Source organism: Ruegeria sp. PrR005, assembly GCF_010500245.1.
Classification (GTDB): domain Bacteria; phylum Pseudomonadota; class Alphaproteobacteria; order Rhodobacterales; family Rhodobacteraceae; genus Ruegeria_B; species Ruegeria_B marisflavi.
Map to the genome: position 1 here is coordinate 225,542 of NZ_JAAGOX010000053.1, position 53,051 is coordinate 278,592.

The 53,051-nt window shown below is 59.3% G+C and carries 49 protein-coding genes and 2 pseudogenes (1 of these 51 cut by a window edge); 14 read left to right on the top strand and 37 right to left on the bottom strand.

Features of this window, described 5'->3' with window-relative positions:
• The 4 genes and pseudogenes from gcvP to G0P99_RS24845 form a co-directional block, all read left to right on the top strand.
• Positions 1–1,524 carry the 3' portion of an aminomethyl-transferring glycine dehydrogenase gene (gene gcvP, locus G0P99_RS19870; protein WP_164132216.1) on the top strand. It extends 1,335 nt beyond the left edge of the window, so 1,524 of the gene's 2,859 nt are visible here — the last part of the coding sequence; its start codon lies beyond the left edge, outside the window; the stop codon is at positions 1,522–1,524.
• A gap of 68 nt (positions 1,525–1,592) precedes the next feature.
• Positions 1,593–2,555: a GlxA family transcriptional regulator gene (locus G0P99_RS19875; RefSeq protein ID WP_370462853.1), complete on the top strand. Its 963-nt coding sequence runs from the start codon at positions 1,593–1,595 to the stop codon at positions 2,553–2,555.
• Between the two features lie 43 nt (positions 2,556–2,598).
• On the top strand, positions 2,599–3,450 hold the full coding sequence (locus G0P99_RS19880) for a MaoC family dehydratase N-terminal domain-containing protein (RefSeq protein WP_203583177.1): 852 nt from the start codon (positions 2,599–2,601) through the stop codon (positions 3,448–3,450).
• Between the two features lie 317 nt (positions 3,451–3,767).
• A pseudogene (locus G0P99_RS24845) lies at positions 3,768–4,064 on the top strand (IS481 family transposase); the annotation flags it as partial.
• Between the two features lie 483 nt (positions 4,065–4,547).
• On the opposite strand, the gene G0P99_RS19890 reads toward G0P99_RS24845, so the two are convergent.
• Positions 4,548–5,129 carry a carboxymuconolactone decarboxylase family protein gene (locus G0P99_RS19890; RefSeq protein ID WP_203583178.1) on the bottom strand — a complete coding sequence of 194 codons (582 nt, stop codon included), beginning with the start codon at positions 5,127–5,129 and terminating at the stop codon, positions 4,548–4,550.
• Positions 5,130–5,275: 146 nt separating this feature from the next.
• On the opposite strand from G0P99_RS19890, the gene G0P99_RS19895 reads away from it, so the two are divergent.
• Positions 5,276–6,382, top strand: a complete 1,107-nt coding sequence (locus G0P99_RS19895; RefSeq protein WP_164132217.1) for a hypothetical protein — start codon at positions 5,276–5,278, stop codon at positions 6,380–6,382.
• A 7-nt stretch (positions 6,383–6,389) separates the two neighbouring features.
• On the opposite strand, the gene G0P99_RS19900 is transcribed toward G0P99_RS19895, so the two are convergent.
• Genes G0P99_RS19900 through G0P99_RS19915 form a run of 4 tightly spaced genes read right to left on the bottom strand, consistent with a single transcriptional unit; the run spans position 6,390 to position 9,338 of the window.
• A complete protein-coding gene (locus tag G0P99_RS19900; RefSeq protein WP_164132218.1) occupies positions 6,390–7,445 on the bottom strand; it encodes an aromatic ring-hydroxylating dioxygenase subunit alpha in 1,056 nt (351 codons plus the stop codon).
• 9 nt (positions 7,446–7,454) lie between these two features.
• A complete protein-coding gene (locus G0P99_RS19905; protein WP_164132219.1) occupies positions 7,455–7,790 on the bottom strand; it encodes a carboxymuconolactone decarboxylase family protein in 336 nt (111 codons plus the stop codon).
• A gap of 11 nt (positions 7,791–7,801) precedes the next feature.
• A complete protein-coding gene (locus tag G0P99_RS19910) occupies positions 7,802–8,563 on the bottom strand; it encodes an amino acid ABC transporter permease (RefSeq protein WP_164132220.1) in 762 nt (253 codons plus the stop codon).
• A 13-nt stretch (positions 8,564–8,576) separates the two neighbouring features.
• The gene (locus tag G0P99_RS19915; protein ID WP_164132221.1) at positions 8,577–9,338 is read right to left on the bottom strand and encodes an amino acid ABC transporter ATP-binding protein; all 762 of its coding nucleotides are present in this window, start codon (positions 9,336–9,338) and stop codon (positions 8,577–8,579) included.
• 112 nt (positions 9,339–9,450) lie between these two features.
• Here G0P99_RS19915 and G0P99_RS19920 point away from each other — a divergent pair, with 112 nt between their 5' ends.
• Entirely contained in the window at positions 9,451–10,221 is a 771-nt protein-coding gene (locus G0P99_RS19920) for a transporter substrate-binding domain-containing protein (protein WP_164132222.1), read from the top strand.
• Between the two features lie 38 nt (positions 10,222–10,259).
• Here the strand turns inward: G0P99_RS19920 and G0P99_RS19925 are convergent, their stop codons facing one another.
• Positions 10,260–10,868 (bottom strand): helix-turn-helix domain-containing protein, encoded by a 609-nt coding sequence (locus G0P99_RS19925; RefSeq protein ID WP_164132223.1) that lies wholly within the window; start codon positions 10,866–10,868, stop codon positions 10,260–10,262.
• Between the two features lie 78 nt (positions 10,869–10,946).
• On the opposite strand from G0P99_RS19925, the gene G0P99_RS19930 reads away from it, so the two are divergent.
• On the top strand, positions 10,947–11,687 hold the full coding sequence (locus G0P99_RS19930) for a creatininase family protein (RefSeq protein WP_164132224.1): 741 nt from the start codon (positions 10,947–10,949) through the stop codon (positions 11,685–11,687).
• Positions 11,688–11,777: 90 nt separating this feature from the next.
• On the opposite strand, the gene katG is transcribed toward G0P99_RS19930, so the two are convergent.
• Positions 11,778–13,973: a catalase/peroxidase HPI gene (gene katG, locus G0P99_RS19935; protein WP_164132225.1), complete on the bottom strand. Its 2,196-nt coding sequence runs from the start codon at positions 13,971–13,973 to the stop codon at positions 11,778–11,780.
• Between the two features lie 220 nt (positions 13,974–14,193).
• Positions 14,194–15,846: a GMC family oxidoreductase gene (locus G0P99_RS19940; protein ID WP_164132226.1), complete on the bottom strand. Its 1,653-nt coding sequence runs from the start codon at positions 15,844–15,846 to the stop codon at positions 14,194–14,196.
• 103 nt (positions 15,847–15,949) lie between these two features.
• Between G0P99_RS19940 and G0P99_RS24850 the strand changes: the two are divergent.
• Positions 15,950–16,135 (top strand): annotated as a pseudogene (locus tag G0P99_RS24850) (LysR family transcriptional regulator); the annotation flags it as partial.
• A gap of 48 nt (positions 16,136–16,183) precedes the next feature.
• A complete protein-coding gene (locus tag G0P99_RS19945) occupies positions 16,184–16,846 on the top strand; it encodes a LysR substrate-binding domain-containing protein (RefSeq protein ID WP_239059884.1) in 663 nt (220 codons plus the stop codon).
• Positions 16,847–17,198: 352 nt separating this feature from the next.
• Here G0P99_RS19945 and G0P99_RS19950 read toward each other — a convergent pair whose 3' ends face one another.
• From G0P99_RS19950 to G0P99_RS19970, 5 genes are all read right to left on the bottom strand, one after another.
• Positions 17,199–18,938 carry a Na/Pi cotransporter family protein gene (locus tag G0P99_RS19950; protein WP_164132228.1) on the bottom strand — a complete coding sequence of 580 codons (1,740 nt, stop codon included), beginning with the start codon at positions 18,936–18,938 and terminating at the stop codon, positions 17,199–17,201.
• A 215-nt stretch (positions 18,939–19,153) separates the two neighbouring features.
• The gene (locus G0P99_RS19955) at positions 19,154–20,506 is read right to left on the bottom strand and encodes an aspartate aminotransferase family protein (protein ID WP_164132229.1); all 1,353 of its coding nucleotides are present in this window, start codon (positions 20,504–20,506) and stop codon (positions 19,154–19,156) included.
• Positions 20,507–20,613: 107 nt separating this feature from the next.
• Positions 20,614–22,062, bottom strand: a complete 1,449-nt coding sequence (phnY, locus tag G0P99_RS19960; RefSeq protein ID WP_164132230.1) for a phosphonoacetaldehyde dehydrogenase — start codon at positions 22,060–22,062, stop codon at positions 20,614–20,616.
• Positions 22,063–22,080: 18 nt separating this feature from the next.
• Entirely contained in the window at positions 22,081–23,325 is a 1,245-nt protein-coding gene (gene phnA / locus G0P99_RS19965) for a phosphonoacetate hydrolase (protein ID WP_164132231.1), read from the bottom strand.
• Between the two features lie 17 nt (positions 23,326–23,342).
• Positions 23,343–24,530: a 2-aminoethylphosphonate--pyruvate transaminase gene (locus G0P99_RS19970; protein ID WP_164132232.1), complete on the bottom strand. Its 1,188-nt coding sequence runs from the start codon at positions 24,528–24,530 to the stop codon at positions 23,343–23,345.
• A 120-nt stretch (positions 24,531–24,650) separates the two neighbouring features.
• On the opposite strand from G0P99_RS19970, the gene G0P99_RS19975 reads away from it, so the two are divergent.
• A complete protein-coding gene (locus tag G0P99_RS19975; RefSeq protein ID WP_164132233.1) occupies positions 24,651–25,541 on the top strand; it encodes a LysR substrate-binding domain-containing protein in 891 nt (296 codons plus the stop codon).
• A gap of 44 nt (positions 25,542–25,585) precedes the next feature.
• Here G0P99_RS19975 and G0P99_RS19980 read toward each other — a convergent pair whose 3' ends face one another.
• The 22 genes from G0P99_RS19980 to G0P99_RS20085 form a co-directional block, all read right to left on the bottom strand.
• Entirely contained in the window at positions 25,586–27,607 is a 2,022-nt protein-coding gene (locus G0P99_RS19980) for a putative 2-aminoethylphosphonate ABC transporter permease subunit (RefSeq protein WP_164132234.1), read from the bottom strand.
• Positions 27,604–28,719, bottom strand: a complete 1,116-nt coding sequence (locus G0P99_RS19985; protein WP_370462854.1) for a putative 2-aminoethylphosphonate ABC transporter ATP-binding protein — start codon at positions 28,717–28,719, stop codon at positions 27,604–27,606. The genes G0P99_RS19980 and G0P99_RS19985 overlap by 4 nt, the downstream gene beginning before the upstream one ends.
• Before the next feature lie 132 nt (positions 28,720–28,851).
• Positions 28,852–29,871, bottom strand: coding sequence for a putative 2-aminoethylphosphonate ABC transporter substrate-binding protein (locus G0P99_RS19990; RefSeq protein ID WP_164132235.1), 1,020 nt, complete (start codon positions 29,869–29,871; stop codon positions 28,852–28,854).
• Between the two features lie 624 nt (positions 29,872–30,495).
• Complete coding sequence (locus G0P99_RS19995) at positions 30,496–31,335, bottom strand: DMT family transporter (protein ID WP_164132236.1); 840 nt, start codon at positions 31,333–31,335, stop codon at positions 30,496–30,498.
• Between the two features lie 37 nt (positions 31,336–31,372).
• Positions 31,373–32,380 (bottom strand): GlxA family transcriptional regulator, encoded by a 1,008-nt coding sequence (locus G0P99_RS20000; protein ID WP_164132237.1) that lies wholly within the window; start codon positions 32,378–32,380, stop codon positions 31,373–31,375.
• Between the two features lie 32 nt (positions 32,381–32,412).
• Positions 32,413–34,875 (bottom strand): FAD-dependent oxidoreductase, encoded by a 2,463-nt coding sequence (locus G0P99_RS20005; protein ID WP_164132238.1) that lies wholly within the window; start codon positions 34,873–34,875, stop codon positions 32,413–32,415.
• Between the two features lie 88 nt (positions 34,876–34,963).
• The gene (locus G0P99_RS20010; RefSeq protein WP_164132239.1) at positions 34,964–35,719 is read right to left on the bottom strand and encodes a DeoR/GlpR family DNA-binding transcription regulator; all 756 of its coding nucleotides are present in this window, start codon (positions 35,717–35,719) and stop codon (positions 34,964–34,966) included.
• Positions 35,720–35,881: 162 nt separating this feature from the next.
• The gene (locus tag G0P99_RS20015; RefSeq protein WP_370462855.1) at positions 35,882–36,646 is read right to left on the bottom strand and encodes an isoprenylcysteine carboxylmethyltransferase family protein; all 765 of its coding nucleotides are present in this window, start codon (positions 36,644–36,646) and stop codon (positions 35,882–35,884) included.
• A gap of 27 nt (positions 36,647–36,673) precedes the next feature.
• A complete protein-coding gene (locus tag G0P99_RS20020) occupies positions 36,674–37,339 on the bottom strand; it encodes a L,D-transpeptidase (RefSeq protein ID WP_164132240.1) in 666 nt (221 codons plus the stop codon).
• 524 nt (positions 37,340–37,863) lie between these two features.
• Complete coding sequence (locus G0P99_RS20025; RefSeq protein WP_164132241.1) at positions 37,864–38,046, bottom strand: DNA gyrase inhibitor YacG; 183 nt, start codon at positions 38,044–38,046, stop codon at positions 37,864–37,866.
• Positions 38,043–39,065: a ribonuclease E/G gene (locus G0P99_RS20030; RefSeq protein WP_164132242.1), complete on the bottom strand. Its 1,023-nt coding sequence runs from the start codon at positions 39,063–39,065 to the stop codon at positions 38,043–38,045. Before G0P99_RS20030 ends, G0P99_RS20025 begins: the two co-directional genes overlap by 4 nt.
• Entirely contained in the window at positions 39,062–39,640 is a 579-nt protein-coding gene (locus G0P99_RS20035; RefSeq protein ID WP_164132243.1) for a nucleoside triphosphate pyrophosphatase, read from the bottom strand. Before G0P99_RS20035 ends, G0P99_RS20030 begins: the two co-directional genes overlap by 4 nt.
• Positions 39,641–39,649: 9 nt before the next feature.
• Positions 39,650–39,868: a translation initiation factor IF-1 gene (infA, locus tag G0P99_RS20040; protein ID WP_005978431.1), complete on the bottom strand. Its 219-nt coding sequence runs from the start codon at positions 39,866–39,868 to the stop codon at positions 39,650–39,652.
• Between the two features lie 70 nt (positions 39,869–39,938).
• Complete coding sequence (locus tag G0P99_RS20045) at positions 39,939–40,835, bottom strand: carbon-nitrogen hydrolase family protein (RefSeq protein ID WP_164132244.1); 897 nt, start codon at positions 40,833–40,835, stop codon at positions 39,939–39,941.
• A gap of 24 nt (positions 40,836–40,859) precedes the next feature.
• The gene (locus tag G0P99_RS20050; RefSeq protein ID WP_164132245.1) at positions 40,860–41,453 is read right to left on the bottom strand and encodes a GNAT family N-acetyltransferase; all 594 of its coding nucleotides are present in this window, start codon (positions 41,451–41,453) and stop codon (positions 40,860–40,862) included.
• Positions 41,446–41,844, bottom strand: a complete 399-nt coding sequence (locus tag G0P99_RS20055) for a nuclear transport factor 2 family protein (protein ID WP_164132246.1) — start codon at positions 41,842–41,844, stop codon at positions 41,446–41,448. The genes G0P99_RS20050 and G0P99_RS20055 overlap by 8 nt, the downstream gene beginning before the upstream one ends.
• Positions 41,841–42,299, bottom strand: a complete 459-nt coding sequence (locus tag G0P99_RS20060; RefSeq protein ID WP_164132279.1) for a low molecular weight phosphatase family protein — start codon at positions 42,297–42,299, stop codon at positions 41,841–41,843. The genes G0P99_RS20055 and G0P99_RS20060 overlap by 4 nt, the downstream gene beginning before the upstream one ends.
• A gap of 3 nt (positions 42,300–42,302) precedes the next feature.
• Entirely contained in the window at positions 42,303–42,782 is a 480-nt protein-coding gene (locus G0P99_RS20065) for a UPF0262 family protein (RefSeq protein ID WP_164132247.1), read from the bottom strand.
• Between the two features lie 78 nt (positions 42,783–42,860).
• Positions 42,861–43,649, bottom strand: coding sequence for an ABC transporter permease (locus tag G0P99_RS20070; RefSeq protein ID WP_370462856.1), 789 nt, complete (start codon positions 43,647–43,649; stop codon positions 42,861–42,863).
• Entirely contained in the window at positions 43,646–44,398 is a 753-nt protein-coding gene (locus G0P99_RS20075; protein ID WP_164132248.1) for an ABC transporter permease, read from the bottom strand. The genes G0P99_RS20070 and G0P99_RS20075 overlap by 4 nt, the downstream gene beginning before the upstream one ends.
• A 9-nt stretch (positions 44,399–44,407) precedes the next feature.
• Positions 44,408–45,178 carry a transporter substrate-binding domain-containing protein gene (locus G0P99_RS20080; protein ID WP_164132249.1) on the bottom strand — a complete coding sequence of 257 codons (771 nt, stop codon included), beginning with the start codon at positions 45,176–45,178 and terminating at the stop codon, positions 44,408–44,410.
• A gap of 32 nt (positions 45,179–45,210) precedes the next feature.
• A complete protein-coding gene (locus G0P99_RS20085) occupies positions 45,211–45,993 on the bottom strand; it encodes an ABC transporter ATP-binding protein (RefSeq protein WP_304621501.1) in 783 nt (260 codons plus the stop codon).
• A gap of 139 nt (positions 45,994–46,132) precedes the next feature.
• On the opposite strand from G0P99_RS20085, the gene G0P99_RS20090 reads away from it, so the two are divergent.
• The 4 genes from G0P99_RS20090 to G0P99_RS20105 are packed head-to-tail and all read left to right on the top strand — an operon-like array spanning position 46,133 to position 50,350.
• Entirely contained in the window at positions 46,133–46,780 is a 648-nt protein-coding gene (locus tag G0P99_RS20090; protein WP_164132251.1) for a TetR/AcrR family transcriptional regulator, read from the top strand.
• The gene (locus tag G0P99_RS20095) at positions 46,777–47,964 is read left to right on the top strand and encodes a pyridoxal phosphate-dependent aminotransferase (RefSeq protein ID WP_164132252.1); all 1,188 of its coding nucleotides are present in this window, start codon (positions 46,777–46,779) and stop codon (positions 47,962–47,964) included. The genes G0P99_RS20090 and G0P99_RS20095 overlap by 4 nt, the downstream gene beginning before the upstream one ends.
• The gene (locus tag G0P99_RS20100; RefSeq protein WP_164132253.1) at positions 47,964–49,559 is read left to right on the top strand and encodes a 5-guanidino-2-oxopentanoate decarboxylase; all 1,596 of its coding nucleotides are present in this window, start codon (positions 47,964–47,966) and stop codon (positions 49,557–49,559) included. Before G0P99_RS20095 ends, G0P99_RS20100 begins: the two co-directional genes overlap by 1 nt.
• Positions 49,560–49,567: 8 nt before the next feature.
• The gene (locus tag G0P99_RS20105; protein WP_164132254.1) at positions 49,568–50,350 is read left to right on the top strand and encodes a dimethylarginine dimethylaminohydrolase family protein; all 783 of its coding nucleotides are present in this window, start codon (positions 49,568–49,570) and stop codon (positions 50,348–50,350) included.
• A 35-nt stretch (positions 50,351–50,385) separates the two neighbouring features.
• Here G0P99_RS20105 and G0P99_RS20110 read toward each other — a convergent pair whose 3' ends face one another.
• Positions 50,386–52,191, bottom strand: coding sequence for an amidohydrolase (locus G0P99_RS20110; protein ID WP_164132255.1), 1,806 nt, complete (start codon positions 52,189–52,191; stop codon positions 50,386–50,388).
• Positions 52,192–52,358: 167 nt separating this feature from the next.
• Positions 52,359–53,051: IS3 family transposase (locus tag G0P99_RS20115; RefSeq protein ID WP_164132256.1), on the bottom strand; the 693-nt coding region annotated here is incomplete at its 5' end.

Sequence of the window (53,051 nt, forward strand, 5' to 3'; positions counted from 1 at the left end):
AAGGACGACAGCGTCGCCAACCGCAGCTATCACCTGCCGGACTACGCGCTGCGGGAAAGCCCCTATCTGACCCACCCCATTTTTCACAAGAACCGGGCCGAGGCCGAGATGACCCGCTATATGCGCCGTCTGGCGGACCGCGACCTGGCGCTTGACCGCGCCATGATCCCGCTGGGATCCTGCACGATGAAGCTGAACGCCACCATCGAGATGATCCCGGTCACCTGGCCCGAGTTCGGCAACCTGCACCCCTTCGTCCCCGACGATCAGGCGCAGGGTTATCACGAGATGATCGCGGATCTGAACGACAAGCTGTGCCAGATCACTGGCTATGACGCGATCAGCCAACAGCCCAACTCGGGTGCGCAGGGCGAATATGCGGGTCTGCTGACCATCCGCAACTATCACGTTGCCAATGGCCAGGGACACCGCAACGTCTGCCTGATCCCGACCTCGGCGCATGGCACCAACCCGGCCTCGGCCCAGATGGTCGGCTGGAAGGTCGTGCCGATCAAGTCCGACGACAAGGGCAATATCGACGTCGCCGACTTCCGCGCCCGCGCGATCGAGCATTCGGATAATCTCGCGGCCTGCATGATCACCTACCCCTCGACCCATGGTGTTTTCGAAACCACCGTGCAAGAGGTCTGCGACATCACCCACGAACATGGCGGCCAGGTCTATATCGACGGGGCCAACATGAACGCGATGGTCGGGCTGTCGCGGCCGGGTGACATCGGCGGCGACGTCAGCCACCTGAACCTGCACAAGACCTTCTGCATTCCACATGGCGGTGGCGGTCCCGGCATGGGTCCGATCGGGGTCAAGGCGCATCTGGCCGAGCATCTGCCGGGCCATCCGGAATACGGCACCGCCGTAGGCCCGGTCTCGGCCGCGCCCTTCGGTTCGCCCTCGATCCTGCCGGTCAGCTGGGCCTATGTGCTGCTGATGGGGGGCGCCGGTCTGACCCAGGCCACCAAGGTCGCGATCCTGAACGCCAACTACATCGCGGCCCGGCTCAAGGACGCCTATCCGATCCTCTACACCTCGGAAACCGGTCGGGTGGCGCATGAATGCATCCTCGACACCCGCCCGCTGAACGACGAGGGCGGCGTGACGGTGGACGACGTGGCCAAGCGCCTGATCGACAGCGGCTTTCACGCGCCGACGATGAGCTGGCCGGTGGCGGGCACCCTGATGGTGGAACCGACCGAATCCGAGCCCAAGGAAGAGCTTGACCGGTTCTGTGAGGCGATGCTGTCGATCCGGGCCGAGGCGCAGGATATCATCGACGGCAAGATCGACCCCCAGAACAACCCGCTGAAACACGCCCCTCACACGGTGCGCGATCTGGTGGGGGACTGGGACCGGCCCTATAGCCGCGAACAGGCGTGTTTCCCTCCGGGCAATTTGGGCGTCGACAAGTACTGGCCCGCAGTCAACCGGGTGGACAACGCCTATGGCGACCGTCACCTGATCTGCACCTGCCCGCCGATGAGCGCCTATGAGGAAGCCGCCGAATAAGGCGACACAGCCAAAGTCGGCCGCGCCCGTACCAGACAGGCGCGGCCAGACGCAAGAGGGAGGGCTATGTGACCTGTTGCGCATCCACCGGGGCCACTGGCCTGCCCGAGCCGCCCAGGCATATCGACATCATCCTGCCCGAGGGCGCCGCGCCCTCTTCGGCCAGAATGCTGGCCGATCTTTTCCGGGCCGCCAACGAGATCCTCCCGGGCAAGCCCTATCGCATCTCGGTGCACCGGCTCTCGGCCCAACCGGGCGGCGACCCGCGCAAATGGCAGCGCCGTACGGTTATCTTCATGGGCGACATCCACAAGAGATGGCCCGTCGCCGACAAGGACTCCGCCCGGATCCACCGTATCCTGTCGCTGGCCCCGCGCACCGTACTGATCGGCGGCGCGGTGTTCCTGTTGGGTGATACCGGGCTGGCGCAGGGCCGGGCCATGGCGGTTCATCCCAACTTCTCTGCCTCCGCCCGGGAAGAGGGGCTGGATTGCGGCGATGGGTCCGACCTGACAACCCAAAACGGCTGCATTTCCACCGCCATCAGCGCCTTTGCCGCCTTGCCGGTCATACTGGAGCTGATCGCGCAGGATCACGGTGCCTTTGCCGCCCATGCGCTTGGCACCTATCTTGGCCTGAAACAGACCCAGCCCAACCGGCACAGCCGCCTGTCTCTTGGGCTGCTGCAAAAGGCGCGTGGCGACCGGCTGATCGACAATTGCCTGTCGCTGATGCAGGCTCATATCGAACAGCCGATGAAGATCGGTGAACTGGCCCGGCATCAGGGCGTGTCCACCCGCAAGCTGCAACGCCGGTTTCTCGATCTGATCGGCGAAGGGCCCCTGACCATCTACCGGGCGCTCAGGATCGAAAGGGCGCAGCAATTGCTCGTCCAGACCAGCCTGCCCCTGTCCGAGATCATTCTGGCCACCGGGTTTGGCACCCATTCGAACCTCGCCCGCTGGGTGCGCAAGGAATATGGTGTCAGCCCGCAGACCCTCAGACAGCAGGCATTTCGCGGCGCCGCCTGATCCCCGTTGACAGGCCCGGCGCCGATCAGCACAAGTTTTGCTCATGACCGAGATAATGGACCTGACCGCCTGGATCGGGCGGAGCGAGACGCGCAGCGAGCGCATTGCCCCCTTTCCCGCCAATGCCCTGGCGGCGACCCTGGATCGTGACGATCCCGAGTATGTTGACGGATCGCATCTGCCACCGCTCTGGCACTGGCTGTATTTCCTGCCGGTCTACAAACTTTCTGATGCCGGGTATGACGGGCACGCCGCCCTTGGCGGCTTCCTGCCGCCGGTGCCTTTGCCGCGCCGGATGTGGGCAGGCAGCCGGTTGCGGTTCCTTGAGCCGCTGAAGATCGGGCGCGCGTTGCGCAAGGTCTCCACCGTCCGTTCGGTCGCGCCGAAAGAGGGGCGGACGGGCCAGCTTGTCTTTGTCACCGTCGGGCATCAGGTGTTCGACAATGAAACCCTGTGCGTCGAGGAAGAGCACGACATCGTCTACCGCGAGGCTCCGCGCCCTGCCGACCCGGTGCCGCCGCCACCCACGGCCCCGGACAGTTGGGATTTCGCCCGAGATATCCACCCCGACCCGGTGATGCTGTTCCGCTATTCCGCGCTCACCTTCAACGGTCACCGCATCCATTATGACCAACCGTTCTGTGTCACCACTGAAGGGTATGAGGGGTTGGTCGTGCATGGCCCGCTGCTGGCCACGCTGCTGCTGGACCTGCTGCGGCGAGAGAAACCGCATGCCACCGTGCGAGATTTCGAATTCCGTGCCGTTTCCACTGTGTTCGACACCACCGAATTTTCGGTGCATGGCGCCGCCGAGGCGGATGGCAAGACCTTCCGGCTTTGGGCCCGGCGGCACGACGGCGCCCTGGCGATGCAGGCCCGTGCTACGATTGGCTAACCTGCGGATTTTGGGAAAAAAGGTGTTTTTCACGGCTGGGTGGGAAGGTTTGATCGGCTATAGGGATAGCGGACGATAGAACCGAACGCGTGGGATGGTGGAAACAATTCCAAAGCCATGAATGCTGCAAGGGCTTTTTAGGCTCAGCTTTTATTAGGCACTCACGGATAAACGAGCCAGCAGCGTTTTTTTACGCTTGCCTCCAGCGAAGAGCACGAGGCGACAATAGGGCCGTTACCAGCGTGTGCCAGGTGTTTGATCCCATGATTTGATGGTGTGATCCATACGCCGGAATGACAGGAAGCATTATGGGATAAATTCGTCATGGCAGCGGCACGACTACGCTCGCAGTCCGAGCTGCGATACAGCGATCACAGGCTTCTACCGTGGTGCTGAGCCGGGAACTCGGGATCGATCCAAAGACTGTGTCGAAGGGGCTCGAGCGCGAGACGGTCGAGGATCGCAAAGTGGGGCCGAAGGAACCGCGCCCGACCGTTCTCAGCGCGGCCGAGGAGGCGAGGGTGTTTGCATTCCGTCGGCACACACTGCTGACTTTGGACGACTGTCTCTATGTTCTTCAGCCTTCGATCCCGCCCCTGACGCGTTCAGCGTTGCCTTCAGCGACTACATGGCAGCGTACAACATCGCACGCAGGCTCGAAACGCTTAGCGGCCTCACGCCGTACGAGTACACTTGCAAAATCTCGACTTCAGATCCAGATCGACTCATCCTCAATCCGATCCACCAGATGCCTCGTAGCGTAATTTGATGCACCGCGTCGCGCTTGAACTCGTCGCTGTAACTGCTTGTACCGGCCTTCAATCTTGCACCACTATGTCGTCGACAGTAGTGCGCAAGCGACTCCAAACTGAAGTTTTCCTTTTTTGTAACCTGTTTGTATCCCCGGGAGAGTCGCACATCAGGGCAGAGCACTCCATCCAGGCAAGATTTCGGCATAAGAATGATTATGTTAACCTGGATCGTCGCTGGATTACAGTTGGAATCCGCATTGGGCACTTTGTTCGGCTGTGCGACCCGACGCCGTCACTCGCGCCGCCCGCCGGGAGAAACCGAGAGCGTGGTCCGGTTGGGCGTGGTCAATCGTCTCCTTTATAGTATCCGATCACATCGCTCTCGGTGGTCGCTCCAAGCCCATTCAGCAACCGGTTCGAGTAGTTGAAATACGCACAGACCTGATTGACCTCCAGGATTTCCCCGTCGTCGCATCCGGCGATCTTCAAGGCTTCGAAATCGGATTTGACCATCTTTCCGACAGAAGTTGTCAGTTTCCCGGCGTACCGCAGCAAGGCAAGTTCCTTGCCCGAAAACTCCTCTTCCGGGCGGTGCGCTTTGAGAGCCAGAAATATCCGATCGGATCGTTTCTGATCTCGCAGCAAGTTCCGCACATTCATGAAATGATGCGTCAGCGAATAGGTGCAGTCGTTCAGGATCGATGTGTAGCTTGCGACCACTTCCAGGAACCAGAACGGCAGCACGTTGTCTTTCGAATGAAGCACTGAGCGATACAGTGTCACGTGCCCGTTCATCGTTTCCGGTCTGAGTGAATGCACCCGCATGACGGTGTCGACCGTCCCGTGCGGCGTGCGCGCGTTGTCCAGCATCTCCTTAAGCCGACCATCTGCCTGCTCGTCCGGAACCATTTCAATCCACGCACTCATGATTTCACTCCTCCAGTTGCAGTTACAGGATATGAGGCAAATCACCCTAATTCACAGTAGAATTTTCAACTGAGGAGAAATTTGTCTAGGAACGACCGCCGGCGCGAGAGTATGATGGAACCGATCTCGCAACGCGGTGGGAATACATGTCGGAAGAAAGACTTCGGGCTGGAGCAGAGAACCTTTTGCGCAATTGCAGCGGTCTGAACCCAGGGGATCACCTTTTGATTCTTCAGGAAGACGCCGACAACGGATATTACGACGCCGACCTCGCCGCCGTCATTGCGGGTTGCGCCAAAACAATGGGCATCGGGACCGAGCTTAGAACGGCGCCTTTCGATCCCTTGGGGTCGGTCTTGCCGACAGGCATTCAGACGGCCATGGCGGCCGCTGATCGGACCTTGTTCCTGTCACGCAGTGGCGACCAGATCAGGTTCAGCGAGGAGATGCGCGAAACACGGCCTATCGTTGCCTATGTCCTGGATACAGAGATGCTGGCGTCAAGGTTTGGTGCCGCGCATTACAGTGGCTTTGTGCAGATCAAGGATGCCGTGAACACGCTGTTGGCGAATGCACGGACAATCCGTGTGACTTGCCCGTTGGGAACGGATTTCAGCGGACCGGGGGCCAACTTTCCCGACAAAGGAATAACAGACGTCGCAATCACCCGGTTCCCGATGTCAGTTTTTGCTCCCGTCCCAGTTACCGGGTTTTCCGGCGTGATTGTACAGGATGGGTTTCTGGTGGGGACGGGATCCAAGTTTTACAAACCCTACGGCTGCCAACTGAACTCCCCTGTCGAAATTCACTTCAGAGACACCAAACTCGAGGGCTTTAGGGGCGAGCCCGAGGATGTCCAGCGCGCAACGATGCATTTTCGCCGCGTCGGAGAACAATTCGGGCTGGATCCCATGACGGTTCATTCCTGGCATGCGGGAATTCACCCGGGCTGCTTCTACACCAGACCGGCTGCCGAAAATTTCGAACGGTGGAGCGGCAGTGCCTTCGGGAATCCGCGGTTGCTGCATTTCCATACATGCGGAGACTATGCCCCCGGAGAGATTTCCCTGAATGTACTGGATCCGACCATCGAGGTTGACGGGGATAAGATATGGGATGTGGGCGTTTTCCACGTTTCCCGTGTTCCCGGCGGAGCAGAGATCCTGGAACGTTACCCGTGTATCCGCGCGACATTCGACAACCCGGAAACGCAGGTCGGTCAGGGGCCGACAGGGCGGCTTTCAGTCCTTTGACAAGGTCTCAGTCGGCAGAGGTTTCCGATCTGATCTGACGGGCCACCCGGGTGCGAAAACGCATTGCGCCGGCGTCCAGGCCAAGATTGATATAGCCGGACTTGCGGTTCGCCATGCCTGTTTGAACGTGCTCCAGAACTTCCTTGTCCTCATTGAACGCCATCGTCGCGCCTTCGAACATCCGTTGCGAGAGCTGATGATCCTCTGCATGCATATTGCGGTGCTGAAACCAGAAATACCGGGACTGGCGCGCATTTACAGGGGTTATGAAATTGTAGGAAATGTTCACAAAGGCATTGGGAGAGACCGGCCTCTGCGCGCCGCCCTCTCCCGCAGGGGTATAGACCGACATGTTGATCGCGGTGGATGGCAGGCGACATTCATAGTGCTGTTTGCGGTCGCAGGTGGGGCCAAAGGGCAGCATGGCTTTGTAGTACGGTGGCGGCTCCTCGCCCAGAACCCAGCGCGAGACGATAACACCGTTCTCGATCTCCTCCAGATCCAGGGGCCGGTTATCGGTTCCCGCCCCCGCGAATGACGAAAGATGAACCCAGGCCACATGGCTCGGGTCGAGAAGATTGTCGATTATGTAGAGGTAGTGACAAGCCATCTCCATGGCGCCTTTCGGCGTCTTGCCCCAGTCAGGATTGTCGAAGTTGGGGATGTCCAGAATTTCGTCTCTGTCCGCCTTGTCCGGGTCACCCATCCACAGCCACAGGAAACCCCACCTGTCTTCGGCGGGATAGGAATGAACAGCGGCGCGCCGCGGAGGATTGTCGAGCTGGGTCGGGGCAATGACACATTCGCCGGTACAATCGAAGGTCAGGCCGTGATACCCGCAGACCACGTTGTCACCTTCGACAGAGCCGCGCGACAGGGGCAACTTGCGATGCGGACAGGCGTCCTCCAACGCAATTGCATTGCCATTGGTGTCCCGAAAGATCGCGATTTGCTCTTCCAGAATGGTGACTGCGCTCAACGTCCGCCCAAAGTCCTCGCTGCGTCCGGCGACATACCAGCTGTTTCGCAGGAAACCTTCCGCTCCGATCAGGTCAGGCCGCATATTCACCCCTTACGCAGAAAAAACATCAAACGCCTTCAGCGCCTTGGCGCTATAGGCATACGAGGGCCCACCCCCCATGTAGGTGGCCATCGCCAGGGCCTCGCACATCTCGGCCCGGGTCGCGCCAAGACGGACGAGCGAACGGACGTGAAAACCGATACAACTGTCGCATCGGGTCGCAATAGCAATCCCCAGCGCGATGAATTCCTTTGTCTTTTCGCTCAAGGCGCCATCGGTCTTGGCCGCCTTGCCCATGATGCCGAAACCGCGAACGGTTTCCGGTACCTCTTTCGAATAGGCCGCGATATCGCCTTCGATTTCGGTCATGAAGGTTTTCCAGTCCATGCCTCTCCTCCTCACCCCCGTTCGTCCGAGCCCATGCGCCGCTCCAGCCAGCGCACACCGGCGCTGATGATCAGGACCAGTACAAGGTATTCAAGGATCAGCAGGGTATAGATTTCCAAGGGTCGGTATTCGGTAACCACCAGTTCATTGGCGCGGCGGGTCAGTTCCTGCATGCCGATGACGCTGGCAAAGGCGCTCATCTTGACGATGTAGATGAACTGGTTGGCCAGCGGCGGCAGAATGCGCCGGATCGCCTGTGGCAGGATCACGTAGCGCATGGTCTGGAGGTAGTTCAGACCGATGGTCTGCGCCGCTTCGGTCTGACCCTTGGCGATCGACTGAATGCCGGCGCGATAGATCTCGGCTGTGAACGCACTGTCGGACAGAGCCAGCGTAATGACCGCCCCCCAAAACGGATCAATCGGGATGTTCAATCCCATCTCGCGGAAAATGATCGGCAGCCCGTAGAACACCCAGAACAGCATGGGCAACAGGGGGATGGAGCGGATGAACTCCACATAGACCCGGTTGACCAGCCTCCAGCCGCGTTTCTTGGACAATCCCGGCAGGGCAACGACAAGGCCCACCACGATGGACAGAACCGCCGCGATAACCGAGATCAGAATGGTGTCGCCCATGCCCGAGATCAGGAACTTGATATTGATCCAGCCCCCCGGCGTCATCGGATTGATGACGTACCAGCCCCAGGTCGAGGAACTGGAACATCCCGAAAGCGCCAGAATGGGAAGTGCGAGAAGCAGGAGTTTCTTCATCAACCCTCGCGCCTCAATGCTGCAATATCTGTGACAGGAACTTCTGACAGCGGGGGGAACGCGGCGCCCCGAAAAACTCCTCTGGTGACCCCTGCTCGACGATCTCGCCCGCGTCCATGAACACCATCTGATCGGCCACCTTTCGGGCAAAACCCATCTCATGCGTAACCACCACCATGGTCATGCCCTCTTCGGCCAGCGTTACCATGACATCGAGAACCTCAGAGATCATTTCCGGGTCCAGCGCCGAGGTCGGTTCGTCAAACAGAAGCACCTTGGGTTCCATGCACAGCGACCGTGCAATGGCCACCCGCTGCTGCTGGCCTCCGGACAACTGGCCGGGGCGCTTGCGGGCCTGCTCCGGGATATGCACCCTTTCGAGATAGTGCATCGCGCGCGCCTCGGCCTCTGACCGGGTCATGCCGCGTGCCTTGATCGGGCCAAGCGTCAGGTTTTCAAGAACCGTCAGGTGCGGGAACAGGTTGAACTGCTGGAACACCATGCCAACCTCAGAGCGGATGGCCGCCACAGATTTCGGATCGTTGGTCAATTCCACCCCGTCGACGCGAATCGTCCCCTCCTGATGCTCCTCCAGCCGGTTGATGCAGCGCACCACGGTCGACTTGCCCGACCCCGACGGCCCACAGATCACGACTTTTTCACCCAGACCGACAGACAAGTCGATATTCTTAAGAACATGGAAGGTTCCGAACCACTTGTTCACACCCTTGAGTTCGATCGCTTGTGTTGATCGGGGCTGGATTTGGGCGGACATTTTTCTTCCTGGGAAATATTTTTCTTGAGGTTAGCGGTGTGCTTGCCCTTAAATCAAGTATCAAATCCACTGGTTTTCCAGTCAGGAATAGAACCACTAACGGGAGATACCTATGAATAGCTTTCTAAAGGCCATAGCGATTGCCGCTGTCGGCGTGGTGCTGTCGACCGCGGCACAGGCGCAATCGGCGCTGAACGACATCTTGGACAACGGGGTTCTCAAGGTCGGCACAACCGGCGACTGGAACCCGATGACGCTGCGCGACCCTGCGACCAACAGCTACAAGGGCTATGACATCGACATCATGAACGAATTGGCCAAGGACCTGGGTGTCGAGGTCGAGTTCGTTCCGACCGACTGGAAGACATTGGTCAATGGCGTGGTCGCCGGACAGTATCACATTACCGGCTCGGCTTCGATCTCACCGCCCCGTATGAAGGTTGCGGGCTTCTCGGAAAGCTACATCGCCGTCGAGATCTTCCCCTTCACCACCAAGGACAAGGCCGACAAATTCTCGGGCTATGACTCGATCAACCAACCCGGCGTGAAGGTCGCCACAACCCTTGGCACCACGTTTGAAAAACTGGTGCGGGAATGGTTCCCCAACGCCGACATCAAAGTGGTCGAAGCGCCCGCACGCGGATATCAGGAGGTTCTGGCCGGCCGTGCCGATGTTTTCGTGACGTCGAACATCGAAGGGTCCACGCTGGAGGCCAAATTCCCTGTCGTGCGCGTACCCAATGCCGAACCCCGCGCGCCCTCGCCCATCGCCATGATCCTGCCTCAGGACGATCAGGTCTGGATCAACTACGTGAACAACTGGGTAAAGGTGAAAGCGGCCCAGGGTTTCTTTGAAGAGAACCGCAAGAAATGGGGTCTTTAAGCTCCTGACCGGGTGGCCGCCTTTGGCGGCCGCTTCCCTCAGACGTCGTTCGAAACTGCCTTGGTCACCAGGGTAATGAAACTGACCCTGTCCGTCTTGAGCTCAACCGGCCCATGCGCATTGCTTGATTCAAAGCTGATACTGTCCCCCGGTTTCATGTGGTATTTGGCTTCTCCGCACTGGAACACCATTTCACCACTGGTGACATGCATGAACTCCAACCCCCGGTGCCGGTAGAGCGGGCGCGGTTTCAGTGGCTTTTCAAGCGTGACACTGAAGCTTTCAAAACAGACATGACTTGCCTCGGCCCGTCCGATCATCTTGTAGGTATGACCAAAACCACTTCCCAGCCTCTGCACGGTCACCCCTTCGCCCGCCGCGACAAAGGAAACATCCGAATGCTCAACCGTTCCGGCAAAGAAGTTGATCAGCGGAACTCCGATGCCGCCAGCTAGCGCCGCCAGGGTCCCCAACGAGGCGGAAACCTGGCCGCGCTCAATCTTGGATATCATGGCCGTGGACACACCAGAGCGTGTCGACAGTTCGGCCAACGTCAACCCGCCCAGCATCCGGTGCGTCTTGACTGTCGCTCCTACAACCTGGTCCAGCGCAGGTTTCTCGATATCCAGCGGCGGTGAATCTTCCATACCGACAGGTTATTATGCTCTAGCGCAAAGGGAAAGCGCTCTGCCACCACAGGTGTCCGTCGTCAAAAGGAGAGGGGAATGCAGCTGTCCCACATGACCTGGCAACAGGTCGAGACATGCCTGAAAAAGGGTGCCGCTGTCATGGTGCCCGTCGGTTCGACCGAGCAGCATGGCCCAATGGGCCGGATTGGAACCGACACCATCTGTGCCGAAGCGGTCGCCTTGGCCGCGGCCGAGATTTGCGGCGCGATCGTCGCGCCACCGCTTGCCTATACACCGGCTCCGTTCAACACGGCCTTTCCCGGGACGGTTTCCATGCCCGAGGACCTGTTTCAGGCACATGCCACAGCGGTGTTCCGGGGACTGATGGCGCAAGGGTTTCGCGGAGTCTACGTCGTCAACGGCCACGGGGCGAACATTCGGCCATTGGAGAATGTGGCAAGGGACCTGGCACCATCTCCCATCTGCATCCGCAGTTGGTGGGAACCCACAGAGGTCAACCGGATGCGCAAAACGCTCTACGGCGATTGGGAAGGGATGCATGCCACCCCATCCGAGATCGCCATCACCCAGGCATTGCTGGGAACGTTACCCGCAGGCGAGGCTGCCCTGCCGCCGAAATCGCTGAGTGCCGACTACATCCGGGCGCATGCGGGCGATCGTCACGGTCCGCCAGATGCACACAGGGCCGAGTTTCCCGATGGCCGGGTCGGATCGCATTCAGCGCTTGCAAATCCCGTGGATGGGGCAAGGCTGCTTGAAAGCGCCGCCCGGGGCATCGCGGTCGAGTTTGCGGAGTTCCTGAACAGGGTGCGTTGAATATCCCTTGGACAACGAAAAGAGGCCAGCAAACGTATTGCTGGCCTCTCTTTACATCCCTCGGCCGAAGGATCGACCGATGACTACGGTTCAGTTCAGATCGAACCGATCGGCGTTCATCACCTTGGTCCAGGCTGCGACGAAATCGGCAACGAAGTCGCTCGCCGCGTCGTCCTGGGCATAGCGTTCGGCCAATGCCCGCAGTTGCGAGTTCGAGCCAAACACGAGGTCGACACGTGTCGCCGTCCAACGGGGCTCACCGGTCGCCCGGTCGCGGCCCTCGTAAACGCCATCGCCGCTCGGCTTCCATTCGGTCCCCATGTCGAGCAGGTTCACAAGGAAATCGGTGCTCAACACGCCGGGACGATCCGTCAGCACGCCATGCTTGGAACCGCCGTGATTGGCGCCCAGAACACGCAGACCGGCAACCAGAACCGTCATCTCAGGTGCCGTCAGACCCAACAGTTGCGCCCGGTCCACAAGCATCTCTTCCGGAGACGTCCGCAGCTTGCGCGCCTGGTAGTTCCGGAACCCGTCCATGACCGGTTCCATCACAGCAAAGCTTTCGGCATCTGTCTGTGCGGCCGTCGCATCGCCACGGCCCGAGGCAAATGGAACTTCGACGTCGTGGCCACCGGCCTTAGCGGCCGCTTCGACAGCAGCAGAACCCGCCAGAACGATCAGGTCAGCCATCGACACCTGCTTGCCATCGGCACTGAAGGCCGACTGGATGCCTTCCAGAACGCCCAGAACTTTGGCGAGTTGCGCGGGTTCGTTCACCTCCCAGTCCTTTTGCGGGACCAAGCGGATGCGGGCCCCGTTGGCGCCCCCGCGCATGTCCGACCCGCGGAAGGTCGAGGCCGAGGCCCAGGCTGTCGAAACCAGCTCGGACACAGTCAGACCCGAGGCAAGGATCTTCTCCTTCAGCGCCTTGGCGTCCCCTTCGCTGATTTCCGGGCCGGCTGGAATGGGATCTTGCCAGATCAGTTCCTCGGCGGGAACTTCCTTGCCCAGGTATCGAGCGCGCGGGCCCATGTCACGATGGGTCAGCTTGAACCAGGCGCGGGCAAAGGCGTCTGCAAAGGCCGCAGGATCCTCGGCAAAGCGCTTGGCATGCGGCGCCAGCTTTGGATGATACCGCAACGACAAGTCGGCAGTGGTCATCATCGGACGATGCTTTTTCGACGGGTCAAATGCATCTTCGACCATATCCTCTTCCGCGACATTGGTGGCCAGCCAGATATGGGCGCCTGCCGGGCTCTTGGTCAGTTCCCAGTCGTACTTGAACAGAACCTTGAAATAGCCCATGTCCCAGGTGGTCGGGTGCGGCTTCCACGCCCCTTCGATGCCCGAGGTAATGGCGTCTCCGGCCTTGCCCGAGCCATGCGAGGACAGCCATCCCAGGCCCATCGCCTCGATCGGGGCCGCTTCGGGCTCGGGGCCGACCGCAGTGGCCGGGCCGTTGCCGTGCGCTTTGCCAAACGTGTGGCCGCCAGCGACCAGCGCCACCGTCTCGGCCTCGTCCATCGCCATCCGCCCGAAGGTGTCGATCACATCGTGGCCTGAGGCCACGATGTCAGGGTTGCCGTCCGGGCCCTCGGGGTTCACATAGATCAGGCCCATCTGCACCGCGGCAAGTGGGTTTTCCAAATCGCGTGCTCCGGAATAGCGGCTGTTGGCGGTGTCCGAGGGGGCGAGCCATTCGCCTTCGGACCCCCAATAGATGTCCTCCTCAGGCTCCCAGATATCGGGGCGTCCACCGGCAAACCCGAAGGTTTTGAAACCCATCGACTCCAACGCCACGTTCCCGGTCAGGATCAACAGATCGGCCCACGAGATTTTGTTGCCGTATTTCTTTTTGATCGGCCACAGCAGGCGGCGCGCCTTGTCCAGGTTACCGTTGTCTGGCCAGCTGTTCAGCGGGGCAAACCGCTGGTTGCCGGTACCGCCACCGCCGCGCCCATCAGCCAAGCGGTAGGTGCCAGCTGCGTGCCAGGCCATGCGGATGAAAAGCGGGCCGTAGTGGCCGTAATCGGCGGGCCACCAATCCTGGCTGTCGGTCATCAGCGCGGTCAGATCAGCCTTCAGCGCATCGAGGTCCAGCGACTTGAACGCCTCGGCATAGCTGAAATGCGCCCCCATCGGATCCGATTTGGACGAATGCTGGTGCAGCACCTTCAGGTTGATCTGGTTGGGCCACCAATGATGGTTGCGCATGCCTGTGCCTGCGGCTTGTCCGTGCACAACTGGGCACTGGCCCGCGGCGGGGGCGTCGTTTCCGTCCATGTCTGTCTCCAATCTGGGTTGAGCAAAACCTACTCGAACAGGTGGGAACGACATCCTTGTTACAGGACCGTTCCCACCTGTTTGACGGGATCAGGCTATCAAGTTGGATTGATCGGATTAAGTTCTATTTTCTGATACTTTCGATAATTTTACCCTATGACAAGTTTCATAGGTCCCGCGGCCCCGTCATCACCCACGGCCCAGCCTATCCAAAGCGGGTTTATGCGGCTGCCGGGCGGCCCGCATTGTCTTCGATCACCATCCGGGCCGCCCGGGCCGCCAGCATCATCGTGGGCGCATTGGTGTTGCCTGATGTGACATTTGGAAACGCCGAGGCGTCGATGACACGAAGCCGCCCGATCCCATGTACCCGCAACCGATTGTCCGTTACGGACACGTCCGGCCCGACACCCATGCGGCATGTACAACTGGCATGGAAAACGGTCCCTGCGCGCTGTCGGAAATTCTCCAGCAAGGCATTGTCATCCATCCCCAGAATGTCCGGGTCGCGCCGGGCGCGGGTCACTTGCCGCATTGTCGGCGATTGCGCCAGTTGTTGGAGCAAATGGCTGGCTGCAACGGCAGTTTGCTGGTCTTCCGAGGTGGAAAGTGAATTGGGTTGGATGCGCGGTGCATCTGTTGGATCGGCTGACCTCAGTGTGATCCAGCCCCGGCTGGTTGGCCGACAGGGTTGAACGCATAAAAGGAATCCGTTGTCGCGGTCGACGCGCGGCGCCCCGTCCGGCAGGGTCGCATAGGTCGCAGGGTTGCAATACACCTGAACATCCGGGAAAGATGCGCCGCTGGTCCGCAGATACCCGCTCACCTGATTGACGGGAACAGACAGGGGCCCGCCGCGCGTCAGCAGATATTGCACGCCGGCGCGCAGCTGCCCTGTTCGTCGCCCTAAGATACCGTTCAGCGTCGCCTCGTTAGCCCAGTAATAGTGGGACACAGCCAGGTGATCCTGTAACCCCCGCCCGACATGCGGATGGTCCAGGGTCACAGCGATACCGAGGGCCCTGAGATCGGCGGCGGGACCGATCCCCGACAACATCAGCAGCTTGGGCGAGTCGATTGCCCCTGCGCACAGCATCACCTCGCGCCGCGCGGTAGTTTCCCGGACCTCGCCGTTCAGCCGATAGCGGACCCCGGTCGCCAATTTCCCTTGTGTCAGAATACGTTCGACGCGCGCACCACTGACCACGGACAGGTTGTGCCGCTTAGTTGCCGGCCGCAGGAACGCGTCGGCGGCGGACCATCGGCGTCCGTTCCGGACCGTGGCGCGCATGTACCCCATCCCTTCGTTCGGATGATGGTTCTGACCCGTTGGTGCGCTGCCGTTGAGATCCTCAAGAATAGGCCAATGCAGATCGCGGGCGGCGTCCAGGAAGTGGCGGCTGAAGGGGGACATCGCGTTCTTCAGATCGCTTACTACAACCGGGCCGGAGCCGCGCGAGGTTCCATCCGCTTCGACAACGGTTTCCAGCGCGTCATAGGTTTCCTGAACGGTTTTCCAGTCCCAGCCCGTTGCGCCGGCTTTGGCCCAATCGTCAAAATCATGCGGCAGGCCACGCATGTATGCCATCGCGTTGATCGACGAAGACCCGCCGATCACCTTGCCGCGCGGCCAGTATCCGGTCCGTCCGCCAAGGCCCGGATCAGGTTCGGCCTGGTATTTCCAGTTCACCCGGGCATCGGAAAAAGTCAGGCCGTAACCCATTGGCATCTTAACGGAAAATCTCTCATCGCTACCCCCTGCCTCGATCACCTGCACGGTAAAACGGCCGCATTCGGACAGTCGGTCGGCCAGAACACAGCCCGCCGAACCGGCGCCGACAATGATGAAATCGAATTCAGGCGCCTTGGTCATGGTCGGTCTTTCCGCGATTTGTCCGAGCAATTTCCGAGGGAAAAATGGACAAATCAAACGATGTGTTTTACGCCTGAGGCGAAACCAGGATTGAAGCTGACCCATGCCCTCCCTGCCCCATGTCACATGGCTCAAGTCCTTCGAAGCCGCGGCGCGGCATAGCAGTTTTTCCTCTGCGGCAGCGGAGCTGAACCTGACGCCGGCGGCCGTGAGTCAGCAAATTCGCCTTTTGGAACAACATCTTAAATCGCAACTTTTCCAACGCCTGCCACGTGGAGTCAAGCTGACAGATATAGGGCAGGCCTATGCCCAGACGATCCGGAAGAGCTTTGATGAGATGGCGGTCGCGACCGACGGGTTGTTCGGCAAGCAACGCAAGCGAGAGGTCCGTGTGCGCGCCGCGATCTCAAGTGCCACGCTGGTCATCGCGCCGCGCTTGGCCGCGTTCCAGACCGCACATCCGGACATAATTGTCCGTTTTGTAACCTCGATCTGGGCCGATCGGTTCGATTTGTACAATCTCGATCTCGATATCCGCTGGGGTCTGGGAACCTGGGACGAACCGCTGGTTCAGCATCTGGGCCACGAATCCGCGGTGCCGGTCTGCCATCCCGACTTTGCCGCCGCCCTGGGCGGGGCGCCGGATGTCGCGACGCTGGCCCGGTCACAGGTGGTGCAGATCATCGGCTCGGAGACCGACTGGCGCAAACTATCGGACCTGCATGGGCTGGATCTGGATCCGACGGCCGATTGGATGTACGCCGACAGTTCGCTGAGCGCGCTTCAAATCGTCAGCGCGGGCACCGGAGTGACCATGGTGCTGGAGAGCTTTGCCCGCCCCTATCTGGAGCGGGGCGAACTGATCGTTCCGGTCGAGTGCAAACTGCCCAAACGCCGGGCGCACTATCTGGTGACCCGCGACGAGGCGGCCCAGCGTGACGAAGTGCGACAGTTCGCGGTTTGGGTCACCGGGCTTTATCGCGAGTTGTTGTCGGAATAGGGCGAAAACCGGCAATCCGGGTCAAATGCACCGATGACACTTGCGTTGACTGGGCGGTTGAAGAATGGATTTTCGAGTGGGGTACAGGCGGTGTACCCGTCAGCTGAGACCTCGGCAGCGACCGCTTTGTCGTTGTCATGTTATCAGGCGTTTGGGCACTTGGTGATGGCTGGTAAGGGGTTCACCAGTTCAAAGCCGTTCCGATTTTCATCAGCTTTTAAGGCTCTGGACCCTTTGATTGTGTTGCAGTCGTTGCTGGGTGGTGATCCAAACGCCTGAACGTCAGCCTGCCGAAATTGATTCCGATCGCTGCTGAAACCTGACTACCAAGATGGAGCAACCCGTTTCAGCATTACCGTGATGTAACCACTTCGCTCTCACTAACGCTGCTGGGGCTGCTCTCGGTTTGCAGCGCCGGTATCTCGAGCTGTTCCGATACATTCTGGATCAAGCGAGTTTCGAGTAATTGCCCATTCTGATAGAGAATCGGATAGGCAATGGAAGCGATATGGCTGTTGAATTCCCGAAAAGCCCGCAAGGTCTCCAGATGTATATCGCTGGTCTCGAAGCTTTCGGTTGTGCCATGTTGCAACCGGCGCAGGTGGCGTTTGCGACTATCCCGCTCGATGCGCTTGATTTCCGCCTTTTCCAGAGTCAGGAGCCGCGCGCTTGCCAAATCGTCGGAAATGAGCACGTTCGATGCCAGTTTCATGTTAGCAAGAACCCCTTCGTGCATTTGAGTAAGTTCTGTCCAACCCTCTCCGGAGAAACTCAGACGCTTTGCACGCATTTCCCTTGCCAATTCGGTCAGGCGCTTGGCGACCACGTCGCCCGCCGTTTCCAGGCGGATCGCAAACTCCATAAGGTCACGTGCGGTTTTTGCATCTTGTTTTTCATATCGATCCGTGGGGATTGCCGCAACAAATGCACGAATACCCGACAGGCACCGGTTTACGTCCTCATCCATGGCCTGAACCGAACGAATCTGTTCCTTGTCACCGCTGCGGTACAGTTCGAGGGCAGGACGGAACATGGTTTCGACAAGGTCGCTCATTCGCAGCAATTCACGCTTGAGGCTCGGCAAGGCCTGACTGGGGTTTGCGACATTCTCCATGACCAATGCACTGGCTGGTCGTGCGGGCTGCGTTTTCTGTTCCCTTACCTCATCTGGAAAGAGCTTTTTGAAGACGCCCTGCAAACGTCCGCAAAACGGAAGGGCAAGGAGCAGCAGCGAAAGGTTGAACGCGAGGTGCGCATTGATCAGCATCTGGCCCCCTTGCGGGTCACCCAAAAGCCCGGTCCGCAGGGTCAGGTTTGCAGCGAACAAGGTCACCACAGCCCAGCTGCCACGCAGCGCCAGATTGGCATAGGGTATGCGCCGGCCGGAAACGGGCATCCCCCGGGTCAGCCAGACCGGAATGAAGGTCGAGCCGAAATTCGCGCCCAAGACCAATGACATTCCAGCGGCAAATGGGATCGCACCGATCTGCACAAGCGTCACGCACATCAGGATGGCCGCGACCGAGGAGTGCATGACAAAAGCCAGCGCCGCTCCGACAAGAAAAGCCGTGATGTAATCCCGGGCCAGATAATCGGCCACGGCAGGCAAGAACGCACTGTCGCGGATGGGGTCCATCGCCTCGCGCAGGAACTGGAGCGAAATCAGGATGAAAGCCACACCCATAAGAATGCGACCAAGCTGCCGCCCTTTCTTGCTTTCGGTCTTGACGAACAAATAGCCGCCGACTGCCAGCAGCATCGGTACCAGCCAGTCCAGCCGGAAGGACAGGATCTGGATGATCAACGCCGATCCCAGATCGCCGCCCAGCACGATCGCCAAACCGGTGGGAAAACTCAAAATTCCAGTCGCGGCAAATCCCGAGGACAACAGCGCCACAGCTGCCGAGCTTTGCAATACGACAGCCATCATCAAACCTACCACAGACGCTTGCAGGTAACCGCGTTGGCGGGTCATCACCCGCTGGAACGACGCGCCATAGCTACGTTCTATTCCGGTGCGGACCATGCGCACCGCGTAGAGCAGTAACATGGTTGCCCCGGCCAGTTTGATCAGGAAAGCGACAATGGCCATGTTTCACTCCGGTTTCGTCGTTGGCTTGGTTGACCGTTGTTCCGGTACGAAAGTTTGCAAGCAGGGCGGGCAACTCCGACAACGGCAACAACAGAGACGGTTCCGGTCGGTTTCGCCGTAACCTATCGCTTTGTTCCGTTGTCTCTGCTGCCAGACCTTGTGGGAGTTGAAGCCCCGCACTGTTTCATGCCGTTCGGTCAATGAAGTCAGGCTGGTCAGGTTTCGTCCTTGATTGCAGCAACAACAATGTCGATCGCCTGGTCCAACTCGGCTTTCGAAATTGTCAGCGGTGGTGACAGCGTCAACACGCACCCCTGGCTGATCTTGTAGCTCAATCCCGCTTCCAGACAGGCATAGTAGATCCGTTCGGCCCGCGCATTTCCCGGCGTTTTTTCAGCGCGATCATCGACGATTTCGATCCCGAACATCAGGCCTCTTCCACGGATGTCACCAACGATGGGAACGTTCCGTAATTCCTCCATCAGGCGCCCCATGGCGTGCTCGCCCAGTTCGACCGAGTGGTCAACCAACCCCTCATCCTCGATGATCTGGATTGTCGTCAGCGCGGCCCGGGCCGTGACGGGGTTCTTTTCATGCGTGTAATGCCCAATGGCAAAATCTCCGCAAACATCGAGTTGTCTACGAGCGACACAGGCGGCAATGGGCAGGATGCCTCCGCCAAGTGCTTTGCCAAGTGTCACGATGTCTGGGATGATCTCATCATGTTCAAACGCGAACATCTTGCCGGTCTTGCCAAGACCGGTCGGAATCTCATCCATGATCAAAAGTGCACCGTGCCTATTGCAGGCCTCTCGCACCGATTTCCAGAAGCCCGGCGGCGGCACATAGGGAACTGCGCGCATGGGCTCGGCTATGACCGCCGCAACGTCCCCTTCGCGTTCGAGAACGTAGTCGACCATTTTCGCGCAGGCCAGCCCGCAGGTTTCAGGGCCCACATGATTGTAGGGGCAGCGATAGCAGGCAAATGGCGCCACATGTTCGGTTCCGGACAACAAGGGTCCGGCAATGTGACTGCGAAATGTCGCTTCTCCGCCGACGCTTGCCGCGCCGAAACCCGCACCGTGAAACGCGTCCCAGAAGCTGATGGTCTTGAACCGTCCTGTTGCGGCCCGCGCGATCTTGAGAGCAACTTCGTTGGCATCGGAGCCACCGGTGGTAAAAAGCACTTTTCCAAGGTCGCCGGGCACGATGTCCGCCAGTTTCTCAGCCAGGTTCACAGCCGGATCATTGGTGAAGCGACGGGGCGCAAAGGGAAGATCGTCAAGCTGAGCCTTGATCGCTGCAACCAGACGGGGATGACCGTATCCGATGTGGTGCACCGAGTTGCCATGGAAGTCCATGTACCGGCGCCCTTCCATATCCTCGATCCAGATGCCCTCGGCCTTGGCAATGGTGCTGACACAAGGCGAAGAGAGAGACTGATGCAGGAACACATCTGCGTCGCGTTTCAGCAGGGGTGAAGACTTCGGTCCGACGGACTTTCGCAGCCATGCTTTGCGAGCTTCGGATGTATTGGATTCCCCTTCAGTATGGACAATCTGTGGCATGCCTGCTCCTCTTTGCAGTCATCAAAAATGTGCGGACCCCGGAAGGCCCGCCAGTACCAGGGAGGAACCGTGATGCCCTTTCCGCCACTGCGGAAAGGGCGGAGAGTTTAGTTTGGCCAGGGCAACGAGTATGTCTTCACGTTGGTGAAGAACTTCATCGCCTCGATAACGCCTTCCTTTACGCCATTGCCAGAGTCCTTGATGCCGCCGAAGGGGGACATCTCGATCCGGTAGCCAGGCTGTTCCCAGATGTTGCAGGTGCCGACATTCAGGCCGTTGATATATGCGATCGCGCGATTCAGATCGTTGGTGCAGACGCCCGAGGACAGGCCAAACGCGGTCGAGTTCGATATCCGCATGACCTCTGCATCATCATCCGGCACCCGAACGATGGGCACGATCGGACCAAAGGTTTCCTCCATCACCAACTCGCTGCTGTGCGGTACCTTGTCGACGACAATCGGAGGCAAGAGCGCGCCTTGCCGGCCCGGGTGATAGAGAATTTCGGCGCCCTGGGCCTCGGCCATGTAGACACGTTTCTCGAACAGTTCTGCCGCCTTGTCGTGGATGACGCAGCCAAGTTCCGTTTCGGGGTTCTGCGGATCGCCGAATTTGATCTTCTTCGCCTTTTCCACAACCATCGGCACAAACCGATCTGCGACGCTTTCCTGTACCAGGATGCGCTTGATCGCGGTGCAGCGTTGGCCGGAGTTGCCGGTGGCGCCAGCCACGGCAATCGCGGCGGCCTTTTCCAGATCGGCATCGGACAGGTCGTTCAGCACGATCAGCGGGTCGTTTCCGCCCAGTTCCAGAGCCTGCCGCTTGTAGACGCCCTTTTCGGCAATCATCTTGCCCACCGGCACACCGCCAGTGAAGGTGATGATGTCGATGTTTTCATTGGTGATCATCTCGTCGCCAATATCCTTGGGCCATCCCGTGACCACCTGGAACATCTCTGGCGGCAGCCCTGCCTCGTACAGGATATCGGCCAGGGCAATACACGTGAGCGGGGTCAGCTCCGTTGGCTTGCAGACCATGCAGTTGTTGGTTGCAATCGAAGGCGCGATCTTGTGGCTGACCATGTTCAACGGGTGGTTGAAGGGTGTAATGGCACTGATCGCCCTCACAGGTTCGCGCATGGTAAAGATCTTGCGCGCCTTGCCATTGTGGGTGAGGTCGCAAGAGAAGATCTCGCCATCGTCCTTCAGCGCCTCGGCCGCGGCGAATTGATAGACGTCCTGCGCGCGCTTGGTCTCGTAAATCGCGTGCTGGTGGCTGATGCCAAGTTCCAGCGTGAGCCATTTGGCCAGCCACTCGCGTTTCTCGCCGATCAGTTCGCCCGCCCGCCGCAGGATCTGGCTGCGCTCATACCGGGTAAGCTTGGGCTTGTAGTTGGCCGCGATTTCAAACGCCCTGCGCGCATGTTCCGCAGTCCCGGCAGGCACATGGCCCACCACCTCGTTCGTATAAGGGTAGAGGACCGGTACGGTTTCGTCGGTAAAGACGACCTCGCCGCCGATGCGCATGCCTTCGTTTCGAATTTCGATTTTGGACATGGTTTGATCTTTCATGACTTACTGCGCCGCTGCTGTAGTGGCATAGAAAAAGGCATCGAAATTGCGCAACACAGGCTGGTTCGGCAAGTCGATGACCCGGTTCACAATGAATGGAACCTCTTGTTCGGTCAAACCACCATGGCTGCGCAGCGGCTCTTTGAGTGCAGCCAGATCATGGCGATGCTCGGATGTGCCGATGCAGATGTTTTCACCAGAGACCATCACGATGTCACCAATGCGGTCACCCGGCAACTCGAAGCGTTCGATAGCTTCGGCCTTGGTCAGCACGTGCGTGATTCCATCGGTTGCCTTGAGCTTGCTGATAATGTCGTCCTGGTCCGCGCCATCAGGCAGATAGGCAGTTGCGAACGAGCCCAAGGCGCCGTGGTGCACGACATAGGGGTCGGTGATTGGAAGAATGACCCGGGCCGCGTCCTTGCCCAGCCATTCGTCCATCAGGTCCTGCACATAGACCACGCTAGGCGAACCATCGGCGTGATGTTTGGGTTTCATCCCGTGATCGGCGGTCACCACGATGGCGGCGCCCAGCTCGTCCAGCTCGCCCAGATAGCGGTCGAACATGGCGTAGAAATCCAGAGCCCCCTTTTGATCCGGCGCAAACTTGTGCTGGATATAGTCGGTGGTCGACAGGTACATGACGTCCGGTTTGAACTCTTTCAGCAGCTTGACGCCCGCCGCAAAAACGAACTCGGAAAGTTCGGCCGAGTAGACCTCGGGCACGTCCATGCCCAGCCATTTGCTGGCGTTGTCGATACCGTGTTCCGCCATTGTCGTCTCACCGGAACGCTCGGAGGAAAACGCGACCGCCCTGCCCTCGTCGAATTTCAGCCCGGCCCCAAGCAGCGCGCGCAGTTTGTCCTTGGCGGTGACCATCGCCACGCGGAAACCCGCAACGTAGAACTGGGAAAAGATGGTCGGCGCGCGCAGAAAGCGCACATCGTTCATCATCACTTCTTCGCCGGTGTCCGGGTCGATAAGGTAGTTTCCGCAGATCCCGTGGACGATAGGCGGACGCCCGGTGGCAATCGACAGGTTGTTGGGGTTGGTGAACGACGGGATAACGGAATGCGCCAGCCGGTCGGTGCCCTCTTCCCGCATCCGTTTCAGGTTGGGCATCAGTCCTTTTGCAATCGCGACATCAAGGTATTCGGGCTCACATCCATCAAGGCAGATGGCAATTGCGGGCACTTTGGGTGTCGGATAGATGCGCTCGTTTGCTACGACAGGTGTTTGGATAGTCATCTTTTTTTCCTTGATATTTAGGCGGCCAACTTGGCGCGCTCTTGCAGTGCCCGGAGAGGAGGAGCAGCGCTGGTAACGCCCATTTCTTCCAGAGATTCCTTTGCAGCGCTCACGACCTTGCGCATGACGTGTTCGTCCATTTGACCGATACATCCAACACGGAAGCTGTCAACGACGGTCAGTTTGCCCGGGTAGATGATGAACCCCTTTTCTTTCATCAGCTTATAGAACTGATCGAAAACGAATTTCTCATCATCCGGGCAGAAAAACGTGACGATGATTGGACTCAACCAACGATTGTCGAGCAATGTCTCGAAGCCGAGTTCACGCATGCCAGCGACCATGACATCCCGGTTGCGGGTATAGCGTGCGCCCCGACCAGCAACACCGCCTTCGGCGGCGTGTGCGCGAAGCGCCTCGATGAAGGCAGCAACCACATGTGTCGGAGGGGTAAAGCGCCATTGACCGGTCTTGTTCATGTGCGCCCATTGAGCATGCACATCCAATGACAGCGAGTGACTGTTGCCCTTTGCGGCCTCCAATTCACTCTTGCGCGCGACGATGAACCCAAAACCTGGGACGCCCTCGATGCATTTGTTTGCCGAGGACACCATTGCCTCGTATCGAATTTCGGTGGGCTTGAGCTCGATTGCGCCAAAGGCCGACATCGAGTCGATCAGAAGCTTGCGCCCGGCTGCGTAGGTGACTTCTGAGATCTCCTCGACAGGATTCAGGATACCCGAGCTGGTTTCACAGTGAATGGCGACGACATGCGTAATGTCGGGATCCTCTGCTAGAATGCGCGCAACTTCGTCTCCCCTCGGCGGCAGGTAATCGCCCTTGTCCAGAACGATATGTTCGCGCCCCAGATACTGCAACGTCTGGGCTGAACGTTGTCCATACGCGCCATTGGCCAGGACCAACGCCTTTCCGTTCCGCGGAATGAAGGAGGCCAGCATGGCTTCGACAGAAAACGATCCGCTGCCCTGCATCGGGACGCAATCGAAGTCCTCACCGCCTTCGCCAAGCAACGCTAGAAGGCCGGAACGCACCTCGCGAGTCATGGCGCGAAAGTCATCATCCCAACTGCCCCAGTCCCTCAACATGGCCTGCTTCACCGCATAGGATGTCGTCAAGGGCCCGGGCGTCAGAAGGTATGGTTCACCCAGGCGAGGCTGTTCGATTTTGGGGATGGAAGAGGTCATAACCAGGCTCCAGAAAGGCGATTTCACAAACACAATTGCAGCATCGAAAGCTATATGTGAAATTGCAAATATCAATCTAATCATAAGCGCAGCCTATGTATTGAACCTTGGAGAACCACCTTGCGACACAGCCAGCTCAAAGCCTTTCACTATGTGGCCAAACATGGTGGTTTTTCCCGTGCAGCGGAGGCGCTTTTTCTGACGCAGCCGGCGATTTCCGAGCAGGTTCGCAAGCTGGAACAGGATCACGATCTCTTGTTGTTCCAGCGCGAACGGAAACGCGTCACCCTGACCCCGGAAGGGGAACAGCTCTTTCGGTACACAAAGCAATATTTCGAGATCGAGGATCAGATCGAGGACTATCTTCTGGAAACCAGGGCCGCGATTGACGGCGAACTGCGTATCATTGCGGACTCGGCACATCACTTGACGCCCTTCCTAGGCGCATTTCAGAAAAAATACCCGAAGATCACGATCACTGTCCGATCTGGAAACACCGAGGAAATTCTGGAGGAGCTTCGCTCCTATAACGCCGAAATCGGCGTTGTCGGGAGTTTGTCCCCTGGCAAGGACATGGATGTTCTGAACCTGGGATCCACCGAAATCGTGGCCTTTGCGGCGCAGGGCTTATTGTCGGCGTCCAAGCCCACCTTGTCGCTGGAAGAACTGGCCAAACTGCCATTGGTGTTCCGAGAAGACGGTTCCAAGACGCGCCAGAAGTTGGAAGAAGAAGCCGAAAATCATGGAATTACGTTGCGACCCGCAATTGTTGCAGAGGGTCGCGAAGCCGTTAGGGAACTTGTGGCTTCAGGCGCTGGAATAGGGTTCGTTTCCGAGGCCGAGTATGGCCATGACAACCGCCTCAGGCAGATAAAACTGAAGGGCATGAAGCTTCAGATGGGCGAAAGCATGATATCCTTGTCACAGCGACGAGACGTGAAGATCGTTCGCGCCTTCATGGATTTTGCCCGGAATGAGCTCAAGGAAAAAGGAACCCTCGCCGGCGCTTGACCGGCGAGGGTTTGGTGCGGTTAACGAAAGCCGACGGCCGTTTCCTAGCGGCTTCGCCAGGCCTGGGTGCGCGTCAGAATACCTTTTGAGGCTATCAGGTGAATAATCCGGGCCGCCGCATTGGTATAAAAGATCATCATGCCCATCGCCGCCGCCGGTGCGATATCCCCGGCATCATCCATGTTCAGCACTGCAATCGAGGCGAGAGTGGTCTTGGGCGAGTACAGGAAGACCACCGCCGACACTGTCGTCATCGCATTCACGAACAGATAGATCGATATGTCCAGTACAGCCGGAAGGCATACCGGAACCGTCACGCGCGCAAACAGTTTCATTGTCGGCTGCTTGAGCGATGCGGATACCGACTCGAACTCCTTGTCCATTTGCTTAAGCGCGGTAACGGCTGTCAGATGCGACACGGTGTAGAAGTGTGTCACCGTGCAAATCACCAATATCGCCATTGTTCCGTAGATGCCGTTCAGCGGGTTCGACGGGTTGTTGAAGAAGAAGATGTACGACAACCCCAATACCATGCCCGGGATGGCCATCGGCAGCATCGCGAACATCTGGAAGACTGATCGGCCCAGTTTGAAACCGTTCGATTTTTCAACCAGGTAGGCCCCAAAGAACACGACAGTCGTTCCGATGACAGCGGTCAGGAAGGCCAATTTGATCGAGTTGAAATACGAGCCCCAGCCGCCGCCGTCCATCTTGTTGAAGTCATAGTTCTTGAGGCTCAGGCTAAGGTCATAGGGCCAGAACTTGATCAACGCGGCGAATTGGCAAACAGCCAGAAGACCGACGATGAACAAGCCGACAAGGCTGCAATAGATCAGGAAAATCCGGTCGGCTTTCGGGTTCGGGGATGCCTGGTATGGAACAGAACGGGCAGAAAGCAGCGCCACTTGCTTGGACTGAACCATCCGGTCGATGGCAAAGGCCAGGATTGCCGGGATGACCAGAACGACCGAAACCACGGCGCCCATCTCAAAGTTTTGCTGACCGATTACCTGTTTGTAGATATCCACGGCAAGCACGTTGAATTGGCCGCCGATGACTTTGGGCAAGCCGAAATCTGTGATCACCAGGTTGAACACGACAAAGGCGGCGGAGATCAGGCCGTAACGGGCACCGGGAATGGTCACTGTCCAGAATGTGCGCCAAGGTGTCGACCGCAAGCTGGCCGCGGCTTCATACAGTCGCGCGTCGGATATTGCGAGCGCGGTCGAGATGATCAAAAAAGCGTGCGGAAAGGTAAAGAAAACCGATCCGATCACAATGCCGATGGGGCCATAGATACTGGCACCGAACAGCAACTCCTTGAGCATGCCCTGATTGCCGAACAGGTAGACCAGCGCGATACCCGGCAAGAGCGAGGGAACCAGGATTGGCGCCATTGCGATCAGACGGAATACACCTTTGTACCGCATGCAGCTTCGGTTCAGCGCATAGGCAAACCAGAAGGCCAGTGTGACCGTAACGATCGTGCTGACAACCGAGATCCAAAGGGAATTCTTGATCGAATTGAACAGCGCCGGGGTTGAGAAGTAGCTGACGAAGTTGCCCATCCCACGCGACTGGACCGGCCGCATCTGCACCCGGCGGAACGTGTTGGAATCGAGCTCGACCCAATCTGTACCTTCTTTCAAGGTCGACCCGATCAGAAAGCGCCCCGCATTTGTCGTGTTACGGATCTGGTACATGACCGGACTGCGAAAGTTGAAGTCCGGAAAGAAGCCGGTCACAGGCAAACGCCCGTCCGAACCCGTCACCAGATCGGCGTCGGCAAAAACCTTCATTTGCCGGTTCAGTTCGCCACCCGAAAGGATGGTTCCATCGAAAACTCCGGCTTCGTCACTGACCTGGAACTCATATTGGGATGGCTCTACCCGATAGGTCGAGAATGACTTGGAGAGCATTGTGTAAAGAGGCAGTGCCAGCGTCACGATCAGATAGAGCGCGATCACCATCATGCTTCCACGCATCAGCATGTCATCGCGGCTGAGCTTGGGCTTGATATCCGGGCCAGCAGGCAGGGTCCCGGGATCGGTCGAAATCGAATTCATGCCTTGGCCTCCGGAACATCAAATGCCATGAGCCGGTTCTCGGGGAGTTCGATCACCATGCTGCACCCCTCTTCCAGCCCGAGGCGACGCACGGCATTGATCGAGAAATCGGCAATCAGCTCTGACGATCCAAAGCGCTTGTTGCTCAGACGGCAGCGCCAGAAAGACCCCAGGAATTCCATTTCATCGAGGGTGACCTCGATACAGTTCCGGTTGCCGCCGGTGTCCAGATAACCGGGTTCGTGGGGAATGATATCTTCGGGGCGAATAGCCGCGATGACCGGAGTCCCATCGTTGAATTTGTGACTAAGGCAGGCAAAGGTCTTTTCCCCGATGCTCAGACGTCCGCCCTTGGTGACCTGCGACTTAACCTGGTTCATCTCGCCGATAAAGTCGGCCACGAACAGATTGGCCGGAGCCCGGTAGATTTCTGTGGGCGACCCCACCTGTTCGATCACACCGTGGTTCATGACCACGATCCGATCTGCCATGGCCAGAGCTTCTTCCTGATCATGGGTGACCATCACGGTGGTCACGCCCAGCTTGCGCTGCAATTCCTTGATTTCATGCCGCAGATGGACACGCACCTTTGCGTCGAGCGCCGACAGGGGCTCGTCCAGCAACAACAGGCCAGGCTTGGTCGCGATGGCGCGCGCCAGTGCAATCCTCTGCTGTTGACCACCCGAAAGCTGGGCCGGGTACTTCTTGCCCTGATCGGGCAGGCCGACCAGGTTCAGCAATTCGTTCACGCGGACAGAGATTTCAGACTTGCTGCGGCCCGTGTTTTCAAGGCCGAAGGCAATGTTCTTTTCGATCGTCAGGTTCGGGAACAGCGCATAGGATTGAAACACGATCCCGAAATCACGCTCGGAAGGGGGCAGGTTGGAGACGTCCTTGCCATCCTGCATAACAGTACCCTTGGTCTGCAAATCCAATCCGGCGATTGCCCGCAGAAGAGTGGTTTTACCGCAACCGGAAGGGCCGAGGAAGCAAATGAATTCGCCCTCGTTGATTTCAAGGGAGATGTCCTTGAGTGCAAGAAAGCTGCCGAACGCTTTCCACACATTCTGGATGCTGAGATACATTTCACCGGGTGGTGTTTTCTGAAGCACGGGAGGAGTCCTCACATCTGCACCTCGGGCACGACCGATCCTGGCCGGTCCGAACCGGGTGTATATGCTGCGTTTTGGGGAACAGGAGGGTGGCATGCAGGAGCGGCCAAAACGCCGCTCCTGCCAAGGGGGTTATTTCGCTTCCGACTTTCCGTCATAGCGAGACTGCCATTCCTTCAGGATTGCTGCGCGATTGTTGGCAGCAAACTCAAAATCGTTGTCGATCATCGCGTCCAGAAGGCCCTCGGGGAAGTGCTCCACTGGTTTAGCGATACCGGGATAGGCCACAACGGCGTAACCGGTATTGTACATCATGTTGGCCTCTTTGGTGACCGAGAAGTCGACCAGCTTCTGAGCGGCTTCCAGATTTGCGGTGCCGGCCACGATGGCGGTTGCCTCCATATCCCAGCCCACACCTTCGGACGGCACGATAATCTCAAGAGGCGCGCCGTCCGCCTTGGATTTGGCGCCGCGGAAAGCAAAGGAGATTCCGATCGGGATTTCGCCTGCTGCCGCCAGCTTGCAGGGTTTCGAACCCGAGTGCGTGTAGCGCGCAATGTTTTCGTGCAGCGCGTCCATGTATTGCCAGCCGCCTTCTTCACCAAACAGTTGCAGCCAGCTGGACACATCGAGGAAACCCGTGCCGGACGAGTTCGGGTTCGGCATGATCACTTGATCTTTGTACATCGGGTCGGTGAGATCCTGCCAGGATGTCGGCGGCTTCAATCCGGCCTTTTCTGCCTCGACCGTGTTGTAGCAAACCGCTGCCACCCAGGCATCCATGCCAACCCAGGATGGCGGATTGTCACCGTCGACAAACTTTGGGTCCAGGTTTTCGACCCCGGCAGGCGCGTAAGGCTCCAGCATGCCTTCGGACTTGAGCAGCAACAGCGACGTGGCCGCCAGCCCCCAAACAACGTCGGCTTGCGGGTTGTCCCGCTCTGCCAGCAGTTTGGCGGTGATGATACCGGTCGAGTCGCGGACCCAGTTGATCTTGATATCGGGATAGCTTTGGTTGAACGTCTCCGCGTACCGGGCCAAGTCTTCGGCCTCGACGGCGGTGTACACCGTCAATTCCGTTTCCGATGCCGCAACCGTCGCGGTCAGCGCGCCGACGGCCAAGGCTGCAAGAAATGATGTCGTGTGTTTCATTGTTGTCCTCTGTTGGTGATTTCTTAGGGGTTCGCCATTCTTGTGCGGCGATTGAATTCACATCTGTGCGCTAACATTCTGACAGATAAACACCTCAAGAAAAATCGATTATACCTTCGAACTCATAGGCTGTCCTTATGGATGGGGGCTTTGCAGTTCTGAAACCCAGTGTCGAAGCCATGTGAGTACCGGCATTCCGTTCCCGGTCTCGGATGTGATACTCCCACCGGGGGTACAGACCTCAGTGCGGTCCTACCGTGCCCTTCAACAATGCAAAAAGTTGGCGCGCAGTCGCGATCAGCGCTGTTCTGGTGAAGGTCCAGCATCATGTGGGCCAGGTGGAGCAGTGTTGGAACGTTCTTGGCCAGGCCCGCGATGGATTGCGTTTCCCGGTCTCGTCCTTTTCAAACAGAACCTGCAACAGCTCTTCGCCAAACGCGATCAGGTCGAGACGTGACAAGCGGGATGCCCGTGTTGGTTTGTCGCCAGATCACCTCTGTTTTGCCATGCATGGCAGATGGCGTCCCCGGGTTGGCAGACTAAAATTCAGATTGGCAGTGTTCTGCGCCTTCGGATATCCGGGCTCGAGGTCCGCAACCATTCCGCTCATGCCCATTCCGACCATCAGCGAGCTATTGCCAACAGTATAACCCCGACCGCCACGATGCTTGCTGCCAAAAGCCTGTTCCACCTTGGCCCCTCACCGAACCAGAAGATGCCGATAGCCGAAGCAAAAATAACGGAGCTTTCCCTGAGTGCCGAAACCACACCCAAAGGAGCAATTGTCTTTGCATAAAGCACTAGACCATAGGCCAAACCAGAGATGACGCCGCCTGCCAGACCTGCCCAGACATATCGCCTGGGCAGTTCCACAAGTCGCTGCCAACGGGTCGAAAAAATGAAGCCCGCAACAAAGATTTCGGCAACGAACAGCACCGCGATGTATCCCAGAGTGTTTTCGGACATCCGGATCCCGATCCCATCCACAAGCGAATAGGAAGTGATCATCAAGCCCGTCCCAAACGCCGCGGCGATTGCTATCCAGTTCGTTTGTCTGCCTAAACCCGCAAGGGACAAGCACCCAATACCCACCGAGATGCAGATAATACCGATCCAGGCGACTGCCGGAAGAAACTCGCCCGCAAGAAAGAGCGCCCCTATCGCGACCAGAAATGGCGTCATTCCACGGGAGATGGGATAGACAACCGACAGGTCACCATGCGTATAGGCTGTATTCAGAAACCAATAGTACACCCAGTGGATCAGGGTCGAGGCGATGACGAAAGGAAAGGCCGACCAAACCGGCAACCCCAAGAACGGCAACACAAACATCGCTGGTATCGCATGGCCAAACGATACCAGCCCCAGAATGATGGCCTTGTCAGGCGCCCCTTTGACAACCGCGTTCCAGAGCGCGTGCAGAAAGGCTGCTGTCAATACAATGAGAACCGCGTGGATTGTCATTGCAACCCGGCGATGCGTGTCGAACTGCTAAAGACCATCAGTTTTCCTTCCCGGATATACTTATCCGCGCCCGCTCGCTGGCCGGGGTTTGACCAAACCTTTGTTTGTATTTTTGTGACAGCGTTGCATAGGACCCAAATCCACAGGTCAACGCAACTTCGGGCAGCGCCAGATTGGTGAACCTGACGATAGTGTGGGCCTTTTCCAACCGTTCCTCCAGATAGAAGGCTTTTGGAGTGAGCCCGGTCGTTGCCACGAATTTCCGCTCTAGCTGGCGCAGCGAAATACCAACTTCCCGAGCGACGCACGTTAGTCGCAAAGGTTCTTCGAGGTTGTCGCGAAACAGTCTGATCGCCTTGTCGACAACGCCGTTGCCGGTAAACGTGCTATCGGCCCGGATGGCGTCGCGCGCACAAGTGGGGCACATGCCGAAATGCGGCCTGTAGGACAGGAACTTCCGGTTTAGCTGGGGGCGTTCTTGCAATGAACATGAGTTGCCAATCACTTTGGACAGCAGGTTGAGCAAGGCAAAACCCGCGCCTGCCGACCAAACAGTCCCCAAAACATAGTGGTCGTTCGGCCTTGGAGAGATCTGTGGGAACTGCTCCTGTAACGCGCTCAAAATCTGGGCCGAGGCAGCAACATCCTGGCCATCGAGAAGACCGGTTCGCGCCAGCGGAACAAGAGCCGTGTCAAGCGCGCCCAGAACACGGCCCGCTCTGAGCTGCGTGCGCGCTACGCGACCAAGATGGGCCTGTTGATCAGGTGCGAGGAACGCTCCACCAACCAGAAACAAACAGCGGCATCGCGCCAGAAAATCATCGATGCGGCAAGTGCTCAAATTTACCCCACACGCGCTCTGCACGTTACCGCCGCTGAACGAAAGAACCGAACCTCTGACTTGTTTGTCAGGGGTCAGCTGGTTTGCGGCTTTCAGATAGGCCAACCCCACCGAAAGCTGGTCCAACGGTAGGCCATCCCAGCACAAAAATCCGATATCAATGACCTGAGCTGCATCAGGTTCGATGGCCGAACAGTGTTTCATGCGGATGTCTGCCTGTTGGGTGGTTTCAGACGTCAACCGTCCATTTTGGGCCGTTCGCCTTTGGTGTCGTAAGGGGTTCGCAAATGGGCTGTTGCCGACATCCGGGTTCCGGCAAGGTCGATTTCGAACGTTCCGCTGCGGATATAGTCCGCTGTTACCCGCTGAGGTGCATGCAACAGACACAGCGCGACTGCCGCGCCCAACGTGTGGCCGTATGCGGCCGACCGAACCTCGCCTACTTCGACCCCATTGCACAACACGGCCTCGCCGCCCCACAGTTGTGGTCCGGCGTCGTCCAACACCAGTTGCACAATGCGGGTCTTCATGTGATCGGGATCATCCTTCGCCGCCAGAAGCGCCTCTTTTCCGATGAACCCACAAAGTTTGTCGAAATCGACTGCAAAACTCAGCCCTGCCTGCAACGGTGTGATATCAGGGGTCAACTCACGGCTCCAGGCGCGGAAACCCTTTTCAAGGCGCAAGCCCTCGAGCGCATAATATCCCGCGTCGCGAATGCCAAACTCGGCCCCGGCGCGCATCAGGTCCTCGTAGACACCTACAGTGAATTCGACCGGCACCACCAGTTCCAAACCCAATTCGCCGACATAGGTCATCCGATTGGCCAGGACAGTGGCGTAACCCAGGTCGATTTCCTGCACCGTGGAAAAAGGGAAGGCTGCGTTGGACAGATCAGCTTTGGTCAGCTTTCTGAGTACAGCGCGTGCTTTCGGCCCCATCACCGCCAGAACCGACCAGGCGGCGGTCACATCGGTCAGGAACACATGGGCATTCTCGTCGAAGTTCTTGCGGATCCAGTCTGCATCATGCACCGCTTGGCCGGAGCCGGTGATCAGCATGAATTCCTGCTCCTTCAGACGCAGAACCGTCAGGTCGGATTCATAACCACCGCGCGCGTTCAGCACGCCGGTATAGACCGTATGCCCCACCGGAACGTCGATGTTTGCGGCGCAAATCCGGTTCAGTTGCGCACAGGCGTCGCGCCCCTGGACCAACAACTTTGCAAACGAGCTTTGGTCAAAGACCGATACACCTTCGCGTGTGTTCTTGTGTTCGGCAGCCACTGCGTCGTGCCAGTTCTGTCGACCAAAGCTGTACTTGATTTCGGGTGTTTCGCCATCCGGTGCAAAGTAGTTCGCCCGCTCCCACCCCATCTTTGATCCGAATACAGCGTTCTTCGCCGCCAGACGGTCATAGAGCGCCGAACGGCGGAAGGGCCGCGCCGTGTCCAGTTCGCGATTGGGCCAGGGCATCGCGTAGTGCAGACCTAGCGTTTCCTTGACCCTGTCGTGCAGCCAGGTCGGGTTGTTGTTGAAGTTCGCAAAGCGGCGAATGTCGACCGCGAACAAGTCCGAGGTCGGTGCTCCTGCGACAATCCACTCGGCGAGCGCACGCCCGGCCCCGCCCGCGCTGGCGATCCCCATCGAATTGAAGCCCGCGCCGACAAAGAAGTTTTTCAGTTCCGGCGCTTCGCCCAACAAATAGTTGTTGTCGGGGGTGAAGCTTTCGGGGCCGTTGTAGAACTGCCGCACGCCGGCGTCGGCCATCTTGGGTACGCGGATCAGCGCATTTTCCATCAGGATTTCGAACTGATCCCAATCATCCTCCAGCAGTTGGAAGAAGAAGTTGTCCGGGATCCCGTCCATGCCCCAGGGTTTGGCGTCCGGCTCAAAGCCGCCCATGACCAGGCCACCTGTTTCCTCCTTGAAATAGATATAGCCGTCGGGGTCACGCAGCACGGGTAGATCGGGGTTTACGCCCTCGATCCGCTCGGTAACGACATAGTAGTGTTCGGCCGAGTGCAGCGGCACGTTCACACCGCACATCTTGCCCACCTGACGCGCCCACTGGCCGGCGCAGTTCACCACAATTTCGGCCTGGATGGTGCCCTGATCGGTTTTAACTCCGGTGACGACCCCATCCCTGGTCAGGATATCGGTAACCTTGATGCCCTCGATCACCTTGGCCCCGCCCAAGCGCGCGCCTTTGGCCAGGGATTGGGTCAGATCGGTCGGGTTGGCTTTGCCGTCACCGGGCATCCACAAACCGCCCTTGAGATCATCCACCTGCATTACCGGCCACTTTTCCTGAGCCTGCGCTGGAGTGATGACTTCGACTTCGACGCCTTGCGCGCGCGCGGCAGCGGCGGTGCGCAACAACATCGTCATGCGGTCGTCAGTCCGTGCCACGGTCACCGAGCCACACTTCATCCAGCCCGTTGCCAGACCGGTTTCCTGTTCCAGTTGCGAATACAACTCGGTCGAGTACCGGATCAGGTTGGTCATCGCGGGCTGACTGCGCAGCTGCCCCACCAGCCCCGCGGCATGCCAGGTGGTGCCGCAGCTCAGCTGTCCCTGTTCCAGCAGGACAACGTCTTTGTGGCCCATCCTGGTCAGATGATAGGCAACGGAGCAGCCAACGATGCCGCCCCCGACAATGACATATTGTGCGCTTTGCGGAAGTTGCGTCCCAGCCATTGCCTTGCTCCATCAACAGGGATTCGGGTTTGCCTCATCACGTTACTGGAAGTTGGCAAAACTTGGCAATAGCTTTCTAATTTTTGCGTTATGCGCGTGCAACCTCTACAGGTTGGGCTTGCAGCGCTTCGAATATGTCTTTTGGCAATTCACGATCCACAACCAGCGTCGCCGCCACCGAAAGCGGTTTCATCGCGATCTGCCCCACCACGTTGAACTTACTGCTATCCGCCAGGATAAGCGGGTGCTGCGCCCGCTCTGCCATCATGTGACGCAGGTTGGCACCTTCTAAAGAAAAGTAGGTAAACAGGGACCGGGCGCTCATGCCGCCAACTCCGATCAGCGCATATTCGGCATTGTATCGAGCCAGATGTTCTAGCGTATCCAGGCCCATTGTTGCATTTTCGGAAAAATCCAGCCGCCCACCCAGAAGCGTAACTTCTGCGGCCGCCGGGGCCAAGACGGATGCTATCGTTAAATCATTGGTAAAAATCAATAAATCTTTCTTCTCCGCAGCCAAGGCCTTTGCCGCAGCAAGTGTCGTCGATCCGCTATCGACAATCACGCTGGCCCCGTCAGGGATTGTTTTGGTCACATAGGCACCAATCCTTCCCTTGCCTTCAGGGTTGGTTTGCGACCGGTCTGCCATCGGTGGTTCATGGGTGCGGATACCGGTCGCTCCGCCTCGCACCTGATGGAGCTTGTTTTCCTGAGCCAACCGCTCGATATCCTTGCGCACGGTTTCCCGTGACACGCCAAGCCGTTCTGTCAATGATCGGATCGAGACCGCAGGCTGGCGTGAGACTTCCTCCAGGATTATTGCGTGTCGTTCGGGTGCTAGCATCGTCTGGCCTCTTGGCTTTGCGTTTTTCCAGTATGCCAAGATTTGCAAATATCGTCCAGCCATTGGCCGATCGGGCGGTCTCGCTCTTGTCACCTGTGGCGGCATCGTCGTGTTGTACCAGACGATGCGGACCCGGACCGGTCGATTTTACGCTGCCTGTTCTCAGGTTTCGCGACTACCTTCCTTTGCACCCGCTTCCGTCAGCCGCGGAAGAAATGCTGGTACGGATCGTGCGTATCGTTCATAGACCTGTCCGAAACGGGCCCTCGTGTCGGCCTCCTCGCTGTGTGCCAGTCGCACGTACATCCAGACCAAGACCGGAAACATCGCCAGTGTCAAAATGGTGGGCCACTGGACGAGAAATCCAAGCATGATCAGAATGAAGCCCACGTATTGCGGATGTCTGACCCGGGCATAAGGCCCGGTGACCGCCAGCCGCCCTTGCCGTTGTGCATTCCACAGATGATGCCATGCCACTGAGATCAGCCAGAACCCTCCTCCGATCAGCGCGAAGCTTAGCAGGTGGAACGGTCCGAAATGCGGGTTCGATTGCCAGCCGAACATCATTTCGGGCAGATGACCGCTATCATGGGCGAGCCAGTCGATGTCAGGCCAGGTTGATTGCAACCAGCCCGACAGCAAGAAAATCGTCAGCGGGAACCCGTACATTTCGGTGAACAACGCCAAGACAAACGCGCTAAACGCCCCGAAGACAGCAATCAGACCGGGACCGGCGCTGTTCCCGAAGCTGTCGCCGCCCTCGCCGCGCCGAACCAGGATCTTGCCACGGCCCGCCTTCTTCCTGAAGACAACTGCTATTGGTACGAGCACAGCGGCCCGGTGGAGGTTACACTGCTCCCGCTGCGCTCGACAGGCGGCAACCCCATCTGCGTCTCGCGCAACACCTGACAGGGCCTGACGCGTCACGGTTTTAAGTTGCCGATTGTCTACAGGTCAGCTTCTCGGCGTCACGCTGTCCTCGGCTGAGTAAAGGAAGGCCATGGAGCCGACCTCGACATTGGGAAACAGGTCGTTGATATGCGCCATGACCATGCGAACACAGCCGGAACTGGCGCGTCCACCGATGCTTTGCGGCTGCGGCGTGCCATGTATCCGTAGATAGGTATCCCGGTCGCCGACATAGAGGTACAGCGCGCGCGACCCGAGCGCGTTCTTGGGTCCGGGTTCCATACCGTCGGCAATATCGGCGTAAAGACCCGGGTCACGTTCAATCATGCTCTGCGTTGGCTTCCAATGCGGCCAACTGACCTTGCGCTTGATCGTGTAAACGCCCGGCTCGTACAGCGAGCCACGCGCGATCGCCACGCCATAGCGCATTGCGGTTCCGCCTTCCTCGATGTGGTAGAGATAGCGCGCGATGGCATCCACATGAATGTCACCGGGTATGAGCCCCTCTTTGGCTTCAACCCGCTGCGGCAGAAAGCGAGGATGCAGTCCCCACGGGTTGGTCGTCGCAGGGTCGTAGCCGGGCGGTGTAACTTGCGCGTCCCAATCTGCCTTTTCCGCTTCAGTAGGCCAGGTTTTGGCCATAAGCGGACCCGAGACAGAGGCCGAGAACAGCGTGGCCGTCGTCTGGATGAAATGTCGTCTTGTCAGCATAGGGTTCGCTCCGCGCAGTTTTGTCATTTCATGCTGGCGCCGCCAGCTCGATTTCTCGGCATCATAAAACTTCCACCTACTGGAGGTTCAAGGGCGGAATTTTGTTCGAGACGAGAGCCGTCGGGGATCACCAAGCGCAACTTCATGGTTCTGCAAGTCGAGTTGACGCTGGACCTTCTGAACGTCGCCAAGATTGCCCAATGCAGGCACCGACCGTTACGCTGCAACAAGGTAGGGCAATGCTGACCGTGCTGCGAAGCCCTTCTCTCACAACCCGGGTTCTTCTTCGGACAAATGATGTTTTCTCGTCCGCTACCGGATATCCTTCACGGCTTTCACCGCGGATTCCTCACTTGTGCCGGATTCCTAATTCAACTTCACCCTTTGGCGGCTACGATCACCCGGAAATCTTTTGTTGCAAATCTTACCCGGGTGTCCCGTAGTCGCTGACGCAGGATACTTCGGGAACAATCATCTACGCAGATCGAAATCTGGACCAGAACAGGCACGAAAAAACAAATCAATCAGTGGTGCCGGTCTGATAACGACCGGTCCGTCATGGTGATCTCTTCTTCCTCAACTTCGACTTCAGCCGGAATCGCGTATGACCCGTTCAGCCATCTGGCAAGATCCAGGTCCGAACACCTCTTGGAACAAAAGGGGCGATACTTGATCTGTGCCTCAGCACAGCAAATCGGACATTTCATTTCAGCACGTCCTCAAGGGGAATTCGACCTCGCTTGCGATGCAGCTCGAAATGGCCCGATGGGGTCCAGCCCGCCAAGGTTGTTTCCTCGCTGTCCGATTTGAACGATGCCCGCAGAGCCGCTTCGAATCCACGGCGGTCTTTTTTCGCCATTGGCGCCAGATCGATCGTGATCTGCCCGCCAAGTCCCCGTACACGCAGCGCGCGCGGCAACACCTTGGCGCAGGCAAAATTCGCCTTTTGACCAGCAGCCAGCGTGGTATCCGTGCCAGTGTTCACGTCGACCGCCACAAGGGCGCGCGTCGGCTGGATATAGATCACCCCCCCACCCGGCAGGGGTTCAGAAATACCGCGCGCCTGATCAAGAGCGTCGAGCACCCCGTGCTCTTGAAACCCGCCCGGTTCGGTCACCACCTCGGCCGGGTCGGTCCAATCGCGCCAAGCCAGAACATGCGGGCCGTCGCCATCAATCAGGGTTTCGGCCTCCTGCCCCTCGTCGGCAAATACCTGCTGCGCCTGCTCGCGCATCGCCGCAATATCCTCGGCAATCTCATCAGCATCCGCCTCGGCGCAAGATGATCGCAGGATCAAACCGAACGCACTGCCAGCCATCCCCTCGTGCGCGATTTCAAGCAGTCGGTCGCGCTCGGCCTCGTCGCGAATTCTGCGCGACAGGTTGAGACCCGGTGCGTCGGGTGTCACGATGGCACATCTGCTCTTGAACAACAGCTTTGCTGTGACCGGGATCGCCTTGCCCGGCTCGGCATAGCCTGAAACCTGAACCAGGATGCGCGCGCCCGGAGCAAGTCCCGACACCTGGCGCAAAAAAGCCGGCCCGTCAGGCGTGCTAAGGAACATGCCGCCCTGCCCCTTGACCGGGCGCTCGGCGCGGGCGCGGTAAATGGTGCCGGGAGTTGGTGCATCACCCGCGATCAGGAAATCATCCAACAAACCATCGACCATCAGGGCCGCGGCCTCGCGCCCCTGAATATGGTCCAGAACGATCGTACGGCCCTTCATGCGACACCTTTGAATTTGGGATAACCCGCAGCCGTCAGAAGCGCAGCCGTCTCGGCCAGCGGCAATCCGACAATGCCGGTGAAAGACCCAGCAATCCAAGGGATGAACGCGCCAGCCGGACCCTGAATGGCATAGGCCCCGGCCTTGCCCTCCCAGTCGCCGGTGGCGAGATAGCTGTTCACTTCGACATCCGAGAGGCGTTTGAACCTGACCTGGCTCACCACGTCCCGCTCCCACAGGCGGTCGCCACGCCGCACGGCCACAGCGGTGATCACACGATGTCGACGCCCGGACAGCGCATGCAGGAATTCAGCCGCCTCGCCCGCATCTGCCGGTTTACCCAGAATACGCCGTCCAAGCGCAACGGTGGTATCGGCACACAGCACTATGTCGTCGGGCGCTGCCTGAACAGCGGCCACCTTTTCACGGGAAATGCGCGCGCAATAGCTGCGTGGCAGTTCGCCTGCCTTAGGGTCTTCGTTGATCTCGGGTGGACGCACGGCATCCGGCGTGATGCCAAGCTGTGCCAGCAGGTCCAGCCGCCTGGGACTGCCCGATCCGAGAATAAACGCCATGGGAAGGCGTTACTTGAATCGATAATTGATCCGACCCTTGGTCAGATCATAGGGGGTCATCTCGACCTGTACTTTGTCGCCAGCCAGAACACGGATGCGATTCTTGCGCATCTTGCCTGCCGTGTGTGCGATGATCTCATGGCCGTTTTCAAGCTCGACCCGGAACGTCGCATTGGGCAGGAGTTCCTTCACGACACCGGGAAATTCGAGCGTATCTTCCTTGGCCATGTTGTCTCCATCATTGCGTTTAGCCCGCGGAATCCGCAGGCTCGAGCGCTTAAATGCGCGCATTTCCCGCTCAGTTCAAGGCTTCTTTTGCCTTCATGCAACACATTGTGACCGATTGGACCCGTCCGTCCTGCTCGGCCCAGTGGCGCCTGTTCAGCACCACACCATCTGCGCGCACATCTGCGACAGAGGCAAGATCGACCTCGGCATAGGTCCAGCCAGGCTGGTTCAGGACACCCTCTGCCAAGACCCCGGTCTGCGGAAAACCGCGATCCGGCGGCCCGAAAACGCCGCCCATTCCGGTGTTTGTGTCCACCGCTTCGGACCAGTCGTTGCGCCCCACGACCGAGGACATGACCGAAATGCATTGGTTCTCCAGCGCCCTTGCCATCGCCCCGATTCGTACGCGGCTGTAACCCGACAGCGCCTCGGTGCAGGAAGGCACCAACAGAATCTCGGCCTCTGACAAAGCCCGTCCCAGCAGCGGGAATTCGCTGTCGTAACAGATCAAAACACCGATCTTGCCAAGCGCGGTATCGAAGAGTTTCAGCGGCCCGCCCGGGACCACATCCCAATCCTCTCGCTCGAACCGGGTCATGATCTGCTTGTCCTGATGGTCGCGCCCACCGGTCGGAGTGTAAAGCTCGGCCCGGTTCACCGGACGCCCCAACCCAAACTTTGCAGGTCCGGACGCGCCTAGAATATGCACTCCATACTCCGCCGCAAGTTTCTGATGCAGACTGGCTGCCTCCTCCATCCGTTCGCTGACCGCGTGCAGCGAACCTTCGAGGTCCGCTGCCGTTTTTGCGCCGGCCAGAGTGCAAAGCTCCATCGCCCCATATTCCGGAAACACCAGCAGATCGGCCCCCTGCCCTGCCGCCTCGGACACCCAACGGGCCAGTTTGTCCTCGTATTGCGCCCAGCTGTCGAGCCAATCGAGCGGATAGGCGGCAGTAGCGATTTTCATATACGGGTCCTCTTTTGGGCGGGATCAGAGATTCCGGATCCAGAATTGCAGTGGCTTGTCGGTCTCGTGATCCTGATCCAGGTCTTTCCAACTGAATCGCGCTACCGCACCAGGTAGTTTCTCATATCCTCGCGCCTGCCAGAATGCATCAAGCGGGCGATAGTCATCTGGCTTCAGCGGGTGATCGGCGGGCCGTTGCACGCCGCAAAAGGCGCATTTGGCAAAACCCAGCGCGCGGGCATGACCCTCACGCAGGTCAAAGAACCGGTGGCCCACACCATGGCCGCGATACTCGGGCAACAGCACGGATTCGGCGCAATAGAACACCTCGTCCAGCTCCACACCACTACCGACAAAGGCGGCGGCGAAGTCGTCAGCATGATCGGCCAGCGGCATGCCGGTCGAGGCACCGATCAACCGGTCGCCATCAAAGGCGCCGACCACAATGGCCCGGTCGCTGTTGCGATAGGCTTGCAGATACTTCCGCTCATAGTCCAGGTCGCCGTCATATAGATAGGGCCAGGCGCGGAACACCGCGATCCGAAGCCGGGCCACATCCTCCAGCGCGGCATCCAGCGCCGCGCCGGTCAGCGCCCGGACCTCGGTCACCTCAGCCATTCGAGACCTGTTTCACCCAATCGGCCAGGTTGTAGAAGGTCGTTACTCGCGAGATCTTGCCGCCCTTCAGGGTAAAGAACGACCCGGCGGGCAGGCGATAGGTCTGGCCATGCGCCTCGGGCAGACCGGAATCAGTTTGCAGATAGGTGCCGTTCACGATGAATTCCGCCGCCGCGCGGTTGCCGCCCTCGGCCTCGAACACAACCATGTCGGTCAACAGCTCTTTGTAGCAGCGGTTCATATGGGCGCAGAATTCGGCAAACTTCTCCTTACCCACCCGAATCTGGCCCTCGTTCACGTGATGGGCCACGTCGTCGGACAAGCAGTCCAGCATTCCCTGTACATCGCCTGCGTTGAAGGCATCGAAATAGCGTTTGACGGTCTCGCTCATGATCTCTCCGTTGGCTCGCCCCAGCGTTCTTTCAGATGCTTGATGATCTGATCGCGGGTCTGACGATAGTGATGTAGCTTCTCCGCCCGCGTCTCGCCCAGCCCGGTAGGGTCCATAATTGGCCAATATTCGACATCGAGGTGGAAAAAACGGGTCAGTTCCAGCGCCCGGCGCTGGCTCGCGGGCGACAGCGCCACCACCAGATCAAACGAGCTGAGATCGTCGCCCCATTCCTGCATCATGTCGAACGATCGCGAACGGTGGCGCGCCAGTTCAACGTCGATCTCCTGGCAGACGGCAATACAGAACCCGTCGATCTCCATGTCATTGTGGACACCGGCGGATTGCACATAGGTACCGGTGCCATAAAATTTCTTCATGATGCCTTCCGCCATGGGCGAGCGGACCGCGTTGTGGTCGCAGCAGAACAGGACCGAATGCGGAAGCGGGTGCACCATTCAGCCCCCGAAATGCAGAACGCAAATCAGGGTGAACAGACGGCGCGCGGTGTCGGTGTCGATCTCGGCCTTGCCCTCGAGCCGTTCCTGCAACACCCGGCTGCCCTCGTTGTGGATGCCGCGCCGTGCCATGTCGATGGTTTCGATCTGGCTGGGCGGCAGGGTCTTGACCGCGTTGAAATAGCTCTCGCAGATCTGGAAGTAATCCTTGACCACTTGACGGAACGGCCCCAGCGACAGGTGGAACTCGGCCGCCTTCTGTTCGTCCTCGGTCTGGATGTCAAAGACCAGCCGCTTGTCGCGGATCGACAGATTTACCCGATAGGGCCCATCGGGCACGGCACGGTCGTCGCGCACTGGCAGGGCAAAGCTGTTCTCCTCCAACAGATCATAGATCGCGACTTTTCGCTCCTGCTCGATCTCGGGCGTGGGTGGGGGAAGGTTGCTGTCATCCAGCTCGATATGAGAAATACGGCTCATCGTCACGGGTGCCTGTTCGATAGATCGGGACAGACCTACACCATGGGTTTGGGATGGGCAACGTGTCGCGATGCGCGATCAATTCCCCGGTCGCCGCGTCGGCACCCGGTTCTCCAGCCAGCGAAAGGCCAGCGCGATCAGCCCTGCGATCACCATATAGACCAGCGCCAGTAACAGAAGCGGTTCGTAGATCACGAACGTATCCTGCCGCACCCGCGACGATACTGCGAAAATCTCGACCACGGTGATCGTCGCCACCAGCGGCGTTGCCTTCAATTGCAGGATGGTCTCGCCGCCCAGCGTTGGCAGTACATTGTTGATCGCCTGTGGCAGCCAAATGCGGCGGAAAAGGGTGAAACGGGGCATCCCGAACGCCCGCGCTGCCTCCAACTGGCCCCGGTTGACCCCGGAAAAGGCTCCGCGCATCACCTCGCCCTCGTACCCGGCAAAGGAGAGCGTCAGCGCCAGCAGCGCATAGGGCCACGCCTGTCGCAGATAGGGCCACAGAACGCTGTCTCGGATACCGTCGATCTGGGGAAAGACCGAACCCAAGCCATAATAGAGCAGCCAGATCTGCAACAGCAGCGGCGTCCCCCGGATCAGCGTGCAGAAAACCCGTGCGGGCGTCGACAGGTACCAAGGCCCTACCGCCTGGGCAAAACCCAGCGGAACCGCCAGCAAAAAGCCCAGAACCGTGCTTGCCACCAACAACCAGACCGTGCGCCACAGCCCCTGCATCGCCAACGGCAGGTACTTCGGCAGCCAGTCCCAGCGCAGCGTCAGGGCGCACCACACCGCCAGCGCCACGGCCAGTGCAATCAGCACCAGCCGATGCGGCATCAGCATCGGACGGATCATCCGCATCATCGGCCCGCCCCCTTGAGCGAGGGCTGACCGCGCCGCGATCGCCGCTCAAGTAGCTGGAACAGCGCGGAAGACATCAGCGTCACCATCAGGTACAGCGCACCCGCAGCGAGGAAAAAGGTGAAATAGGCCCGCGTGCTCGACGCCGCCTGCCGGGTTTCCAACGTCAGCTCGCTGAACCCCACAACCGCCAGCAGCGCGGTATCCTTGGTGGCGATCAGCCACAGGTTCGCCAGCCCCGGCAGAGCAAAGGACAGCATCGCCGGAATGGTCACCCGCCGCATCAGCATCACCGGCGGCATGCCAAAGGCGCGCGCCGCCTCGATCTGGCCCTGCGGAACCGCCAGGATGGCGCCGCGCAGCACCTCGGTCGAGTAGGCGCCCTGGACCACGCCCAAAACCCAGATCCCGGCGGCAACGCCGCTGATCTCGACCCGGCCATATCCCAGCGCCTCAGCAGCCTGGTTGATCAGGTCGGTACCGACAAAATAGAGAATGAGGATCAGCACCAGTTCGGGCACGGCCCGGACAACGGTGGTATAAATGGCGAGCAGATCACGAATGACCGGCCCGCCATAAAGCTTGCCATAGGCTCCGAACAGCCCGATCACCAGACCGAAGCCGAAGGCCCCGAACGCGATCTGAAGCGATTTGCCCAGACCGCGCAGTAGGTTCATCCCCCAGCCCGGTGGTGACAGCGACAACAGCTCGGCGCTTTTCGCCAGGCCGAGCAGGTCCAGAAGCCCCTCCATCGGCAGCGATTATTCGCTGTAGATGGGCGCGGTGAAGTAACGCGCGGTGATCGCCTCGTGCGTGCCATCGGCCAGGATTGCGGCGATGCCCTTGTTCAACGCCTCGCGCAGCGCGTCGTCACCCTTGCGCACTCCGGCGCCCACGCCCTTGCCCAGGATCGCTTCGTCATTGGCGACAGCGCCCTTGATCTCGCAGCACTGGCCCGCATCGGTGGCGACAAAATCGGCCATGGCGATACTGTCAGCCTGGGTCGCGTCGATGCGACCGGCATAAAGGTCCTGATTGGCCTCGTCCTGGGTCTGATAGACGCGGATCTCGGCGTCGCCAAAATACGCGTTGGCATAGGCCTGGTGAATGGTCGAGGCCTGAACCCCTATGATCTTGCCGGCCAGCGAGGCGGGCGTTGCCTCGATATCCAGCGACTTGTCGGCCACGATCACGGCGGGCGTGTTGTAATAGGGGTTCGAGAAGTCGATGGTCTGCATCCGCTCTTCGGTGATCGACATCGAGGCCATGATGGCGTCGATCTGCTTGCCGGTCAGCGAGGGAATTATGCCGTCCCATGCGACGGGTGTCAGCACGCAATCCAGTGCGGCGGCCTTGCAGACGGCGTCGATCACCTCGACCTCCCAGCCGACCCAGTTGCCCGCGGAATCGGGCGAGGCGAAGGGCGGATACGGCTCGGCGGCGATGCCGATCTTGACCTGATCCGCGGCCGCGGCGCCCGCGCCCAGGGCCAATGCGGCCAGACCGGCCAGCAGCGATGTCTTGAGTTTCATATGTTGGTCTCCCTGTTTTTCATTCTTGGTGTTCAGTTGATGGATTTCAGAAACTGTTTCAGCCGCTCGGATTGCGGATTGCCAAAGATCTGGTCTGGTGGCCCCTGTTCCTCGATCCGGCCTTGATAAAGATACACCACATGGTCGGCGACCTCGCGGGCAAAATTCATCTCGTGGGTGACCACCAGCATGGTGCGTCCCTCGGCGGCCAGGTCACGCATCACACCCAGCACCTCGCCAACCAGTTCGGGGTCCAGCGCCGAGGTCGGCTCGTCAAACAGCATCACCGCCGGGTCGACCGCCAGAGCGCGCGCGATGGCCGCGCGCTGCTGCTGGCCACCGGACAGGAACAGCGGATAGGTGTCCTCTTTCTCGGCCAGGCCCACCCGCGCAAGCAGGGCGCGCGCCTTTTCGATCGCCTGCGCGCGCGGCACTTTCAACACATGGACCGGTACTTCGATCACGTTTTCCAGAAGGGTGCGGTGGGTCCACAGGTTAAAGGACTGGAACACCATCGCCAGCCGGGTCCGCACCCGCTCCAGCTGCTTGCGATCGGCTGCGGTACCATCGGCGCGCATACGGATTTCCTCGCCTCCAATGACGATCCGGCCAGAACTGGGGGTTTCCAGAAAGTTGATGCAACGCAGCATGGTCGACTTGCCCGAGCCCGAGCCGCCGACAATAGCGATCACGTCACCCCTGTTGGCGGTCAGCGAAACGCCCTTGAGCACTTCGAGATCGCCAAAGGATTTATGCAGATCCTCGATCAGCAATGTCCCCGCCAAATCGCTGGCGGCCCCTGCATCGGGCGTCAGTTCCTGCGTTGCTGTCACGCGATCCCCCCTGACTTTCCGGTTGCCTTCTTGGCCCGGCTCTGCTTATATTTATACAAACGTATAACAATAAGAGCGACGCAGATCAAGTCCGCTTTTCTCACCGCCGGAGGCCCCGCCCTTGGACAGCCCACGTCGCAGCTTCACACGCGAATCCGCCGAAAACCGGCGCGAAGCGCTGATCCGGGCGACGCTGACCCTGATCGGACGCAAGGGTGTGCAGGCGGCTACCGTGCGTGGCATCGCGGCCGAGGCGGGTGTGACGCTGGGGCTGATCCGGCACTATTTCGAAGGCAAGGACGAGCTGATCTATGCCGCTTATCAGGCGCATATGATCCAGCTGACCGATGCTACGATGGAAGGCCCCCGACAGTCGGACAAACCGGCGGCGCATCAATTGGCGCGAATCGTGCGCGCCAGCCTGACTCCACCGGTCAGCAGCCCGAAGGCGGTGGGTCTGTGGGCCGGGTTCCTCAACATGGTGCAGCGCGATCCGCGCATGGCCGAGGTGCACAGCCGCACCTATTACGACTTTCGCGACCGCTTGCAGGCGTTGATCGCCCCCGCCCTGGAAGAGGCGGGCGAGACCCCCACGCCCGAACGGCTGCGCGCCCTGGCCATCGCCTGTAACGCCGTCATCGACGGGCTCTGGCTGGAGGGTGGCGCACTGCCCGATGCCTTTGGCCCGGGCGAGCTTGTGAGCATCGGGCTGACTTCGGTCGGCGCCATTTTGGGACTGACCCTGTACGATCCGGGAGAAGAGGCATGAAAACCACCGCCATTACCCGTCGCCTGGCCGATCTGGGCGGCGCCAAATGGGGCATCTACCTGCGCGCCAAGGCAATGATCGCTAATGGGGCTGATGTAATCAGCCTGACCATCGGCGAGCCGGATGTGCCGCCACCGAACGAGCTGATGGATGTGGCCGAGACCGCGATGCGCGCCGGGCGCACCACCTATTCTGACGGCGCCGGGGAACCGGGCCTGCGCGCGGCCCTTGCCGAACGTTACAGTGCCAGCACCGGGCGGGCGATTTCGGACGATCAGGTCATGTGCTTCCCTGGCACCCAGACTGCGCTTTACGCCGTGATGATGGGCGTGGCCGAGACCGGCGACGAGGTGCTGGTCGGCGATCCCATGTATGCCACCTATGCCGGTGTGATCCGCGCCACCGGCGCCGATCTGGTGCCGGTTCCGCTGCGGCCCGAAAACGGGTTCCGCATCTCGGCCGCCGATATCGCCGCGCGCATCACCCCGCGCAGCCGGGCAATTCTGCTCACCACGCCGCACAACCCCACCGGCGCCATCTTGACGCCCGACGATATTGCCCAAATCGGCGACCTCGCGCGCAAGCACGATCTGTGGATCATCTCGGACGAGGTCTATGAGCAACTGGTCTTCGATGGGCAAAACTTTACCTCGCCGCTGGCCCGGCCCGATCTGGCCGACCGGGTTATTGTGGTCTCGTCGATCTCGAAATCCCATGCCGCACCGGGGTTCCGCAGCGGCTGGTGCATCGGGCCCGAGACATTTACCGCAGCGCTGCTGCCTTTGTCCGAAACCATGCTGTTCGGCAATCAACCCTTCATAGCAGATATGACAGAGCGCGCGGTGCGTGACGGCTCGACCGTTGCCCCCGGAATGCGGGCGCGGTACGCCGCACGGGCCATCCGCATGGCAAACCGTTTGAATGGCCAAACTTGCCTGCGGGTATTGGAACCCCAGGCCGGAATGTTCGCCATGGTCGATGTATCGGCAACCGGAATGGACGGCGCAACCTATGCCAGGCACCTGCTGGAACACGCGGGCGTGGCGGTGATGCCGGGCGAGTCCTTCGGTGACACGATAACGGGTTGGGTGCGCGTGGCATTGACAGCTGATGACACCGATTTTGACAGAGCCTGCGACCGCATCGTGGCACATGCCACGCAATTCCAGACCGAGGACGCCTGATGCCAACTCTGGGTGAAGCGCTGGTGGCGGGGCTGGCGGAACGGGGCGTGGAGTGCGTTTTCGGCATCCCGGGCGTGCACACGATTGAACTCTATCGCGGGCTTGCTGCTTCGGGCATTCGGCATGTCACCCCGCGCCACGAACAGGGTGCCGGGTTCATGGCCGACGGCTATGCCCGCGTCTCCGGCAAACCCGGCGTCGCCTTCGTCATCACCGGTCCGGGGGTGACCAACACGCTGACCGCAATGGGTCAGGCGCGCGCCGACAGTATCCCGATCCTGACCATTTCCGGCGTGAACAGGCAGAGCAGCCTTGGCCAGGGGCTTGGTCATCTGCATGAGTTGCCCGATCAATTGGGAATGGTGGCAAAGGTTGCGCTTGAAGCCAGGCAGGTCAGAAAAGGCAGCGACCTGTCACCGGCCTTGGACGCGGTGTTCGAGCGGTTGACCACCGGACGCAAGGGACCCTGCCATATCGAAATTCCGCTGGATGCCGCAAGGCTCCCCGCCGCGCTGAACGGTCCCTCGATTGCGAATGATCCAGCGCCCGACCCGGACCTGCTGGATCTGGCGGCAGAACGCCTGACGTCTGCGTCACGTCCGATGATCCTTGCTGGTGGTGGTGCAAAAGCGGCAGCCGAAACCTTGAAGGCACTGGCGGAACGGCTCGATGCGCCGGTTGTCCAGACCGTGAATGCACGCGGGCTAATGCATGGTGCGGCATTGAGTGTCCCGGCAAGCCCAAGCCTTACTTCTGTCCGCAGCTTGATCGAAGAGTCCGACCTTGTTCTGGCGGTCGGCACTGAACTGGGGCAAACCGATTACGATATGTACGCAACCGGTTCGATGCCGCGCCTGCCGCACTTGATCCGGATCGACACCTGCGCTGAGCAATTGTCCCGCCACCCGGCAACAATCGCGATCCACGGGGACGCGGCAACATGCCTTGCCGCGTTGACCCAGCGCCTGCCCGGCGGCAACCGGGCCAGCGGCGGGGCATTGCGCGCCGCAGCGGCGCGGAACGCCGCGTGGCAGGAAATCGGCCCGTACATGCGCGGCATGGTCGATATGCTCGACGCCGCGCGCGATGCGGTGCCGGGCGCCATCATCGTGGGTGATTCAACGCAACCGATCTATGCTGGCAACCTCTATTACGATCACGATCGACCAGGTGGGTGGTTCAATGCAGCGACCGGTTTTGGCGCCCTGGGATACGGTATCCCCGCAGCGATCGGTGCCGCCATCGCGGCGCCCGGTACGCCGGTGTTCTGCATCGTCGGTGACGGTGGCGCACAATTCAGCCTGACCGAGATGATGACCGCACGCGACGAGAACCTGGGTATCGTCTTTGTGGTCTGGAACAGCCGGGGATACCGCGAGATTGACAGCGCGATGCGGGAGGCCGAGATAGCCGTCGTCGGCTGCGATCCCACGCCGCCTGACTTCGCTGCCATCGCCGCCGCATACGGGATGCCCTATTCCCATTGCGCAGACAACGACCCAAAAGCCTTCGCCGCCCTTCTGGCAGCCGCGACCAAGGGCCATGCCCCGTCGATCGTCGAAGTACAAGCGCCCTACACCCCCAATCAGAACTGAGACACAAAATGAGCGACCCAACATACCAGTTCACCCGCGCCATCACCCGCAGGCCAGCCGCAAGCGTCGTCAACGGATTGCGCGCCGAAGACATCGGCACACCCGATCTTGAACAGATGCTGAAGGATCACGCGCACTATGTCGCCACACTGAAAAGCACCGGCGCCGAGGTGATCGAGCTGCCGCCGCTGGACGATTTTGCCGATGCACTCTTTGTCGAAGACACGGCGCTTTGCCTGCCGCAGGGCGCGGTTCTGATGCGCCCCGGTGCACCAAGCCGTATGGGTGAGGTTGCTGAAATGGCGCCCACCTTGCGCAGTGTTTATGCCGAGATCCGCGAGATCTCTGGCCCGGGTCATATCGAGGGTGGCGATATCCTGGTCACCGGACGCGAGATCCTGGTCGGCCGGTCCGCCCGGACCGATGCCGAAGGGGTCAAGGAACTGGCCGCGATTGTCGGCGATTGGGGCCACAAGCTGCGCGAGGTCTTCACCCCACCGGGTGTGCTGCATTTCAAGACCGACTGTTCCTTGCTCGACGGCGAGACGATCCTGTCCACGGAACGGCTCGACGCCTCCGGCTGTTTTCAGGGATACCGTGTGATCCACACAGCACCCGGCGAAGAGGCCTGCGCCAACACGATCCGTTTCAACGATCTGGTGTTGATGCCCGCCGGCTTTTCGAGGACAGCCGAGATACTGGACAAGGCAGGGTTCTCGGTGGTCGAGATCAACAACAGCGAGTGCGCCAAACTGGATGGCGGTATGTCCTGCCTGTCACTGAGGTTCTGAAACCCCGGGGCAGGTCTCCTGCCCCGGTCAGACACCTAGGACTTGCTCATCGCTTCCTGAAACGTGTGAAGGAATTCATGTGCTGCAGCAGGGTCACCAAGGAAAGGTTCGTCGCGCAGACGGCCTTCTTTCTCCGCCTTGTCTGCCTCATAGATAACCTTGTCGTCCTTGATCGTAACCTTCACACGTAGATCCGCGAGCGTTTCCGGGTCCATAGTCAAAGGGTTGTCAGAGAGAATCACGAAATCAGCCCTCTTGCCGGGTTCAATCGACCCTTTACTGTCCTCTTCGAAATGCTGCCAGGCGGGCCAGATTGTCATCGCCTTTAGCGCAGTCAACACATCGACACGTTGCGACGGGCCAAGAATATCACCAGATCGGGTGCGGCGCGTCACTGTGGCCGAAAGGATGCGCATGCTATTGGGAAAGGCCACCGGCGCATCATGATGGCTGCCGAACATCATGCCACGCTGCCGGACCCAACCGGTGGGCGAGATATTCTCTGCATTCACCGGGCCGACCGTGTGATCCCGGTGCCAATCGCCCCAGTAAAACGTATGCATCGGAAAGAGTGAAGGAAACACGCCAAGGCTCTGAATGCTGTCTACCTGATCCTCGCGCAGGAACTGGCCGTGGATCAGGACCGGACGATTTCCCGGATCGCCGTACTTCTCTTGTGCTACACCGATTGCAGCGATCAGCATGTCGGATGCGCCCTCGCCATTGGAATGGGTCAGAATCTGAAAGCCGCGCTCAAAGCACCAATCCACCGCTTCTTGCGTCTGTTCTGTGGTGATAGCCGAGTACCCTTTGTAACCCGGAGCATAATCACCCACCGGATCGTAGTAGGGTCGGTCCCGCAACGCGGTGAACCCTTGAGGCGACCCGTCAATTGTCAGTTTGCACCCACCAACCCGGACCCGCCCGGAGTAGTCGGATGACGTGTTCGCTTCGATGTAGTCTCTGCTTTCCAGGACATCCGGGAAGGCCACGACGTCAATAGGCAGTTTACCCTGAGCATCAAGCGCCTTTAATGCTTCGACCGACCCGCCAGAAGACCGGCCATCCTGCCCGGTCGTATAGCCGAAACTGGCCCAAAGCTGGCTTCCCGCCTCGGCAAAGGCCAGCATCCCTTCAGAGCCGATCCCGGCCAACATGGGCACTAAGGCCGAAAAGAAAGCATATTCCTCCAGAACCCCGTTCGGCGCTCCGGTCGCATCGCGCTGTATCACACCGCCCGCCGGGTTTGGCGTGTCGGTCGAGATTCCCGCGATTTCGAGTGCCTTGGAATTTGCAACACCCAAATGTCCCGATTGATGCACAATGATGACCGGTATGTCCTGCGACACGACATCCAGGTCCGCGCGCGTCGGGTGGCGCAGTTCCGCCAACTGAGCATTGTCATAACCGAAACCGATGATCAGTCCTGCCTGCTCGACGGCGGTCTTGTTTGCATCGCCCCATTCCTTGAGAACTTTTTGCAGGCTGGGAATGTCGCGCACATCTCCATCGGGTGGGGCCAAGAGATTGGCGGACAGCGCCTGCAACCCACCCATAACCACGTGCCCATGGCTATCAACGAAACCCGGCAGCATCGCGCGGCCAGCCAGATCGAAAACCTGTGTTTGCGCCCCTTTGTAGGACAAGATTTCGGTCAGAGGGCCTGCTGACAGGATACGGCCATCCTTGACTGCTACGGCCTCGACCAAAGGACGTTTGTCGTCGATCGTGATAATCGGCCCACCCTGATAGATCGTATCGGCGCTCTGTTGCGCCCAGGCACTGGCGGAGCAGGCAAGTCCCGCAACACACGCACCAACAACAGACAAACTTCTGAACATAATTCATTCCTCCCCAGACACTCGGTCAGCATACTGGCCGCAATAATTCCTCTGTTCACTCTATGCCCTGGGGGTCACCTTTCAATAGTGTTGCTGCATTTGAGCATGCAGTTCCGAGATGCGGCAAAAAAAGTGGGTGGCCTGATCTGACTGGTCCGGTTTGATTGTTAGTGCATTAGTGGCCTCTGGTCCATCTGGACGATGGTTCCAGGAGCTGGCGGCCGATAGCCGAGTGCGCTGTGCGGCCGCTTGGTGTTGTAGTGTTTCCTCCAGCCTTCGATGATGATCTGAGCCTCTCTCAATGAGTAGAAGAGCTCGCGGTTCAGCAATTCGTCCCGGAGCCTGGCATTGAAGCTCTCGACATAGCCGTTCTCCCAAGGGCTGCCCGGTTCGATGAAGGCTGTCCTGGCGCCAACGGCTTCGATCCATGCCCTGACGTCTTTGGCAATGAACTCGGGGCCATTGTCGCTGCGCACAAATGCCGGCGGTCCACGCAGGATGAAGAGGTCGGTCAGAGCGTCTATCACGTCGATCGAGTTCAGCTTCCGCTTCACCTTGATAGTGAGGCATTCGCGGCTGAACTCATCGAGGATGTTCAAGGTGCGGAATGCTCTGCCGTCCTCGGTCCGGCAATGCACAAAGTCATAGCTCCAGACGTGGTTGCGATATTCCGGCCTGAGGCGGATACATGATCCGTCATTTAGCCAAAGCCGACTTTTCTTCGGTTGTTTTGGTGGCACCTTCAGCCCCTCCCGCTTCCACAGCCGCTCGACGCGACCGTCGCTGACCTGCCAGCCGACATCTCTCAACAATGCCGCCACGCGCCGGTAGCCGTAGCTGCCGTATTGCCTCGCCAGCTC

What these genes read in the sequence shown, in the direction of transcription:
- G0P99_RS20035 (WP_164132243.1), bottom strand. Translation starts at nt 39,640, where the DNA reads ATGGCGTTTATTCTCGGATCGGGCAGTCCCAGGCGGCTGGACCTGCTG.
- G0P99_RS19950 (WP_164132228.1), bottom strand. Translation starts at nt 18,938, where the DNA reads ATGGCCATTGTCGCTTTCCTGATCAAACTGGCCGGGGCAACCATGTTA.
- G0P99_RS20005 (WP_164132238.1), bottom strand. Translation starts at nt 34,875, where the DNA reads ATGGCTGGGACGCAACTTCCGCAAAGCGCACAATATGTCATTGTCGGG.
- G0P99_RS19970 (WP_164132232.1), bottom strand. Translation starts at nt 24,530, where the DNA reads ATGACCTCTTCCATCCCCAAAATCGAACAGCCTCGCCTGGGTGAACCA.
- G0P99_RS19915 (WP_164132221.1), bottom strand. Translation starts at nt 9,338, where the DNA reads ATGTCCGCCCAAATCCAGCCCCGATCAACACAAGCGATCGAACTCAAG.
- G0P99_RS19940 (WP_164132226.1), bottom strand. Translation starts at nt 15,846, where the DNA reads ATGACCAAGGCGCCTGAATTCGATTTCATCATTGTCGGCGCCGGTTCG.
- G0P99_RS20095 (WP_164132252.1), top strand. Translation starts at nt 46,777, where the DNA reads ATGAAAACCACCGCCATTACCCGTCGCCTGGCCGATCTGGGCGGCGCC.
- G0P99_RS19910 (WP_164132220.1), bottom strand. Translation starts at nt 8,563, where the DNA reads ATGAAGAAACTCCTGCTTCTCGCACTTCCCATTCTGGCGCTTTCGGGA.
- G0P99_RS20070 (WP_370462856.1), bottom strand. Translation starts at nt 43,649, where the DNA reads ATGATGCGGATGATCCGTCCGATGCTGATGCCGCATCGGCTGGTGCTG.
- G0P99_RS19990 (WP_164132235.1), bottom strand. Translation starts at nt 29,871, where the DNA reads ATGAAACACACGACATCATTTCTTGCAGCCTTGGCCGTCGGCGCGCTG.
- G0P99_RS19890 (WP_203583178.1), bottom strand. Translation starts at nt 5,129, where the DNA reads ATGAGTGCGTGGATTGAAATGGTTCCGGACGAGCAGGCAGATGGTCGG.
- katG (WP_164132225.1), bottom strand. Translation starts at nt 13,973, where the DNA reads ATGGACGGAAACGACGCCCCCGCCGCGGGCCAGTGCCCAGTTGTGCAC.
- G0P99_RS20075 (WP_164132248.1), bottom strand. Translation starts at nt 44,398, where the DNA reads ATGGAGGGGCTTCTGGACCTGCTCGGCCTGGCGAAAAGCGCCGAGCTG.
- G0P99_RS19945 (WP_239059884.1), top strand. Translation starts at nt 16,184, where the DNA reads ATGGCGGTCGCGACCGACGGGTTGTTCGGCAAGCAACGCAAGCGAGAG.
- G0P99_RS20080 (WP_164132249.1), bottom strand. Translation starts at nt 45,178, where the DNA reads ATGAAACTCAAGACATCGCTGCTGGCCGGTCTGGCCGCATTGGCCCTG.
- G0P99_RS20055 (WP_164132246.1), bottom strand. Translation starts at nt 41,844, where the DNA reads ATGAGCGAGACCGTCAAACGCTATTTCGATGCCTTCAACGCAGGCGAT.
- G0P99_RS19955 (WP_164132229.1), bottom strand. Translation starts at nt 20,506, where the DNA reads ATGCCACAGATTGTCCATACTGAAGGGGAATCCAATACATCCGAAGCT.
- G0P99_RS20045 (WP_164132244.1), bottom strand. Translation starts at nt 40,835, where the DNA reads ATGAAAATCGCTACTGCCGCCTATCCGCTCGATTGGCTCGACAGCTGG.
- G0P99_RS20000 (WP_164132237.1), bottom strand. Translation starts at nt 32,380, where the DNA reads ATGAAACACTGTTCGGCCATCGAACCTGATGCAGCTCAGGTCATTGAT.
- G0P99_RS19905 (WP_164132219.1), bottom strand. Translation starts at nt 7,790, where the DNA reads ATGGACTGGAAAACCTTCATGACCGAAATCGAAGGCGATATCGCGGCC.
- G0P99_RS19895 (WP_164132217.1), top strand. Translation starts at nt 5,276, where the DNA reads ATGTCGGAAGAAAGACTTCGGGCTGGAGCAGAGAACCTTTTGCGCAAT.
- G0P99_RS19925 (WP_164132223.1), bottom strand. Translation starts at nt 10,868, where the DNA reads ATGGAAGATTCACCGCCGCTGGATATCGAGAAACCTGCGCTGGACCAG.
- G0P99_RS19920 (WP_164132222.1), top strand. Translation starts at nt 9,451, where the DNA reads ATGAATAGCTTTCTAAAGGCCATAGCGATTGCCGCTGTCGGCGTGGTG.
- infA (WP_005978431.1), bottom strand. Translation starts at nt 39,868, where the DNA reads ATGGCCAAGGAAGATACGCTCGAATTTCCCGGTGTCGTGAAGGAACTC.
- G0P99_RS20020 (WP_164132240.1), bottom strand. Translation starts at nt 37,339, where the DNA reads ATGCTGACAAGACGACATTTCATCCAGACGACGGCCACGCTGTTCTCG.
- G0P99_RS20065 (WP_164132247.1), bottom strand. Translation starts at nt 42,782, where the DNA reads ATGAGCCGTATTTCTCATATCGAGCTGGATGACAGCAACCTTCCCCCA.
- G0P99_RS20100 (WP_164132253.1), top strand. Translation starts at nt 47,964, where the DNA reads ATGCCAACTCTGGGTGAAGCGCTGGTGGCGGGGCTGGCGGAACGGGGC.
- G0P99_RS20105 (WP_164132254.1), top strand. Translation starts at nt 49,568, where the DNA reads ATGAGCGACCCAACATACCAGTTCACCCGCGCCATCACCCGCAGGCCA.
- G0P99_RS19880 (WP_203583177.1), top strand. Translation starts at nt 2,599, where the DNA reads ATGACCGAGATAATGGACCTGACCGCCTGGATCGGGCGGAGCGAGACG.
- G0P99_RS20050 (WP_164132245.1), bottom strand. Translation starts at nt 41,453, where the DNA reads ATGGCTGAGGTGACCGAGGTCCGGGCGCTGACCGGCGCGGCGCTGGAT.
- phnA (WP_164132231.1), bottom strand. Translation starts at nt 23,325, where the DNA reads ATGACTATCCAAACACCTGTCGTAGCAAACGAGCGCATCTATCCGACA.
- G0P99_RS19900 (WP_164132218.1), bottom strand. Translation starts at nt 7,445, where the DNA reads ATGCGGCCTGACCTGATCGGAGCGGAAGGTTTCCTGCGAAACAGCTGG.
- G0P99_RS20025 (WP_164132241.1), bottom strand. Translation starts at nt 38,046, where the DNA reads ATGAAATGTCCGATTTGCTGTGCTGAGGCACAGATCAAGTATCGCCCC.
- G0P99_RS19995 (WP_164132236.1), bottom strand. Translation starts at nt 31,335, where the DNA reads ATGACAATCCACGCGGTTCTCATTGTATTGACAGCAGCCTTTCTGCAC.
- G0P99_RS19930 (WP_164132224.1), top strand. Translation starts at nt 10,947, where the DNA reads ATGCAGCTGTCCCACATGACCTGGCAACAGGTCGAGACATGCCTGAAA.
- G0P99_RS20030 (WP_164132242.1), bottom strand. Translation starts at nt 39,065, where the DNA reads ATGAAGGGCCGTACGATCGTTCTGGACCATATTCAGGGGCGCGAGGCC.
- phnY (WP_164132230.1), bottom strand. Translation starts at nt 22,062, where the DNA reads ATGTCCAAAATCGAAATTCGAAACGAAGGCATGCGCATCGGCGGCGAG.
- G0P99_RS19980 (WP_164132234.1), bottom strand. Translation starts at nt 27,607, where the DNA reads ATGAATTCGATTTCGACCGATCCCGGGACCCTGCCTGCTGGCCCGGAT.
- G0P99_RS20010 (WP_164132239.1), bottom strand. Translation starts at nt 35,719, where the DNA reads ATGCTAGCACCCGAACGACACGCAATAATCCTGGAGGAAGTCTCACGC.
- G0P99_RS20110 (WP_164132255.1), bottom strand. Translation starts at nt 52,191, where the DNA reads ATGTTCAGAAGTTTGTCTGTTGTTGGTGCGTGTGTTGCGGGACTTGCC.